At 69.2% G+C, this 56,101-nt stretch carries 51 protein-coding genes (1 of these 51 only partly in view); 25 read left to right on the forward strand and 26 right to left on the reverse strand.

All coding sequences use genetic code 11. The features are described 5' to 3' along the window. A partial coding sequence (locus tag AC07OY_RS16335) for a carbohydrate-binding domain-containing protein (RefSeq protein ID WP_495043663.1) occupies positions 1 to 954 on the reverse strand: 954 nt, incomplete at its 3' end. A 493-nt stretch (positions 955 to 1,447) separates the two neighbouring features. On the opposite strand from AC07OY_RS16335, the gene AC07OY_RS16340 reads away from it, so the two are divergent. Further along, complete coding sequence (locus AC07OY_RS16340; RefSeq protein WP_495043664.1) at positions 1,448 to 2,455, forward strand: NAD-dependent epimerase; 1,008 nt, start codon at positions 1,448 to 1,450, stop codon at positions 2,453 to 2,455. Positions 2,456 to 2,605: 150 nt separating this feature from the next. Continuing rightward, complete coding sequence (locus AC07OY_RS16345) at positions 2,606 to 3,931, forward strand: UDP-glucose dehydrogenase family protein (protein WP_495043665.1); 1,326 nt, start codon at positions 2,606 to 2,608, stop codon at positions 3,929 to 3,931. Positions 3,932 to 3,998: 67 nt separating this feature from the next. Here the strand turns inward: AC07OY_RS16345 and rfbC are convergent, their stop codons facing one another. From rfbC to AC07OY_RS16385, 8 genes are all read right to left on the reverse strand, one after another. Next, positions 3,999 to 4,550 carry a dTDP-4-dehydrorhamnose 3,5-epimerase gene (gene rfbC / locus AC07OY_RS16350; protein ID WP_495043666.1) on the reverse strand — a complete coding sequence of 184 codons (552 nt, stop codon included), beginning with the start codon at positions 4,548 to 4,550 and terminating at the stop codon, positions 3,999 to 4,001. A 4-nt stretch (positions 4,551 to 4,554) separates the two neighbouring features. Then, positions 4,555 to 5,439, reverse strand: coding sequence for a glucose-1-phosphate thymidylyltransferase RfbA (gene rfbA, locus AC07OY_RS16355; protein WP_495043667.1), 885 nt, complete (start codon positions 5,437 to 5,439; stop codon positions 4,555 to 4,557). Positions 5,440 to 5,461: 22 nt separating this feature from the next. Next, positions 5,462 to 6,343, reverse strand: coding sequence for a dTDP-4-dehydrorhamnose reductase (gene rfbD, locus AC07OY_RS16360; protein WP_495043668.1), 882 nt, complete (start codon positions 6,341 to 6,343; stop codon positions 5,462 to 5,464). After that, positions 6,340 to 7,398, reverse strand: coding sequence for a dTDP-glucose 4,6-dehydratase (gene rfbB / locus AC07OY_RS16365; RefSeq protein ID WP_495043669.1), 1,059 nt, complete (start codon positions 7,396 to 7,398; stop codon positions 6,340 to 6,342). The genes rfbD and rfbB overlap by 4 nt, the downstream gene beginning before the upstream one ends. A 151-nt stretch (positions 7,399 to 7,549) precedes the next feature. After that, positions 7,550 to 8,983: a mannose-1-phosphate guanylyltransferase/mannose-6-phosphate isomerase gene (locus AC07OY_RS16370; protein WP_495043670.1), complete on the reverse strand. Its 1,434-nt coding sequence runs from the start codon at positions 8,981 to 8,983 to the stop codon at positions 7,550 to 7,552. A gap of 18 nt (positions 8,984 to 9,001) precedes the next feature. Then, positions 9,002 to 10,054, reverse strand: coding sequence for a UDP-glucose 4-epimerase GalE (gene galE, locus AC07OY_RS16375; protein ID WP_495044066.1), 1,053 nt, complete (start codon positions 10,052 to 10,054; stop codon positions 9,002 to 9,004). Then, positions 10,051 to 11,298 carry a hypothetical protein gene (locus AC07OY_RS16380; RefSeq protein ID WP_495043671.1) on the reverse strand — a complete coding sequence of 416 codons (1,248 nt, stop codon included), beginning with the start codon at positions 11,296 to 11,298 and terminating at the stop codon, positions 10,051 to 10,053. Before AC07OY_RS16380 ends, galE begins: the two co-directional genes overlap by 4 nt. Further along, positions 11,288 to 12,676: an undecaprenyl-phosphate glucose phosphotransferase gene (locus AC07OY_RS16385; RefSeq protein ID WP_495043672.1), complete on the reverse strand. Its 1,389-nt coding sequence runs from the start codon at positions 12,674 to 12,676 to the stop codon at positions 11,288 to 11,290. Before AC07OY_RS16385 ends, AC07OY_RS16380 begins: the two co-directional genes overlap by 11 nt. Positions 12,677 to 12,809: 133 nt before the next feature. Between AC07OY_RS16385 and AC07OY_RS16390 the strand changes: the two genes are divergently transcribed. The 6 genes from AC07OY_RS16390 to aspS all read left to right on the forward strand — a co-directional run bounded on the left by AC07OY_RS16390 (position 12,810) and on the right by aspS (position 19,372). After that, entirely contained in the window at positions 12,810 to 13,346 is a 537-nt protein-coding gene (locus AC07OY_RS16390; protein WP_495043673.1) for a hypothetical protein, read from the forward strand. Then, on the forward strand, positions 13,343 to 14,905 hold the full coding sequence (gene ubiB / locus AC07OY_RS16395) for a ubiquinone biosynthesis regulatory protein kinase UbiB (protein ID WP_495043674.1): 1,563 nt from the start codon (positions 13,343 to 13,345) through the stop codon (positions 14,903 to 14,905). The genes AC07OY_RS16390 and ubiB overlap by 4 nt, the downstream gene beginning before the upstream one ends. A 74-nt stretch (positions 14,906 to 14,979) precedes the next feature. Next, positions 14,980 to 16,443, forward strand: coding sequence for a high affinity choline transporter 1 (locus tag AC07OY_RS16400; protein ID WP_495043675.1), 1,464 nt, complete (start codon positions 14,980 to 14,982; stop codon positions 16,441 to 16,443). Between the two features lie 52 nt (positions 16,444 to 16,495). After that, entirely contained in the window at positions 16,496 to 16,798 is a 303-nt protein-coding gene (locus tag AC07OY_RS16405; protein WP_495043676.1) for an FmdB family zinc ribbon protein, read from the forward strand. A gap of 10 nt (positions 16,799 to 16,808) precedes the next feature. After that, the gene (locus AC07OY_RS16410; RefSeq protein WP_495043677.1) at positions 16,809 to 17,489 is read left to right on the forward strand and encodes a DUF502 domain-containing protein; all 681 of its coding nucleotides are present in this window, start codon (positions 16,809 to 16,811) and stop codon (positions 17,487 to 17,489) included. Positions 17,490 to 17,578: 89 nt separating this feature from the next. Then, positions 17,579 to 19,372, forward strand: a complete 1,794-nt coding sequence (aspS, locus tag AC07OY_RS16415) for an aspartate--tRNA ligase (protein WP_495043678.1) — start codon at positions 17,579 to 17,581, stop codon at positions 19,370 to 19,372. A gap of 3 nt (positions 19,373 to 19,375) precedes the next feature. Here the strand turns inward: aspS and AC07OY_RS16420 are convergent, their stop codons facing one another. Then, complete coding sequence (locus tag AC07OY_RS16420) at positions 19,376 to 21,256, reverse strand: sensor histidine kinase (protein WP_495043679.1); 1,881 nt, start codon at positions 21,254 to 21,256, stop codon at positions 19,376 to 19,378. 129 nt (positions 21,257 to 21,385) lie between these two features. Here AC07OY_RS16420 and AC07OY_RS16425 point away from each other — a divergent pair, with 129 nt between their 5' ends. From AC07OY_RS16425 to clsB, 5 genes are all read left to right on the forward strand, one after another. Further along, entirely contained in the window at positions 21,386 to 22,054 is a 669-nt protein-coding gene (locus AC07OY_RS16425) for a response regulator (RefSeq protein ID WP_495043680.1), read from the forward strand. Between the two features lie 132 nt (positions 22,055 to 22,186). Further along, positions 22,187 to 22,987: a curli production assembly/transport component CsgG gene (locus AC07OY_RS16430; RefSeq protein WP_495043681.1), complete on the forward strand. Its 801-nt coding sequence runs from the start codon at positions 22,187 to 22,189 to the stop codon at positions 22,985 to 22,987. Positions 22,988 to 23,158: 171 nt separating this feature from the next. Then, positions 23,159 to 23,629: a dihydroneopterin triphosphate diphosphatase gene (gene nudB, locus AC07OY_RS16435; RefSeq protein WP_495043682.1), complete on the forward strand. Its 471-nt coding sequence runs from the start codon at positions 23,159 to 23,161 to the stop codon at positions 23,627 to 23,629. 77 nt (positions 23,630 to 23,706) lie between these two features. Beyond that, positions 23,707 to 24,495, forward strand: coding sequence for an endonuclease/exonuclease/phosphatase family protein (locus AC07OY_RS16440; protein WP_495043683.1), 789 nt, complete (start codon positions 23,707 to 23,709; stop codon positions 24,493 to 24,495). Between the two features lie 70 nt (positions 24,496 to 24,565). Further along, entirely contained in the window at positions 24,566 to 25,828 is a 1,263-nt protein-coding gene (gene clsB / locus AC07OY_RS16445) for a cardiolipin synthase ClsB (protein ID WP_495043684.1), read from the forward strand. Here clsB and AC07OY_RS16450 read toward each other — a convergent pair. The 3 genes from AC07OY_RS16450 to hutU are packed head-to-tail and all read right to left on the reverse strand — an operon-like array spanning position 25,822 to position 29,769. After that, positions 25,822 to 26,541, reverse strand: a complete 720-nt coding sequence (locus AC07OY_RS16450; protein ID WP_495043685.1) for a hypothetical protein — start codon at positions 26,539 to 26,541, stop codon at positions 25,822 to 25,824. The genes clsB and AC07OY_RS16450 overlap by 7 nt on opposite strands. 37 nt (positions 26,542 to 26,578) lie before the next feature. Beyond that, positions 26,579 to 28,084: a histidine ammonia-lyase gene (gene hutH, locus AC07OY_RS16455; protein WP_495043686.1), complete on the reverse strand. Its 1,506-nt coding sequence runs from the start codon at positions 28,082 to 28,084 to the stop codon at positions 26,579 to 26,581. Between the two features lie 8 nt (positions 28,085 to 28,092). Beyond that, a complete protein-coding gene (hutU, locus tag AC07OY_RS16460) occupies positions 28,093 to 29,769 on the reverse strand; it encodes a urocanate hydratase (RefSeq protein ID WP_495043687.1) in 1,677 nt (558 codons plus the stop codon). Positions 29,770 to 29,835: 66 nt separating this feature from the next. Between hutU and hutC the strand changes: the two genes are divergently transcribed. The 7 genes from hutC (at position 29,836) to AC07OY_RS16495 (ending at position 36,573) form a co-directional block, all read left to right on the forward strand. Then, entirely contained in the window at positions 29,836 to 30,555 is a 720-nt protein-coding gene (hutC, locus tag AC07OY_RS16465) for a histidine utilization transcriptional repressor HutC (protein WP_495043688.1), read from the forward strand. Between the two features lie 58 nt (positions 30,556 to 30,613). Next, a complete protein-coding gene (locus AC07OY_RS16470) occupies positions 30,614 to 31,150 on the forward strand; it encodes a HutD/Ves family protein (RefSeq protein ID WP_495043689.1) in 537 nt (178 codons plus the stop codon). Beyond that, a complete protein-coding gene (hutI, locus tag AC07OY_RS16475) occupies positions 31,147 to 32,343 on the forward strand; it encodes an imidazolonepropionase (RefSeq protein ID WP_495043690.1) in 1,197 nt (398 codons plus the stop codon). The genes AC07OY_RS16470 and hutI overlap by 4 nt, the downstream gene beginning before the upstream one ends. Continuing rightward, positions 32,340 to 33,140 carry an N-formylglutamate deformylase gene (hutG, locus tag AC07OY_RS16480; RefSeq protein ID WP_495043691.1) on the forward strand — a complete coding sequence of 267 codons (801 nt, stop codon included), beginning with the start codon at positions 32,340 to 32,342 and terminating at the stop codon, positions 33,138 to 33,140. The genes hutI and hutG overlap by 4 nt, the downstream gene beginning before the upstream one ends. Beyond that, positions 33,128 to 34,498 (forward strand): formimidoylglutamate deiminase, encoded by a 1,371-nt coding sequence (gene hutF / locus AC07OY_RS16485; protein WP_495043692.1) that lies wholly within the window; start codon positions 33,128 to 33,130, stop codon positions 34,496 to 34,498. Before hutG ends, hutF begins: the two co-directional genes overlap by 13 nt. Positions 34,499 to 34,567: 69 nt before the next feature. Then, positions 34,568 to 36,115 (forward strand): methyl-accepting chemotaxis protein, encoded by a 1,548-nt coding sequence (locus tag AC07OY_RS16490; RefSeq protein ID WP_495043693.1) that lies wholly within the window; start codon positions 34,568 to 34,570, stop codon positions 36,113 to 36,115. A gap of 65 nt (positions 36,116 to 36,180) precedes the next feature. Next, positions 36,181 to 36,573, forward strand: coding sequence for a cupin domain-containing protein (locus AC07OY_RS16495; RefSeq protein WP_495043694.1), 393 nt, complete (start codon positions 36,181 to 36,183; stop codon positions 36,571 to 36,573). Between the two features lie 2 nt (positions 36,574 to 36,575). Here the strand turns inward: AC07OY_RS16495 and AC07OY_RS16500 are convergent, their stop codons facing one another. From AC07OY_RS16500 to AC07OY_RS16515, 4 genes are read right to left on the reverse strand one after another with little or no spacing between them, the layout of a single operon-like run. Beyond that, a complete protein-coding gene (locus tag AC07OY_RS16500) occupies positions 36,576 to 39,665 on the reverse strand; it encodes an efflux RND transporter permease subunit (RefSeq protein WP_495043695.1) in 3,090 nt (1,029 codons plus the stop codon). Between the two features lie 12 nt (positions 39,666 to 39,677). Continuing rightward, positions 39,678 to 40,799 (reverse strand): efflux RND transporter periplasmic adaptor subunit, encoded by a 1,122-nt coding sequence (locus AC07OY_RS16505; protein WP_495043696.1) that lies wholly within the window; start codon positions 40,797 to 40,799, stop codon positions 39,678 to 39,680. A gap of 5 nt (positions 40,800 to 40,804) precedes the next feature. Next, on the reverse strand, positions 40,805 to 42,253 hold the full coding sequence (locus AC07OY_RS16510; protein WP_495043697.1) for an efflux transporter outer membrane subunit: 1,449 nt from the start codon (positions 42,251 to 42,253) through the stop codon (positions 40,805 to 40,807). Beyond that, positions 42,250 to 42,894 (reverse strand): TetR/AcrR family transcriptional regulator, encoded by a 645-nt coding sequence (locus AC07OY_RS16515; protein WP_495043698.1) that lies wholly within the window; start codon positions 42,892 to 42,894, stop codon positions 42,250 to 42,252. The genes AC07OY_RS16510 and AC07OY_RS16515 overlap by 4 nt, the downstream gene beginning before the upstream one ends. A gap of 228 nt (positions 42,895 to 43,122) precedes the next feature. On the opposite strand from AC07OY_RS16515, the gene AC07OY_RS16520 reads away from it, so the two are divergent. Then, positions 43,123 to 43,614: a hypothetical protein gene (locus tag AC07OY_RS16520; RefSeq protein ID WP_495043699.1), complete on the forward strand. Its 492-nt coding sequence runs from the start codon at positions 43,123 to 43,125 to the stop codon at positions 43,612 to 43,614. 13 nt (positions 43,615 to 43,627) lie between these two features. On the opposite strand, the gene AC07OY_RS16525 is transcribed toward AC07OY_RS16520, so the two are convergent. Together AC07OY_RS16525 and AC07OY_RS16530 are read right to left on the reverse strand one after the other, a co-directional pair. Next, entirely contained in the window at positions 43,628 to 44,665 is a 1,038-nt protein-coding gene (locus AC07OY_RS16525; RefSeq protein WP_495043700.1) for an asparaginase, read from the reverse strand. Between the two features lie 179 nt (positions 44,666 to 44,844). Continuing rightward, complete coding sequence (locus AC07OY_RS16530) at positions 44,845 to 45,507, reverse strand: NAD(P)-dependent oxidoreductase (RefSeq protein ID WP_495043701.1); 663 nt, start codon at positions 45,505 to 45,507, stop codon at positions 44,845 to 44,847. A gap of 100 nt (positions 45,508 to 45,607) precedes the next feature. Here AC07OY_RS16530 and AC07OY_RS16535 point away from each other — a divergent pair, with 100 nt between their 5' ends. Next, complete coding sequence (locus AC07OY_RS16535; protein WP_495043702.1) at positions 45,608 to 46,531, forward strand: LysR family transcriptional regulator; 924 nt, start codon at positions 45,608 to 45,610, stop codon at positions 46,529 to 46,531. Here the strand turns inward: AC07OY_RS16535 and AC07OY_RS16540 are convergent. After that, positions 46,528 to 48,234, reverse strand: a complete 1,707-nt coding sequence (locus tag AC07OY_RS16540; RefSeq protein ID WP_495043703.1) for a GGDEF domain-containing protein — start codon at positions 48,232 to 48,234, stop codon at positions 46,528 to 46,530. The genes AC07OY_RS16535 and AC07OY_RS16540 overlap by 4 nt on opposite strands. 38 nt (positions 48,235 to 48,272) lie before the next feature. On the opposite strand from AC07OY_RS16540, the gene AC07OY_RS16545 reads away from it, so the two are divergent. Then, the gene (locus AC07OY_RS16545; protein ID WP_495043704.1) at positions 48,273 to 49,085 is read left to right on the forward strand and encodes a DUF429 domain-containing protein; all 813 of its coding nucleotides are present in this window, start codon (positions 48,273 to 48,275) and stop codon (positions 49,083 to 49,085) included. 72 nt (positions 49,086 to 49,157) lie between these two features. Here the strand turns inward: AC07OY_RS16545 and AC07OY_RS16550 are convergent, their stop codons facing one another. Further along, the gene (locus AC07OY_RS16550) at positions 49,158 to 49,775 is read right to left on the reverse strand and encodes a PEP-CTERM sorting domain-containing protein (protein ID WP_495043705.1); all 618 of its coding nucleotides are present in this window, start codon (positions 49,773 to 49,775) and stop codon (positions 49,158 to 49,160) included. A gap of 297 nt (positions 49,776 to 50,072) precedes the next feature. Between AC07OY_RS16550 and AC07OY_RS16555 the strand changes: the two genes are divergently transcribed. After that, positions 50,073 to 50,522, forward strand: a complete 450-nt coding sequence (locus tag AC07OY_RS16555; RefSeq protein ID WP_495043706.1) for a methyltransferase family protein — start codon at positions 50,073 to 50,075, stop codon at positions 50,520 to 50,522. A gap of 6 nt (positions 50,523 to 50,528) precedes the next feature. Here the strand turns inward: AC07OY_RS16555 and AC07OY_RS16560 are convergent, their stop codons facing one another. The 5 genes from AC07OY_RS16560 to AC07OY_RS16580 all read right to left on the reverse strand — a co-directional run bounded on the left by AC07OY_RS16560 (position 50,529) and on the right by AC07OY_RS16580 (position 55,429). Continuing rightward, entirely contained in the window at positions 50,529 to 51,941 is a 1,413-nt protein-coding gene (locus tag AC07OY_RS16560; RefSeq protein ID WP_495043707.1) for an amidohydrolase family protein, read from the reverse strand. Positions 51,942 to 51,969: 28 nt separating this feature from the next. Next, the gene (locus AC07OY_RS16565; RefSeq protein WP_495043708.1) at positions 51,970 to 52,803 is read right to left on the reverse strand and encodes a metallophosphoesterase; all 834 of its coding nucleotides are present in this window, start codon (positions 52,801 to 52,803) and stop codon (positions 51,970 to 51,972) included. A 10-nt stretch (positions 52,804 to 52,813) separates the two neighbouring features. Continuing rightward, complete coding sequence (rocF, locus tag AC07OY_RS16570; RefSeq protein WP_495043709.1) at positions 52,814 to 53,734, reverse strand: arginase; 921 nt, start codon at positions 53,732 to 53,734, stop codon at positions 52,814 to 52,816. Then, positions 53,731 to 54,615 carry an LOG family protein gene (locus AC07OY_RS16575; protein WP_495043710.1) on the reverse strand — a complete coding sequence of 295 codons (885 nt, stop codon included), beginning with the start codon at positions 54,613 to 54,615 and terminating at the stop codon, positions 53,731 to 53,733. The genes rocF and AC07OY_RS16575 overlap by 4 nt, the downstream gene beginning before the upstream one ends. A gap of 67 nt (positions 54,616 to 54,682) precedes the next feature. Beyond that, the gene (locus AC07OY_RS16580; RefSeq protein ID WP_495043711.1) at positions 54,683 to 55,429 is read right to left on the reverse strand and encodes a HesA/MoeB/ThiF family protein; all 747 of its coding nucleotides are present in this window, start codon (positions 55,427 to 55,429) and stop codon (positions 54,683 to 54,685) included. An 80-nt stretch (positions 55,430 to 55,509) separates the two neighbouring features. On the opposite strand from AC07OY_RS16580, the gene AC07OY_RS16585 reads away from it, so the two are divergent. Next, positions 55,510 to 56,101, forward strand: the 5' portion of a protein-coding gene (locus tag AC07OY_RS16585; protein WP_495043712.1) for an MFS transporter. Its footprint extends 575 nt past the window's final position; the window shows 592 of its 1,167 coding nt (coding positions 1–592); the start codon lies at positions 55,510 to 55,512; its stop codon lies off the right edge, out of view.

Consider the following 56,101-nt stretch of genomic DNA (forward strand, 5'->3'; position numbering starts at 1 on the left):
GGGCAGGGTGATGTCGGCCGGGGTGGTGGAGCGGATCTCCACGGTACCGATGACGACGCCGTCCACCAGCACGCGCGCGATGGGGCCGACATTGGCGGCCAGGCGGGCGCTGGCGCGCAGCGTCAGCGAGTCGGTCATGTTGGCGGCCGGCCAGCGGCCGCGCAGCGCGCCGTTGGCGGTGAGCAGGCTCTGGGAGGTGGCCTGGAAGTTGACGCCGTCGTAGGCGGCCAGCGCATTGCCGGCGTCGAAGAACATGGCGCCGGCGCTGGGCTGCAGCACGGTGGTGCCGGACATCAGGTAGTGCACGCGCAGGCTGCGGGTCTCGCCGTTGACGGTGCCGGCGTTGGCAAAGGCCACGTCCACGCGGCTGTCCACGGCCAGGGGCGGCGTGGCGAAGACGTGGTCGGTGGGCTCGGTGGCGGTGACCGCGGTGGAGGCGACGACGACGCCGTCCACGCGCACGATCATCTGCGGGGCGGTGCCGCCGGCGCTGGTGGCGCTGGCGCGCACGGTGAGGCGGCCGCTGAGGTTGGGGGCGGGCCAGGTGAGGCGCAGGGCGCCGCCGTTGTACAGGCCGGTGAGGCCGGCGATGACGTTCTGGCCATCCAGGGCGGCGCTGCCGTTGCCGACGTCGAAGGTGACGATGGAGGCGGTGGGCAGCACGGCGGTGTCGGCGGTGCTGATCTGCTGCACGAAGAGGTTGCGGTCCACGCCGTTGACGACGGCGTCGTTGGTGTAGACCAGATCCACCTGGCTGCCGGGCTTGATCCCAGGGGCGGCCAGGCTGTAGTCGGTGGGCTCGGTGGCGCGCACCTCCACGCTGTCGGTGACCACGCCGTCCACCCGCAGCGACACCATCGCACCCACGCCGCCAGCCAGGGCGGCATGGGCGCGCATGGTCAGCGTGTTCGGGGCGGCGACTGCCTCGCCGGCGCCGGCGACGGACAGGATCATTCGGCGCGCCGGTTCCTCGACGGCAGGCGTGGCGACGGGCTCCGCGCCCTGCGTGAGATGACTCGCGGCGACACCTGCTTCACGGTTTCCATTGCCGCCGCCGCATGCCGTCAGGGAGCCGGCGATCAGCAAGAGCGCAAATGCCGAGGAGAACGGGCGCGAAACGTGGGACAGGAGTTGCATGACGGTTGCGGCCAAAGGGGTGGACAGCCACGCCTGGCCGACCTGCCAGCGTGTGCCTCGAATTGTCTCGAACCTACCCCCTCAATTGCGGGGTTGTTCCCTGAAAGCAAAAGTAGCAAGCGTGATGCGAACCACGCGACGCCTGCATTAGGGATCCAAGGCGGTCGGATTGCACAACAAGGCCGCGCCGGCGTCCGTCCCCGATCCAGGTTTCGTCGGTACGCGCAGATGCGGTCTTTCGAGCGTCATGGCGGCTGTTGGACAATGCTTGGCTTGCAAGAAATCCACCCACTCTGCTGAGGAATCGATCGTGAAGGTATTAGTGACCGGTGCAGCCGGCTTTATCGGCATGCATGTCAGCCAGATCCTGCTGGCGCGCGGTGATCAGGTCGTGGGCCTGGACAACCTGAACGACTACTACAGCCCTCAGCTCAAGCACGACCGGCTGGCGCGCCTGCAGGGCAAGCCCGGGTTCAGCTTCGTCAAGATGGACGTGGCGGATCGCGAGGGCATGGCCAAGCTGTTCGCCGAAGAGCGCTTCGACCGCGTGGTGCACCTGGCGGCCCAGGCCGGCGTGCGCTATTCCATCGAGAACCCGCACGCCTACATCGACAGCAACATCGTCGGTTTCACCAACATCCTGGAGGGGTGCCGCCACAACGGCGTGCAGCATCTGGCCTACGCGTCCAGTTCCAGCGTCTATGGCGGCAATACGCTGATGCCCTTCTCGGAGCATCACAGCGTCGACCATCCCATCAGCCTCTACGCCGCGACGAAGAAGGCCAACGAGCTGATGGCGCACACCTATTCGCACCTTTTTGGGTTGCCGACGACGGGCCTGCGCTTCTTCACGGTCTACGGGCCCTGGGGCCGCCCCGACATGGCGCTGTTCCTGTTCACCAAGGCCATCATCGAAGGGCGGCCCATCAACGTGTTCAACCACGGCAAGATGATCCGCGACTTCACCTATGTCGACGACATCGCCGAAGGCGTGGTGCGGGTGCTGGACCGCACGGCGACGGGCGATCCGGCCTACGACCCGGTCAAGGCCGACCCGGCGCGCTCCAGTGCGCCCTACCGCGTCTTCAACATCGGCAACCATGCCCCCATTCAGCTGATGAGCTTCGTCGAGGCCATCGAGCAGGCGGTGGGCCGCGAGGCGGTGAAGAATTTCATGCCGTTGCAGGACGGCGACGTGCCGGCCACGCATGCCGATGTCGAGGAACTGGCGGCATGGACCGACTTCCGTCCGGCCATGCCGGTGCCCGAGGGCATCCAGCGCTTCGTGGCCTGGTATCGGGACTATTTCAAGGTCTGACCGGTCCCGACCGCGCTCCAAGCCGCCGCAAGGCGGCTTTTTCATGTCCGTTTTTTGAAGGAGGCGCAGTCAGCGTCCGCATCCCCGACTTCAACAAGCCTGTCACGTTCGGTCATTAAAAAGCCGTTACCGCACTGAACGAGACACGGCATGAAAGTCACCGCCATCGGCACCGGATACGTCGGCCTGGTCACGGGCGCCTGCCTGGCCGAGATGGGCAACCATGTGCTCTGCCTGGACGTGGACCCGGAGAAGATCCGCGTCCTCAACGGTGGCGAGATCCCGATCCACGAGCCAGGGCTGCTGGAGGTGGTGCGGCGCAACGTCGCCGCTGGCCGTCTGCAGTTCACGACCGACGTGGACCATGCCGTGCACCACGGCACCCTGCTGTTCGTCGGCGTCGGCACGCCGCCCGACGAGGACGGTTCGGCCGACCTTCAGTACGTCGTCGCCGCCGCCCGCTCGATCGGCCAGCGCATGACGGACTACAAGGTCATCGTCGACAAGAGCACGGTGCCGGTCGGCACCGCCGACAAGGTGCGCGCCGCGATCCAGGAAGAGCTGGAGAAGCGCGGGCGCGGCGACATGGCCTATGCCGTCGTCTCCAACCCCGAGTTCCTGAAGGAGGGCGCTGCGGTCGAGGACTTCATGAAGCCCGATCGCATCATCGTGGGCTCGGACGACGAGCAGGCCACGCTGCTGATGCGCGCCATCTATTCGCCCTTCAACCGCACGCAGGATCGCATGCTGATCATGGATGTGCGCAGCGCCGAGTTCACCAAGTACGCCGCCAACGCGATGCTGGCCACTCGCATCAGCTTCATGAACGAGCTGGCCCTGCTGGCCGAGAAAGTGGGCGCCGATATCGAGCTGGTGCGCCGCGGCATCGGCTCCGACCCGCGCATCGGCTACCAGTTCCTCTACGCAGGCGCGGGCTATGGCGGCTCCTGTTTCCCCAAGGACGTCAAGGCGCTGGTGAAGACGGCGGCCGACCTGGGGCTCCCGCTGAAGGTGCTGACCGCCGTCGAAGATGCCAACGAACGCCAGAAACGCGTGCTGGCGGACAAGGTGATCGAGCGTTTCGGCGAGGACCTGCGGGGACACCGCTTCGCCGTCTGGGGGCTGGCTTTCAAGCCGGACACCGATGACATGCGGCAGGCTCCCTCGCTTGTCGTTCTCGACGAGTTGACCCGGCGCGGCGCGATCGTGCAGGCCTACGACCCGGTGGCCATGCCCGAGGCCGCTCGCGTGCTCGGGCCGCGCGACGATGTGAGGCTGGTCAAGCGCGCCGCGGATGCGCTGCTCGACGCCGACGCGCTGCTGATCGTGACCGAGTGGAAGGAGTTCCGCACGCCGGACTTCGACGCCATCAAGACCGTGCTCAAGCAACCGGTGGTCTTCGACGGCCGCAACCTCTACGACCCCAAGCTGATGAAGACGCTGGGCATCGACTATCGCGGCATCGGCCGCGGCTGAAGTCGACGCGCGGAAACAGGAACGCCCTCCGACGAAGGGCGTTTTTCATGCCGCTGAGGGCGGCGTGTCAGTCGAAGGCCCGGGCCTCGGCCAGCAGCGGCGCGTTGACATCCTTGGCCGACAGCTGGGGCGTGATGCCGGCCAGCGGCCATTCGATGGCGATGGTCGGGTCGTCCCAGCGCACGGCGCCTTCGAACTCCGGCGCGTAGCGGCCGCTGGTCTTGTAGAGGAAGTCGGCGGTTTCGCTGACGACGACGAAGCCATGGGCGAAGCCGGGCGGGATCCAGATCTGGCGCTGGTTCTCGGCGGACAGCTCATAGCCGACCCAGCGGCCGAAATTGGGGCTGGAGCGCCGCATGTCGACGGCCACGTCGAACACCGCGCCGGACACGCAGCGCACCAGCTTGCCCTGGGCATGCGGGTTCAGCTGGTAGTGCAGGCCGCGCAGCACCCCGCGCGAGGAGCGCGAATGGTTGTCCTGCACGAAGTGGACCTCATGGCCCAGCGCCTGGTTGAAGCGCTCCTCGTTCCAGCTCTCCATGAAGAAGCCGCGGGCGTCGCCGAAGACCTTGGGCTCGATGAGCAGGACCTCGGGCAGGGCGGTGGGCGTGGCTTGCATGGTTTCAGAAGGCCTTGTCGGTCAGCAGCTTGAGGAGGTACTGGCCGTAGCCGTTCTTGGCCAGCGGCCTGGCCAGAGCCTCGACCTGGGCCGCGTCGATCCAGCCGGCGCGGAAGGCGATCTCCTCGGGGCAGGCGACCTTGAGCCCTTGGCGCTTCTCCAGCGTGGCGATGAACTGGCCGGCTTCCAGCAGGCTGTCGTGGGTGCCCGTGTCCAGCCAGGCATAGCCGCGGCCCATGATCTCGACGTTGAGCTGGCCCTGGCGCAGGTACTGCGCGTTGACGTCGGTGATCTCGAGTTCGCCGCGGGCGCTGGGCTTGATGGCCGCCGCGATGTCGCAGACCTGCTCGTCGTAGAAGTACAGGCCCGTGACGGCGTAGTTGCTCTTGGGGGCCTTGGGCTTCTCTTCGATGGAGAGGGCGCGCTGGCTGGCATCGAAATCGACGACGCCATAGCGCTCGGGGTCGGTCACGTGGTACGCGAAGACGCTGGCGCCGGTGTCACGGCCCGTGGCGCTGCTGAGCAGGCCGGCGAAGTCATGGCCGTAGAAGATGTTGTCGCCCAGCACGAGGGCGCTGGGGTTGTTGCCGACGAAGTCGCGGCCGAGGATGAAGGCCTGGGCCAGGCCATCCGGGCTGGGCTGCACGCAGTAGCTGATGTTCAGCCCCCAGCGCGAACCGTCGCCGAGCAGGGCCTCGAAGCGGGGCGTGTCCTGGGGCGTGCTGATCAGCAGGATGTCGCGGATGCCCGCCAGCATCAAGGTGCTCAGCGGGTAATAGACCATGGGCTTGTCGTAGACCGGCAGCAGCTGCTTGCTCATGGCCAGCGTGGCCGGATGCAGGCGCGTGCCGGAGCCGCCGGCGAGGATGATGCCCTTGCGGTTTTTCATCGGAGACCTCAGAAGGATTTGCTCAAAGAATTTCGTTCAGCATGCGCTCGACGCCCTGCTGCCAGTGCGGCAGGCGCAGGCCGAAACGCTGCTGCAGCTTGGCCGTGGACAGGCGCGAGTTCAGCGGGCGCGTCGCCGGCGTCGGATAGTCGCTGGTCGGGATCGGCAGGATCTGTTCCGGCGCGACCTTGACGAGGCTACCCCGCGCGCGTGCGAATTCGATGACGAAGCGCGCGTAGTCATGCCAGCTCGTCTCGCCACCGGCGACCGCGTGGTAGGTGCCGGTCAATGCCGGGTTCGCGCGGGCGGCGCGCAGCATGTGCACGGTCAGGTCGGCCAGCAGGTCGGCCCCGGTGGGAGCGCCGATCTGGTCGGCGATGACCTTGAGCTGTTCGCGCTCCGCCGCCAGGCGCAGCATGGTCTTGGCGAAGTTGCCGCCGCGGGCCGCATACACCCAGCTGGTGCGCAGGATGAGGTGCTGGCAGCCGCTGCTGCGGATGGCGTCCTCGGCCTCGGCCTTGGTGCTGCCGTAGACGCTCAGGGGGCCGATGGCGGCTTCCTCGTCGCGGGCATGGCTGCCGCTGCCGTCGAAGACATAGTCGGTCGAGTAGTGCACCAGCAGTGCATTCGTCCGCTTGGCCTCGATGGCCAGCAGCGCGGGCGTCGTCGCGTTGATCTGGCGTGCCAGCTCGGGTTCGCTCTCGGCCTTGTCGACGGCCGTGTGGGCGGCCGAGTTGACGATGACCTGGGGAGCGATGTCGCGCACCCGGGCCAGCAGGGCCTCGGGCTGCGTGAAGTCGGCACCGTCGTCATGGTCCATGGCCACGACTTCGCCGGCCACGGCCAGCGAGCGCTGCAGTTCCCAGCCGACCTGGCCGTTCTTGCCCAACAGCAGAATCTTCATGGCGTGTACTGCTTCGCGACCCAGTCCTTGTAGGCGCCGCTCTGCACGCGCGCCACCCATTCCGGATGATCCAGATACCACTGCACCGTCTTGCGGATGCCGGTCTCGAAGGTTTCGGCCGGGCGCCAGCCGAGGTCGCGTTCGATCTTGCGCGCGTCGATGGCATAGCGGCGGTCGTGGCCGGGGCGGTCCTTCACGTAGGTGATGAGGCGCTCGTAAGGGCCTTCGGCCGAGGGCTTGAGCTCGTCGAGCAGGGCGCACACCGTCTTGACGATGTCGATGTTGGCCTTCTCGTTCCAGCCGCCGATGTTGTAGGTCTCGCCGAGCTTGCCGCCGGCCAGCACGGCGCGGATGCCGCTGCAGTGGTCGGTCACGTAGAGCCAGTCACGGATCTGCTGGCCGTCGCCGTAGACGGGCAGGGGCTTGCCCGCGAGGGCGTTGACGATCATCAGCGGGATCAGCTTCTCGGGGAAGTGATAGGGCCCGTAGTTGTTGGAGCAGTTGGTCGTGACGACCGGCAGGCCATAGGTGTGGTGCCAGGCGCGCACGAGGTGGTCGCTGGCGGCCTTGCTGGCCGAGTAGGGGCTGTTGGGCTCGTAGGGATGGTCTTCCGCGAACGGCGGATCGCTGGGCTTGAGCGAGCCATAGACCTCGTCGGTCGACACATGGTGGAAGCGGAAGGCCGCCTTGGCCTCGCCTTCCAGGCCGCCCCAGTAGGCGCGCGCCGCTTCCAGCAGCGTGAAGGTGCCGTCGACATTCGTCTTCATGAAGGCGCCGGGGCCGTGGATGGAGCGGTCAACATGGCTCTCGGCCGCAAAATGGACGATAGCGCGCGGACGGTGCGTGGCCAGCAGCTGGTCGATCAGCGCGCGGTCGCAGATGTCGCCCTTGACGAAGACATGGCGGGCATCGCCATCCAGCGAGGCCAGGTTCTCGAGGTTGCCGGCGTAGGTCAACACGTCGAGGTTGACGACGGTCTCGTCGGACTGGCGCAGCCAGTCGAGCACGAAGTTGCTGCCGATGAAGCCGGCGCCGCCGGTGACGAGAATGGTCATATCAGATCCATGAGGAATGCTTGCAATTTGCGGGCCGAGCGCCGGGCCGCTCCCTAGCCGGCCCGCCTGGGGCGATGTGCTTGCGGTTCAATGCCGCAAGCATCGCCGTCCCCTCGGGGGACCGGCCAAGGTATTCATTGGACGAGGGGCTTCATGTCCTGCCATAGGTGTCTTCGAAGCGGACGATGTCGTCTTCGCCCAAATAGGAGCCGGACTGCACCTCGATGATCTCCAGCGGCACCTTGCCCGGGTTGGCCAGGCGGTGGGTCTGGCCCAGCGGGATGTAGGTGGACTGGTTCTCGGTCAGCAGGATGGTCTTGTCGCCGTTGACGATCTCGGCCGTGCCGCTGACGACGATCCAGTGCTCCGCGCGGTGGTGGTGCATCTGCAGGCTCAAGGATGCACCCGGCTTGACCATGATGCGCTTGACCTGGAAGCGCTCGCCCGAGTCGATGCTGTCGTACCAGCCCCAGGGGCGGTGCACCTTGCGGTGCAGGGCATGCTCGCCACGCTGCTCCTTGCCCAGGCGGTTGACGATCTGCTTGACCTCCTGGCTGCGCGAGCGGTCGCTCACCAGCACGGCATCGGCCGTCTCGACGACGACGATGTCGGTCAGGCCGACGACGCCGACGAGGCGGCTGGTGGCGTGCACCAGGGTGTTCTTGCTGTCGGCGATCAACGCGTCGCCGACGTAGGCATTGCCGTCGGCGTCCTTCTCGGCCACCTGCCAGACCGCCTCCCAGGCACCGAGGTCGTTCCAGCCGGCGTCCAGGGCGACCATGCGCAGCGGGATGTCGGTGCCGGGGCAGCGCTCCATGACGGCATAGTCGACGGATTCACTGGGCACGGCAGCGAACTCGGCCTTGCCCGGGCGGACGAACTTGGCGTCGGCCTTGCGCGCGCCCCAGGCGGCCTGGGTGGCGGTGGCGATGTCGGGGCGGAAGCGCTGCAGGGCCTTCATCCAGACGCTGGCGCGCAGCACGAACATGCCGCTGTTCCAGTAGTAGCCGCCCTCGGCCAGATAGCGCTGGGCGGTCTCGAGATCGGGTTTCTCGACGAACTGCGCGACTGCCAGGCCGGCGGCGTCGCCCGCCGTGCGGACGTAGCCATAGCCCGTCTCGGGGCGGTCCGGCGTGATGCCGAGGATGGCGATGGCGCCCTCAGAGGCAATGCGGATGGCGTCTTGCAACGCGGCCGTGAAGGCGGCGGCGTCGGTGACGGTCTGGTCGGCTGGCGTGACGACCAGGACGGGGTCGCCGCCGCCTTCGAGGGCGGCCAGGGCCGCCAGCGTCAGCGCGGGAGCGGTGTTGCGGCCGAGGGGCTCGAGCAGCACGCTGCTGGGTTCCAGGCGGGTTTCGCGCAGCTGGTCCAGCACCAGGAAGCGATGCTCTTCGTTGCCGACGATGCAGGGTTCGGCCAGTTCGAACTCGGGCGAGGCCAGGGCGGCCAGGCGGCGGGCGGCGAGCTGGAACAGGCTCTCGTTGCCGGACAGCACGAGGAACTGCTTGGGATAGCCGGCGCGCGACAGCGGCCAGAGGCGGGTGCCGGAGCCGCCGGCCATGATGACGGGTTGGACCTGGATCATTGTGGGGCGATGCCTGTATCAGGCTGCTTTGAATCCGTGCGGATTGTTGTGTTGCCAGCGCCAGCTGTCCTCGCACATGCGGGCCAGATCGAGTTGGGCCTCCCAGCCAAGCAACTCGCGCGCCAGCGCGGGGTCGGCCCAGCAGGCGGCCACATCGCCGGGACGGCGGGCGACGATTTCATAGGGCACGTTGCGGCCGCTGGCGGCCTCGTAGGCGCGCACCAGGTCGAGCACGCTGTAGCCCTGGCCGGTGCCCAGGTTGACGGTCAGGGAGCCGCTGTTGGCCAGCAGCCAGCGCAGCGCGGCCACATGGCCCTCGGCGAGGTCGCTGACGTGGATGTAGTCGCGCACGCCCGTGCCGTCCGGCGTCGGGTAGTCGCTGCCGAAGACGGACAGCTTGGCGCGCCGGCCCACCGCCACCTGGGCGACATAGGGCATCAGGTTGTTGGGCGTGCCGCGCGGGTCTTCGCCGATGCGGCCGCTTGCATGGGCGCCGACGGGGTTGAAGTAGCGCAGGCAGGCGGTCTGCCACGCGGGGCCAGAGGCGCCGCCTTTGGCAGCGATGGCGTCGGCCACGCCCAGGTCGTGCAGGATCTGCTCGCCCATCAGCTTGGTGGCACCGTAGGGGTTGGTCGACGACGTGGGCGCGTCTTCGCGCAGCGGCAGCTTCTCGGGGGCGCCGTAGACGGTGGCGCTGGAGCTGAAGACGATGCGCGAGCAGCCGTGGCGCTTCATGACCTCGCAGGTGTTGACTAGGCCGCCGAGGTTGTTGCGGTAGTAGGCCAGCGGCTGGCTGACCGACTCGCCGACGGCCTTGTAGGCCGCGAAATGCACGACGGCGGCCGGCCGGCTGCTGCTGAAGATCTCATCCATGGCCGCCGCATCGCAGACGTCGGCGCGTTCGAACTCTATGGGCGCCGCGGCCAGCTCGGCCAGGCGCTCCAGCACCACGGGCGAGCTGTTGGAGAAGTTGTCCACGCCGACCACGCGGTAGCCGGCCTGCTGCAGGGCGAGCCAGGTGTGCGACGCGATGTAGCCGGTCGCTCCGGTGAGCAGGACGGTGGTCATCAGTAGAAGAGGGCTTGCGTCGTGCAGCCATAGCTGCTCGCGCTGTAGGCATACAGCGCCACGCTGCTGTCGCGCGTGGCGTGGTCGTATTGGCAGCTCAGGCTGATGCCGCGGGTGAAGGCCCAGCGCAGGCCCAGGTTGTAGCTCTTGAAGTCGTCCAGGGCGTCGGGCACCGTCGCGCCCGTCGTGCTCGCCCGCGTGGCCCGGTTGCGGTTGGCCTTGGCGCTCAGGCTGATCTTGCTGGTCAGCGCATAGCCGCCGCCGAGCTGCCAGGTGGTGTAGACCCGGTTCAGGTCGGTGGCGCTGACCACGCTCTCCTGGCCCGTGTCGCGGGCGTACTGCAGATTGAACTGCAGCTTGGCCGTGGGCTGCCAGTTCCAGCCGATGGAGCCGGTGGTGCCGCTGAAGTCGCGCAGCCGGGTGTTCAGGCTGTTGTTCGACTTGCTGCGGCTGAGGCGCGTGTTCAGCGTGCTGTGGCCGCCGGTGTTCCACCTGGTCGTGAAGTCGAAATCGTCGCGCGTGTAGTCGTTGGGCGCGGAAACGACCACGAACTGCGCCGTCTGGGGATCGAAGGCCAGCCCGACGGGATATTGAGGGTTCTTGCCCTTGGTGCGCCGCGCGGCCAGCCCCAGCCTGACGTTGCCGGCCGGCGTGGCATAGAAGCCGAGGGAGCCCGTGTTCTGCCGGAAGTCGAAGCGGTCGTACTCCGAGGCGGTGAAGTCGCGGCGGCGGTGCGACCAGCCGCCTTCCAGCGAATAGCGCGTGGCCACGCCCAGGCGCACCAGGGCCTGGTATTCGTCCTCGCGCTCGATGTTCTTCTTGAGGATGGGGTCGACGCCGTTGCCGATGTTGAAGTCGGCCAGGGAACGCTCCGACTTGGCGCTCAGCACGCCCGACAGATTGCCCGCCGTCTCCCAGTTCAGCGCGCCGCGCAGCGTGTGGGAGCGGTTGTTCAGGTCACTGTTCGTGGAATAGCGGTTGTTCTGCAGCGAGGCATCCAGCGTCAGGTGCTGGCGGCCCAGCTTCTGGTCGATGCCGGCCAGCAGGCCAGCGCTGACGACGGTGTCGTCGTTGGTGGCGCTGGACTGGCGGTAGACGTTGGACACCCGTGAGGCGCCAAGCGACCCGCCGACGTAGAAAGGCGTCGTGTCGTCCGTCTGCGCCTGCGCGGCCGGGGCCGACAACAGGGCGGCCACCAGGGGCGCGAGCGGCGCCCAGCGGCGATGGCGAGAAGGATTAATAGGCATGGCGATCGAACACCACCAGCCGCACGGTGCGCAGAATGATCTGCAGATCGAGGGCCAGCGACCAGTTGCGCAGATATTCCAAATCGTATTCGACGCGTGCCACCATCTTGTCGATGGTGTCGGTTTCGCCACGCAGGCCATTGACCTGGGCCCAGCCGGTGATGCCGGGCTTGACCTTGTGGCGAACCATGTAGGCCTTGATGAGCTTGCGGTATTCCTCGTTGTGGGCGACCGCATGGGGGCGGGGGCCGACGATGCTCATGCGGCCCTGCAGCACGTTGACGAACTGCGGCAGTTCGTCCAGCGAGGTGCGGCGGATGAAGGCGCCGAAGCGCGTGATGCGCGGGTCGCCCTTGGTGGCCTGCTTGACGACGTTGCCGTTGTCCAGGGCGCGCATGGAGCGGAACTTGTAGACGACGATCTCCTCGCCATCCAGGCCGTTGCGCTTTTGCCTGAAGATGACCGGCCCGGGCGAGCTGAGCTTCACGCCGATGGCCAGCAGCAGCAGGATGGGCGAGATCAGGATCAGGATCAGCGTCGCCAGCACGATGTCGCTGACCCGCTTGATCAGCTGGTTGGTGCCGGTGAAGGGCGTCTCGCAGATGCCCACGACGGGCACGCCGGAGATGTCCTGCAGCCGGCCCTGGATGATGCTGATGCCGAACACGTCGGGCACGAAGAACAGCGAGGCGGTGGTGCCCTGCACCTGCTCGAGCAGCTCGACGATGCGCGGCTGGGAGCCCAGCGGCAGCGTGATGTAGACCTCGCGCACGCCCTTGTCGCGCACGAATTCGCTGAGTTGGGGCAGGGTGCCCAGCAGCGAGGCGCCGGCTTCCGGGTGCAGGCGCTCAGGGCTGCGGTCGTCGAAATAACCCAGGCAGATGACGCCCTGGGAGTCGCGCAGGGCGCGCGCCACCTTGTGGCCGAGCGGCCCCGCGCCGACGACGACGGCGGTGCGCCGGGCGCTGGGGTCGCGCGCCCGCCATTGCTGGATGCGCCGGCCCGCCTCGATGGCGCCGATCTGCACGACGGGCGTGATGCCGGCCCACCACAGCAGCACCTCGTTCTCGAAGTAATGCAGGCTGTTGGTGGCATAGCCGCACAGCAGCAGGATGCCCAGCAGCACCAGCCAGGACGACAGCACGTCGACGATGGCGCTGGCCGGGTGGTCGCTGAAGCGGTTGCGCCCCGGGAAGGTCAGGGCGAAGACCAGCAGGCACAGCGTCAGGGTCGGGCGCAGCACCGGCTCGTCGAAATGGCCGTTCACGACAAGGAAGGTCAGAACGATGATGCCGGGCTCGAGAAAGGCGGCAATCAGCGATTCGACCGACTGGGGTGCGCTGTAGAACGTCCTTTTGTAGCTGCGGTCCTCAAACATCGTGGCGGGTACTGTGATCCTCGGGAGCGGGTTTGCCCGGGGCTGGAAAACGATCAGGGATTCTCTATCAACAAATTTGACAGCCGGACCGTCCACGTCCCTTGTTCATGGTCCGCTGCCTACAATCTTGTGTATGTCTGCGTCCTGGCCCCTGCCTCCCTTGCCCTCGATCACGCCGCTGCTGATGCCGGCCCTGCAGGACCGCCTGGTTTTGCTGATCAACCATGTGCTGTCGCGGGAGCCTATCGCCGCGCAACGCCTGCGGCCCCTGGCCGGGCGGAGCCTGGTCGTTCACCTGGCGGGCTGGCCCAGCCTGTTGCCGGCGGCGCCTGATCTGATACTCGGTGTCACACCGGCGGGTCTTTTCGAACGGCTGGATGCGGCGCCGCCGGGCGCCGGCGGCCTGCGCATCGAGATCGACGCCTCCAACCCCGCCAAGCTCGCCTTGGGAGCGCTCACCGGCGAGCAGCCCAGCGTCAGCGTGCAGGGCGATGCCGCCTTTGCCGGCGAGATGCACTGGCTGATGGACAACCTGCGCTGGGACATCGAGGATGACCTGGCCGGCATCGTCGGGCCGCTACCCGCCCGCCAGCTCGCCCAGTTCGGCCGCACGCTGCGGCGGACCTTGTCGGGCGTGGCCGCGCGCATGGCTCCCGCGGGCGGCGCATGAGGTTTGTCTCCCGGCTGCTGGTCATCCTGTGGACGGTCTGGCGCTTCGGTCTCGATGACCTGGCCCTGTCGGGCCTGCGCCGCCGGCGTTTCCAGGTCCTGAGGCGGGCCACCCGGCTGGGTCGGCGCTGGCAGCAGCCGCGCGGCGTGCGTCTGCGGCTGGCCCTGGAGCATCTGGGGCCCATCTTCGTCAAGCTGGGCCAGGTGCTGTCGACGCGGCGCGACCTGTTGCCCGAGGACGTCGCGCTGGAGCTGGCCAAGCTGCAGGACCGTGTGCCGCCCTTCCCGGCGTCGCTGTCTCGCGAGATGGTGGAGCGCGCCTTCGGCCGGCCGTTGGAGGAACTGTTTGCCAGCTTCGACGCCGAGCCGGTCGCCAGTGCCAGCATCGCGCAAGTCCATTTCGCGACGCTGAAGGACGGCCGCGAGGTCGCCGTCAAGGTGCTGCGCCCCGGCATGCTGGACATCATCGACGACGACCTGTCGCTGATGCGCCAGCTGGCCGCGTGGATCGAGCGTGTCTCCGCCGACGGCCGGCGCCTGAAGCCGCGCGAGGTGGTCGCCGAGTTCGACACCTATCTGCACGATGAGCTCGACCTGGTGCGCGAGGCCGCCAATGCCGCGCAGCTGCGCCGCAACATGGAGGGGCTCGATCTGATCCTGGTGCCCGAGATGCACTGGGACCTGTGCAGCCCCGAAGTCATCGTCATGGAGCGCATGAAGGGGGTGCCGATCTCGCACCGCCCGGCGCTCGAGGCCGCCGGCATCGACATCCCCAAGCTGGCCCGCGACGGCGTGACCATCTTCTTCACCCAGGTGTTCCGCGACGGCTTCTTCCACGCCGACATGCACCCGGGCAACATCCAGGTGAGCCTCGCGCCCGAGACCTTCGGCCGCTACGTGGCCCTGGACTTCGGCATCATGGGCACGCTGACCGAGGTGGACAAGGACTACCTGGCGCAGAACTTCATCGCCTTCTTCCAGCGCGACTACAAGCGCGTGGCCGAGCTGCACATCGCCTCCGGCTGGGTGCCGCCCGAAACCCGCGTCGATGCGCTCGAGAGCGCGGTCCGGGCGGTTTGCGAGCCCCATTTCGACCGGCCGTTGAAGGACATCTCCCTGGGCCAGGTGCTGCTGCGCCTGTTCCAGACCTCGCGCCGCTTCAACGTCGAGATCCAGCCCCAGCTGGTGCTGCTGCAGAAGACGCTGCTGAATGTGGAAGGCCTGGGCCGCCAGCTCGACCCCGAGCTCGACCTCTGGGCCACGGCCAAGCCCTTCCTGGAGCGCTGGATGAACGAGCAGGTCGGCTGGCCGGCCCTGGCCAAGCAGCTGCAGAAGGAAGCGCCGCGCTTCGCCCAGCTGATCCCCGAGCTGCCGCGCCTGCTGCACGACGCACTGAAGAACCAGGCCCGCCCCGGCGGCGACGCCGACATGAGCGCGCTGGTGCGCGAGCTGCACCGCACCAACCGGCTGCTGTCCGGCCTGCTCTGGGGCGCGGCGGGCTTCGCCATCGGCGTGGCGGTGGCCTGGCTGACGGCGCGCTTCCTGGGCCTGGCCGTCTAAGTTCCTCTCCCTAGGGCGGCCGGATGGCGCCGCCTTCATAATCCGCGCGAAATTTTTCGGCCCCACCTCCGCTCATGAACACCACGCTCATCGTCTTCGTCGTGCTCTATCTGCTCGGCACGCTGGGCATCGGCGTCTGGGCCGGCACCCGGGTCAAGAACACGGCGGACTTCGCCGTCGCCGGCCGCAGCCTGCCCCTGGCCATGGTCATCACGACGACCTTCGCGACCTGGTTCGGCGCCGAGACCGTCATGGGCATTCCCGCCAAGTTCGTGCAGGGCGGCCTGGGTGCCGTCGTCGAGGACCCCTTCGGCGCCGGCCTGTGCCTGGTGCTGGTGGGTGCCTTCTTCGCCGCCAAGCTCTACCGCAAGAACCTGCTGACCATCGGCGACTTCTACCGCCAGCGCTATGGCAAGGGCGTCGAGGTGTTCTGCTCGCTGGCCATCATCCTGAGCTATCTGGGCTGGGTGGCCGCCCAGGTCACGGCCCTGGGCCTGGTCTTCAACATCCTGACCGACGGCGCCATGAGCCCGGCCATGGGCATGACCGTCGGCCTGCTCGCCGTGCTGGTCTATGTCGTCATCGGCGGCTTCCTGGCCGTGGCCTGGACGGACTTCATCCAGATGATCGTCCTCGTCATCGGCCTGTCCGTCATCGCCTTCTTCTCGGCCGACCTGGCCGGTGGCGCGGGCAAGGTGCTGGACCTGGCTTCGCAGAAGGAACTGGGCAAATTCTTCCCGGCGCCGACCTTCACCGACATCGCCATGTTCATCGGCGCTGCCCTGACCATGATGCTGGGCTCCATCCCCCAGCAGGACGTGTTCCAGCGCGTCATGTCCGCCAAGGACGCCAAGACCGCCCAGCGCGGCGCCATGATCGGCGGCTTCAGCTACATCGCCTTCGCCTTCGTGCCGATGTTCATCGTGCTGGCGGCGGTCGTCGTCATGGGCGACAAGGCGCTGGAGCTGGCCCAGAACGACTACCAGCGCGTGCTGCCCAGCTTCATCATGGGCCATATGCCGCTGCTGATGCAGATCCTGTTCTTCGGCGCGCTGCTGTCGGCCATCAAGAGCACGTCCTCGGCGACGCTGCTGGCGCCGACGACCAGCTTCGTCGAGAACATCCTCAAGCAGATCCGCCCCGGCATGAGCGACAAGCAGTCCCTCGTGGCCATGCGCGTCACCCTGGTCATCTTCGCCTTCGCCGTGCTGGCCTATGCCATCGCGCTGCAGGGCACCTCCATCTACGAGCTGGTCAGCGCCGCCTACCAGGTCACGCTGGTGGCCGCCTTCGTGCCCCTGGTCTTCGGCCTGTATTGGAGCCGCGCGACCACCCAGGGCGCCGTGTTCTCCATCTTTGCCGGCATCGCCGTGTGGGTGGCCTTCTTCCCTCAGGTCTCGACCTGGGGCGAGTTCTTCCCGGGCCAATTGGCCGGCCTGCTGGCCGCCTTGGCCGGCATGGTGATCGGCTCGCTGGCGCCCCAGGTGCTGACGAATCGGCAGGAACATGTGAGCCACCATCTGCCGCCCCACGGCTGATCCCGGTCTCTCCGTTAAAATCGCGGGCTTTGCGCCTTTTCAGAGCCCGACCATGCCGATCTACGCCTACCGCTGCAGCGCCTGTGGCCACGCCAAGGACGTGCTGCAAAAGCTGTCCGACGCGCCGCTGACCACCTGCCCGGCCTGCTCGGCAGAGAGCTTTTCCAAGCAAGTCACTGCCGCCGGCTTCCAGCTGAAGGGCTCGGGCTGGTACGCCACCGACTTCAAGGGCGGCGCCACGGCCGCTGCGGCTGGCGCAGCGGCGGCTCCGGCTGCGGCCGAAGCTCCCAAGACCGAGGCGTCCAGCGCCTCCTCGTCCTCCACCCCCTGCGGCGGCTCCTGCGCCTGCCACTGAACGGGACATCGTGGGCGCCTCACTTCGCAAATACCTGGTTGCCGGCCTGCTGGTCTGGCTGCCGCTGGCCATCACCATCTGGGTGCTGGCCCAGGTGCTGGATGTCGTCAACGGCGTCTTCGGCTCCATGCTGGCCGCCATCGCCCTGGTCATGCCCAGCGCGTGGAGCGACAACATCTTGGGCCTGCGCAATGTGCCGGGCCTGGGCCTCGTCATCCTGGCGGGCGGCCTGCTGGCCACCGGCGTCTTCGTCGCCAACATCTTCGGCCAGTGGCTGCTGACGCAGTGGGACCGGGCGATGTCCCACATCCCCATCGTCAAGAGCATCTACAGCTCGGTGAAGCAGGTGTCGGACACGCTGTTCTCCAGCAGCGGCAACGCCTTCCGCGAAGCGGTGCTGGTGCAGTACCCGCGCGCCGGCAGCTGGACCATCGCCTTCGTCACCGGCACGCCCAGCGGCGAGGTGGCCTGCCATCTGGAGGACGAACACGTCAGCCTCTATGTGCCGACGACGCCCAACCCGACCTCGGGCTTCTTCCTCATCATGCCGCGGGCCGACATCAAGCCCCTGCACATGACGGTGGACGAGGCGCTGAAATACATCATCTCCATGGGCACGGTGGCACCTTTGCCCCACCCCGTGAATCTCGATGCGGTGGCCGCCGAGGCCGCCCGAAATCTGCAGGGTTGAACGCCCCGGCCGGCGTTCAATCCTGAGAGCCGAGCGAGCTCATCAGCGCCTCCTCAAGAACACCCCAGACAAGAATTCGGAGTAAATCCATGCGTACCTGCTATGCCGGCCAAGTCAGCGAGAAGCTGCTCGACCAGACCGTGACCCTGATGGGCTGGGCCCATCGCCGCCGTGACCACGGCGGTGTCATCTTCATCGACCTGCGTGACCGTGAAGGCCTCGTGCAGATCGTCTGCGACCCCGACCGCGCCGACAGCTTCAAGATCGCCGAAGACGTCCGCAGCGAGTTCTGCCTCAAGATCGTCGGCAAGGTGCGCGCGCGCCCGGCCGGCACCGAGAACGCCAACCTCGTCAGCGGCAAGATCGAAGTGCTTTGCCACGAGATCGAGGTGCTGAACCCGTCGGTGCCCATCCCCTTCCAGATCGATGAGGAAAACCTCAGCGAGACGACCCGCCTCACGCACCGCGTGCTGGACCTGCGCCGCCCCTACATGCAGAACAACCTGATGCTGCGCTACCGCGTCGCGATGGAAGTCCGCAAGTTCCTGGACGAGCACGGCTTCGTCGACATCGAGACGCCGATGCTTACCAAGAGCACGCCCGAAGGCGCGCGCGACTACCTCGTGCCCAGCCGCGTGCATGATGGCCACTTCTTCGCGCTGCCGCAGTCGCCCCAGCTGTTCAAGCAGCTGCTGATGGTGTCGGGCTTCGACCGCTACTACCAGATCACCAAGTGCTTCCGTGACGAAGACCTGCGCGCCGACCGCCAGCCCGAGTTCACGCAGATCGATATCGAGACCTCGTTCCTGACCGAGGAAGAAATCCGCTCGATGTTCGAGGGCATGATCCGCCACGTCTTCCGCAAGGCGCTGAACGTCGAGCTGGGCGACTACCCGGTCATGAAGTATGCGGATGCCATGCACCGCTTCGGCTCCGACAAGCCCGACCTGCGCGTCAAGCTCGAGTTCACCGAGCTGACCGATGCGATGACGACGGTGGACTTCAAGGTCTTCTCCGGCCCCGCCACCACGCCGGGCGGCCGCGTCGTCGCGCTGCGCGTGCCGGGCGGCGCGGCCATGAGCCGTGGCGAGATCGACGCCTACACCGAGTTCGTCAAGATCTACGGCGCCAAGGGCCTGGCCTGGATCAAGGTCAACGAAGTGGCCAAGGGCCGCGAAGGCCTGCAGTCGCCCATCGTCAAGAACCTGCACGACGAAGCCGTCGCCGAGGTCCTCAAGCGCACCGGCGCCCAGGACGGCGACCTGATCTTCTTCGGCGCGGACAAGGCCAAGGTCGTCAACGACGCCATCGGCGCGCTGCGCCTGAAGGTCGGCCACAGCGAGTTCGGCAAGGCCAACGGCCTGTTCAACGACGTCTGGGCGCCGCTGTGGGTGGTCGACTTCCCGATGTTCGAGCACGACGAGGAGAACAACCGCTGGGCGGCTGTTCACCACCCCTTCACGGCGCCCAAGGACGGCCATGAGGACCTGATGACGTCGGACCCGGGCAAGTGCATTGCCAAGGCCTACGACATGGTGCTCAACGGCTGGGAACTGGGCGGCGGCTCGGTGCGTATCCACCGCGCTGAAGTGCAGGCCAAGGTCTTTGCTGCGCTGAACATCAGCGAGGAAGACCAGCGCATCAAGTTCGGCTTCCTGCTGGATGCGTTGCAGTACGGCGCGCCCCCGCACGGTGGCCTGGCCTTCGGCCTGGACCGCATCGTCACGATGATGACCAAGGCCGAGTCCATCCGCGACGTGATCGCCTTCCCCAAGACCCAGCGCGCCCAGTGCCTGCTGACCGGTGCCCCGTCGCTGGTCGACGAGAAGCAGCTGCGCGAACTGCACATCCGCCTGCGCAACGCGGGTGCCGCGGCCGCCTGAGCTTCACTGCTCGACTGAAGAGGGCGCCCCTGTGGCGCCCTTTTTTTGTTCCGCGCTGGGCGCCACACGCAGCACATAGCAGCTGCCCTGCGCCTGCCCGGCGATGAACCCGCCGCGTGCGCCCATGTCGGCCGCCCGGCGGGCGAGGGAGCGCATGCCGCTGCCGAAGCTTGCGGTGCCGGGATCGAAGCCTATGCCGTCATCGCAAAAGCTCAGCACCCAGGCAGCCGCGTCTTGCGCATCCGGCTCGATGCTGACGGAGAGCGTCCTGGCCTGGGCATGGCGCACGACATTGGTCGTCAGCTCGAAGATCAGGCGCTGCAGCGCGATGCAGCCGGCACCCTCCAGCGCATAGCGGTCCGGCGCCAGCGTGCAATGCCATTGGGTGCGCACACCGCTGTGCCTGAGCCGCCTCTCCACCTGATGGCGGATCTGGCCGAGCAGCATCAGCAGGTCGCCGTCGAACTGCTCGGCGTTGCTGACCAGCATGCGCATCTGCTCGATGGCGGTGCGCACCTCGTGAACGAGGTCGTCGCGCTGCAGCTCACCCGACTCCACCTGGGCGAGCAGGCTCTGCAGCTGAAGCCCCATGCCATCGTGGATATCGCCAAGGATCCGTTCGCGCTCCTGGCGCTGCAGCTTGCGATGGGCCTGGGCCTGCTGCTCGTCGAAATGCTGCTCCAGGCGGGCCTGGTGCCCGGCCAGTTCGGCCAGCATGCTTTCCCTTGAGCGCTGCGCGGCGGCTTCCTGCCGGCGCTGGCGTTCCAGCACCAGCCAGCCCATCGCCACGAGGAAGACCATCTGCGAGTAGCGCGAGATGGTCAGGGATGAAAAGCCGTCGCTGCTGTAGAAGACCAGCAGGTGGTCGTAGATGCCCATGGACACGGCCGCGGCGCCGGCGATGGCCAGGATGGCCGAATCGCGGTTGCGCATCCGCCACCACTGCCAGATCACCATCAGGCACAGGATGACCGAGAAGGCCAGCACGACCGTCAGCCAGACCTGGTGCACCCCGGCGTTGCGCCAGAGGCTGTACCAGGGAATGCACACCAGCGACGCCCCGGTCAGCGTGGCCATCATGGCCCGCACCATGAGCCCGCGCAGGGCCACGGTCTCGGCGCAGAAGGCCGCCAGGCTCAGCAGATAGCAGATATAGGTGGCATCGGTGAGCAGCCCCCACCAGTCATGCGGCAAGGGAGGCCGCACGACCAGCCTGAAAGCGACGCACAGCGCGCCGAAGAGGCAGGCGGCGCAGAAGAGCAGCATGGCCCGGTCCCGCGAGCGCCACGCCAGCGGCAGGGCGGCGATGGCGAACAGCAGCGACGCCGAGATGTCCGCGTAGGAGCTCTTGTTCTGCAGCAGGTCGCGCCACTCATAGCGGGCGCGGACCTCGTCCGGCGGGCCGGCCGTGAGCCTGGAAACCCCGGCGAAGGCGGCCAGCTCCCCGGCCACTTCCAGCACGAGCTCGTTGCTGCCCGCGCGCAGCGTGTCGGGCGCCATGTAGACGAAATGCGGCTCCATGCCGTGATCGACATCCACGGCATTCAGGTCGCCGAAGCGCGCCACCACCTGGCCGTTGACCCTCACATGGAAGCGGTTGCCCACCCGCGGCAGGTACAGCCCCCAGCCGCTCACCAGGGCCTCGGGCGTGACGTTGAAGGCCATGCGGTAGCGGTATTGCCCGGCCATGCCGGCGGGGTTCCAGACGTGGGGCAAGGCCACTTTCCGGCTGGCGCCCGTGTCAGTGCCCGTGCCGGGCATGGCTTCCAGCTGGGCTTCGGTCAGTTCCTGCAGCGGCCCCTGGGACCGGCCGCAGGCCGCAAGCAGCGCCAGCAGGACCGCGAGCAGCAGCCACCTGGCGACGCGATGGGCAGAAATGACCATGGCGCACGGTAAGGGCGAAATTCGATTTGTCGATGCGGAACTCACCTAGCGGCGCCCTGGGACCGAGGGGCTGGCCTCAGCAGTTTTCGGTAGTGCGCCTGCCCGACCCCGCGCCTAGGATGCGGCCGCATGAGCCCACCACTGCGCATCGCCATCGTCGAGGACGAGCCCGCGACCCGGCGGCGTCTCGTCGAGGCCGTGTCCAAGGACCCCTCGCTGCTGCTGGTCGCCGAATTCGACGAAGGCCGGGCGGCGCTGAAGTGGCTGGAGCACGAGGCGCCTGATGTGCTGCTGTGCGATCTGGGCCTGCCCGATCTGCCGGGCCTGGCGATCATCACCTACTGCGTGCACCGCCACCCGCGCTGCCAGGTGATGGTGATCACGATGTATGAGGACGAGTCCCACGTGCTGCGCAGCCTGAAGGCCGGGGCCAAGGGCTATCTGCTCAAGGACAGCGTCGGTGCCGAGGTGGCGGAGCACATCCATGAGCTGGCCCGCGGCGGGTCGCCGATCACGCCGGTGGTGGCAAGGCTCGTGCTCGGCACCCTGCATGCCCCGGCTCCGGCGAGCGAGGCCGCCGCGGACCCGCAGGCAGTGCATCTGTCGGCGAAGGAGCTGACAGTGCTGACCCGCATTGCCCAGGGTTTCAGCTATCTGGAGATCGCCAACCTGGAAGGCATCTCGCGCAACACGGTGGCGACGCACATCCGCAATGTCTACAGCAAGCTGGAGGTGCATTCCAAGAATGAAGCGGTGTATGAAGCCAGCCGCCTGGGCCTGATCGACACCCGTTTGTGAGGGCTCGGCCCCTGCTGCACGGCCTGCCGGGCTTTTTCACGCCCCTGCTCAGGGGGAATGTCCCCCGTCCGTGGGGCATGGCGGCGCGAAGGCGGGGGCAGACTCTCGCGTCTATCCCTTGAGGTGACCCGCATGAACCCCGCCCGCTCCCTTCTGGCCATCGCCACCGTCCTGCTGATCGCAGGCTGCGGCAAGTCGTCCACGTCGCTGGGGGAGGGCGGTTCCGTCATCAGCGGCTCGGCCGGCCCGGCCGGCGCCCACAAGGCCAGCCGCGAGCTCGTCAAATGCGATGCGCCGGTCGCGACGCTGGCCCTGGTCGAGAACCCCAATGGCTACGCCTATTCCGGCCACCAGCTGCCGTCCAGCCCCGTGCCCCTGGTGCGCCTGCTGGCCCAGCAGAGCGGCTGCTTCCGTGTCGTCGACCGCGCCGCCGGCCTGAAGGCCACGGTGCGCGAGCAGGAGCTCAAGGAAGCCGGCATCCTGCGCCAGCAGGGCAACACGGTCAGCAAGGGCAAGGGGTTTGAAGCCCAGTACAGCCTGACGCCCAGCCTGACCTTCAGCGAGCAGGACGCCGGCCGCCAGATCGGCGGCATCCTGCAGGCCATTCCCTACCTGAACAAGCTCGTCGGCGCGGCCGAGCAGGTCAAGCTCAAGCAGGCCCAGGCGGCCCTGCTGCTGACCGACAACGAGACCACCGAGCAGGTCGCCGCGTCTACCGGCTCCGTCGAGGTCGCCGACCTGGGCGTCGGCGGTGCCATGGTGGGCAAGCTGGGCGGCGCGGCCGGCGCCGGCTGGAGCAACTCCAACGAAGGCAAGGTCATCGCCGCCGCCTTCCTGGACGCCCACAACCAGCTCGTCGCCCAGGTGCGCGAGCTGCAGGCCAAGGAGCTGCCGCCCGAGGTGGCCACCAAGCGCAAGGCGCAGGGCGGCTGATGTAAGCCCCTCGTCCGGTCTCGCATCGCTGGACGCGAGCGAGCCCGGCCGGTCCCCCGAGGGGACGGCGATGCATGCGGCATCGAGCCGCAAGCACATCGCCAGTTGGGCCGGCTTGGGGCGGCCCGGCGCTCGGCCCAACAGCCCCCGGCGCGCCGCTATGCTGCACGAATGACCGTTGCCAAGCCCTACAAGATTCCCGAATCGGTCCTCGTCGTCATCCACACGCCCGACCTGCAGGTGCTGCTGATCGAGCGAGCCGACCACCCGGGCTACTGGCAAAGCGTCACCGGCTCCAAGGACACGCCCGACGAGGCGCCGGCCGAGACCGCGCGCCGCGAGGTGCTGGAGGAGACGGGCTTCGACATCGCGGCCCTCGGCGCTGAGCTGCGCGACTGGCATCTCGCCAATGTTTACGAGATTTACCCGCATTGGCGGCACCGCTATGCGCCGGGTGTCACGCGCAATACGGAACACGTCTTTGGCCTACAACTGCCGTCGGCATTGACGCCGACGCTGGCGCCGCGCGAGCATCTATCTTGGGTCTGGTTGCCCTGGCATGAGGCCGCGGACCGCTGCTTTTCGCCGTCCAACGCCGAAGCCGTGCTGCAACTGCCCCGCTTCAGCACCGTCACGACATGAAAGCCCCCACGCCCACTTCGTTTGCTGCCCCCGAGGGGGGCGTTCAGCGTCTTCGGGCGGCCGGGCGCCGCTGAGCCATGAGCCCCGTCCGCCCCACTCCCCATTCCCCCGGCGCCATATTGCGGGTGGCCACCTACAACATCCACAAGGGTGTGCGGGGCCTGGGGCCGGCCAAGCGCCTGGAGATCCACAACCTGCAGATGGGCGTGGAGGCCATGGACGCCGACCTTGTCTGCCTGCAGGAGGTGCGCCTCTTCCACCACCGCGAGGCGGCGTATTTCGACCGCACCTGGTTCGGCTGGCCGGAGAAGGGCCAGGCCGAGTTCCTGGCGCCCGACGGCTATGAGGTGGCCTACCGCACCAATGCGACGACCAAGTTCGGCGAGCATGGCAATGCCCTGCTGTCGCGCTGGCCTCTGGGAGACATCGGCCACCACGACGTGTCCGACCACTCCTTCGAGCAGCGCGGCCTGCTGCATGTGCCGGTGCATTGGCAGGGCACCGTCGTCCACGTCGTCGTCGCGCATTTCGGGCTGATCCATTCCAGCCGCGTCCGTCAGGTCGAACGCCTGGCGACCTTCGTGCGCGACCATGTGCCGGCAGGCGCTCCGGTCCTTGTCGCTGGCGACTACAACGACTGGGGCGAGCGCCTGGACCCGCTGATGCGCACCCATGGCCTGCATCGCGCCACACCGCCGCACGGCCGGGCACGGGCGCCGACCTTTCCGTCGCGGCTGCCGGTGTTCGCGCTGGACCGCGTCTACATGCGCGGGCTGCGCTGCACGGGCGTGCAGGTGCCGCGCGGCCCCAGCTGGGCGCGCATGTCCGACCACCTGCCCTTGCTGGTGGAGCTGGCGCTCGAATGAGCCCCGCACGGCCGCCCGAAGGGGCTCGCGCCCCGCTTGGCGGGGCCGCGCGCAGCGCGTGGGGTGCCAGGTGAGGCGGCTCGGGTCGCGGCGGCGCCGGCGCCACCAGGCCACCGATCCCGGCTTCGTCGGTGGCAACGAGATTGAACTGCTGCGCGGTGGCGACCAGCTCTTCCCGCGCATGCAGGCCGCCATCCGCCAGGCCAGCCGGGAGATCTGGCTGGCGACCTATATCTTTCACCACGACGAGACCTCGCTGGCCCTGATCGATGCGCTGAAGGCGGCCGATCGGCGCGGCGTGCGCGTGCGCGTGGTCATCGACGGCTTTGGCAGCAATGCCAGCGTGAGGACGCTGCGCGAGCGCCTGGCCGGCAGCGGCGTGGCCCTGGCCGTGTTCCGCCCGATGGACCGCTGGTGGCACTGGTTCCAGCCCGGCCAGCTGCGCCGCCTGCACCAGAAGCTCTGCGTCGTCGATGGCGACACCGCCTTTGTCGGCGGCATCAATGTGATCGACGACCGTTACGACCTCCACCACGGCGTGACGGAGCTGCCGAGGCTGGACTTCGCGGTGCAGGTGAGTGGCGGCCTCGTCGACCTGGTCGCGCAGAGCGTGCGCTCGATCTGGTCGCGCGCCTGGCTGGGGCGGGACTTCGACGACGCGCTGATCGACTATGTGCCGCTGCGCCGCCGCATGGGCCTGTGGCTGACCCAGCTCTGGCGCGGCCCGCAGCGCCTGGCCGAACCGGCCTCGCGCCTGCAGCCGGTCAGCGCCGCCTTCGTGCTGCGCGACAACCTGCGCCGCCGCCGCACCATCGAGCATGCCTACGCCGACGCCATCCGCGAGGCGCGTGGCCGCGTCGACATCATCTGCCCCTATTTCTATCCCGGCCAGCGCATCCGCCAGGCCCTGCGCCAGGCCGCCGACCGCGGCGTGCGCGTGCGCCTGCTGCTGCAGGGCAAGCTGGACTACCGCATTGCCGGCTGGGCGGCCGAGGCCCTCTATGCCGACCTGCTCAAGCACGGCATCGAGATCTACGAGTACACGCCGGCCTTCCTGCATGCCAAGGTGGCCGTCGTCGACGGCCAGTGGGCGACGGTGGGCAGCTCCAACATCGATCCGCTGTCCCTGCTGGTCAACCTGGAGGCCAATGTCGTCGTGCAGGACGCGGGTTTCGCCGCGCGCCTGGCTGCCGAGATCGAGTCGGCCATCGCCGTCTCGCAGCGCGTCGGGGAGCGCGCCGGCACCGGCCTGCGCGCGCTGATGCACCGCGCCGTCGTGGTCTGGTTCGCCTACGTCTTCCTGCGCGTGGCGGGGGCGGCGGGGCGCTACTGAGCCGGCGAGCGGCGCGCCGCGGCGTCGAACCGCGCCAGCCATTCGGCCGGCACGCGCAGGCTGCAGGCCAGATGGCGGGTGGGCGGTGCCGGCATGCCCGGCAGGTTGAGCACCTCGACCGCGCCGGCATCCGGGCCGGCCGCTGCCCGCAGCTGCTCCCATTCGGAGGGCACCGAGACGGTGAAGTCGGCCCGGCCGCGTGACAGCATGGGCAGCACCTGGGCTGCGCCAGAGTCCACCCACAGCGGCTTGCGGCGCCGTTCGGCCATCCAGCGGTCCAGCGCCGCGCCATAGGCCACGCCGCCAAAAGCCAGCAGCTCGAAGCGCGAATCCAGCAGGGCGCTGCGCACATCGGGCAGGGTGCGCATCTGGGGCGCAACGCGGCTGGCGACCAGCAGGATCTGGGGTTCGCCCCGGGCCAGGGCCGTCGACAGCCGCGCATGGCGGCGCCGCTCCGGCACGTCGAAGACACCCAGCAGGCAGAAGGCCTCGCGGTTGCGGCGCAGCTCCTCGAGGCTGCGCTTGAAGGGCACGGCCTCCCAGCGCAGCGTCAGCCCGGCCTGCGCTGCCCAATTGGCGGTGCGCTCGCCCATCGCGAGATCGGGCACGCCGGCCGCCGTCAGCGGGGCCTGGGGGATGTGATGCACCACCAGGGTCTGGGCGCCGCTGCTGGCGCAGGCGAACAGGAAGGCGGCGGCGGTGGCGAGGCGCATGGTGCGACCGATTCTGCGCCTCGCCGGCGGCCGTGGGTCAGGCGTCGAAGCGCGGTGCGTGCGGAGCCACCAGCACGCCGGCCTGCACGAGAGCGGCGGCGCGCTCGATGTCCGGCGCCAGGTAGTGGTCGGCGGGCATGCTGGCGCAGTCGGCGCGCAGGCGCAGGTGCAGGGCCTCGACCGGCGCCGAGCTTTGCAGCGGACGCAGGAAGTCGATGCCTTGCGCAGCGGCCAGCAGTTCGATGGCGACGATGTGCGAGGTGTTGTCGATCATGGCGTGCAGTCGGCGCGCGGCAAAGGTGGCCATGGAGACATGGTCCTCCTGGTTGGCGCTGGTCGGCAGGCTGTCGACGCTGGCCGGATGGGCCAGGCTCTTGTTCTCGCTCGCCAGTGCGGCTGCGGTCACGTGGGCGATCATGAAGCCGCTGTGCAGGCCGGCGTCGGCCGTCAGGAAGGGCGGCAGGCGCGAGATGCCCGGGTCGATCAGCATGGCGATGCGGCGCTCGGCGATGGCGCCCACCTCGGCGATGGCCAGGGCCAGGTTGTCGGCGGCGAAGGCCACCGGCTCGGCGTGGAAGTTGCCGCCCGACACCATCACGTCCTCAAACACCAGCGGGTTGTCGGTGACGGCATTGGCCTCGCGCACCAGCACGGCGGCCGTGTGGCGGGCCTGGTCCAGGCAGGCGCCCATGACCTGGGGCTGGCAGCGCAGGCAGTAGGGATCCTGCACGCGCTCGTCGCCCTCGCGGTGCGACTGGCGGATGGCGCTGCCGGCGAGCAGCTCGCGGTAGACGCCGGCCACCTCGATCTGGCCGGGCTGGCCGCGCACCTCGTGGATGCGGGCGTCGAAGGGGCCGTCGGAGCCTCTGGCTGCATCCAGCGTCATCGCACCAGAAGCCAGGGCCGTGGCGAACAGGCCCTCGAAGCGCAGCAGGGCATGCAGGGCCAGGGCCGTGCTGGCCTGGGTGCCGTTGATCAGGGCCAGGCCTTCCTTGGCGGCCAGCGTCAGCGGCTTCAGCTCCAGGCGGGCGAGTTCGTCGCGGGCTGACACGCGCTGGCCGGCCACCAGGGCTTCGCCTTCGCCCATCAGGGCCAGCGTCATGTGGGCCAGCGGGGCCAGGTCACCGCTGGCGCCGACCGAGCCCTGGCAGGGCACATAGGGAATGAAGCCGGCGTTGAAGGCGTCCAGCAGGCTCTGCACGACCTCGCGGCGCACGCCCGAGAAGCCGCGCGCCAGGCTGCCGGCCTTGGTGGCCAGCATCAGGCGCATGACCTCGGGCGACATCGGCGCGCCGACGCCCACCGCGTGGCTGCGGATCAGGTTGAGCTGCAGCTGGGCGAGCTGGTCCTTGGCGATGCGCGTGCTGGCCAGCTTGCCGAAGCCGGTGTTGACGCCATAGACGGGCGCGTCGCCCGCGGCAGCGGCGGCCACCAGGGCGGCGCTCTTGTCGACGGCGCTCCAGTCGGCCAGCTCCAGCGCGGCGCGGCCGGCGGCGATGTCGGCGAGTTGCTCGAGCGTCAGTTGTCCGGGGATGAGTTTCATGGCGGGCTTCACAGGGAAGGCAGGTTCAGTTCGTTCTTCTTGGCGCATGCGACGGCGGTGTCGTAGCCCGCGTCGGCATGGCGCATGACGCCGGTGCCGGGGTCGTTCCACAGCACGCGCTCGACGCGCTTGGCGGCGGCATCGGTGCCATCGCAGACGATGACGACGCCCGAGTGCTGGGAGTAGCCCATGCCCACGCCGCCGCCGTGGTGCAGCGACACCCAGGTGGCGCCGCCGGCCGTGTTCAGCAGCGCGTTCAGCAGCGGCCAGTCGGAGACGGCGTCAGAGCCGTCCTTCATGCCTTCGGTCTCGCGGTTGGGGCTGGCGACGGAGCCGCTGTCCAGGTGGTCGCGGCCGATGACGATGGGCGCCTTCAGCTCGCCGTTCCTGACCATCTCGTTGAACGCCAGGCCGGCGATGTGGCGCTCGCCCAGGCCCAGCCAGCAGATGCGTGCCGGCAGGCCCTGGAAGGCGATGCGCTCGGCGGCCATATCCAGCCAGCGGTGCAGGGCGGCATGCTGGGGGAACAGCTCCTTGAGCTTGGCGTCGGTCTTGCGGATGTCCTCGGGGTCGCCCGACAGGGCCACCCAGCGGAAGGGGCCCTTGCCCTCGCAGAACAGCGGCCGCACATAGGCGGGCACGAAGCCGGGAAAGTCGAAGGCGTTCTTGACGCCCTCGTCCTTGGCGACCTGGCGGATGTTGTTGCCGTAGTCGACGGTGGGAATGCCCATCTGCTGGAAGGCCAGCATGCCCTTCACGTGGTCGGCGCAGCTCTTGGCGGCGGCGGCCTTCAGTTCAGCATGCTGGGCCGGATCGGCGCCGGCGGCCTTCCACTGCTCCACGCTCCAGCCGGCCGGCAGATAGCCGTGGATGAGGTCGTGGGCCGAGGTCTGGTCGGTGACCAGGTCGGGCTTGATGGCCGTGCCCAGCTTGCAGCGCTCGGCCAGGGCCGGGATCAGGCGGGCGGCATTGCCCAGCAGGGCGATGGACTTGGCCTCGCCGGCCGCCGTGTACTTGGCGATGCGGTCCAGCGCGTCGTCCAGATCGAACGCCTGCTCGTCCACATAGCGGGTCTTGAGGCGGAAGTCGATGCGCGACTGCTGGCACTCGATGTTCAGCGAGCAGAAGCCCGCGAAGGTGGCGGCCAGCGGCTGGGCGCCGCCCATGCCGCCCAGGCCGGCGGTCAACACCCAGCGGCCCTTGGCCACGCCGCCGTAATGCTGGCGCGCGGCTTCGGCAAAGGTCTCGTAGGTGCCCTGCACGATGCCCTGGCTGCCGATGTAGATCCAGCTGCCCGCCGTCATCTGGCCATACATCATCAGACCCTTGCGGTCCAGCTCGTGGAAGTGCTCCCAATTGGCCCACGCCGGCACCAGGTTGGAATTCGCCAACAGAACTCTGGGCGCATCCGGGTGGGTGCGGAACACGCCGACAGGCTTGCCCGACTGGATCAGCAGCGTCTCGTCGTCGTTCAGCTCGCGCAGCGATTTGCAGATGGCGTCGAACGCGTCCCAGTTGCGCGCCGCCTTGCCGATGCCGCCATAGACGACCAGGGCGTCGGGGTTCTCGGCCACGGCGGGGTCCAGGTTGTTCTGGAGCATGCGGTAGGCGGCCTCGGTCAGCCAGCTCTTGCAGTGCAGCTGGGTGCCGGTGGGGGCCTTGACGGGACGGGGCAGGGCGGTCATCGGGTACTCCTCAAAGTGCCGCGAACTCTAGTTGTCTATACAAGTCAAGTCAACTAGGATGGCGCCATGCCAAGAAGCCCGGCCAGTCCAGAACCCCAATACCTCAAGGTCAAGAACCATCTGCGCGAAGGCATCGCCAGCAGCCACTGGGTGGCCGGCGACCTGCTGCCCAGCGAAGGCGCCCTGGTCACGCAGTTCGAGGTCAGCCGCATGACGGTGAACCGGGCCCTGCGCGAGCTGGTGCAGGAGGGGCTGATCGAGCGCGTGCAGGGCGTGGGCAGCTTCGTGGCCCAGCTGCACCGCATCTCGTCGACGCTGAATGTGCGCGACGTGCACGAGGAAATCCATGAGCGCGGCGGCACGCACGAGGCGCGGGTGCATGCCCTGACCCGCGGCAAGGCCACGCCCCAGCAGGCGGCCGAGCTCGGCCTCAAGCGCGGCGCACCGGTCTTCCTCAGCCTCATCGTTCATCTCGAGAACGGTGTCGCCATCCAGTGCGAGGAGAGGGCCGTCAACCCGGCCTGCGCGCCCGACTACCTGGCCCAGGATTTCACGCGCATCACGCCGACGCATTACCTGCTCGACGTGGCGCCGCTGTCGGAGGCACGCTACATGATCGAGGCGGCCCTGACCGGCGAGGTCGAAGCCAAGCTGCTCGGCATCAACCGGCGCGATCCCTGCCTGGTCGTCAAGCGCATCACCTACAGCCGCGGTGTGGCCGTAACCAGCGTGAAACTGACCCACCCCGGCGCACGTTACCAATTGCAAGGGAGCTTCGCGGCATGAGTTTTGCCGTTCAGCGCTGCGGAAAATACGCGGTTGCTTCTGGAGCTAGGACAAGAACATGAGTTGGAGCAAGGTCAGCGCGGCCGACTTGGAGCCGCAGGCCTGGAAGAACAAGGGCGGCACGACGCGCGAGCTGCTCGCCTGGCCGCATGCCCATGACTGGGCCCTGCGCATCAGCGTCGCGCGCATCGAGCGCGACGGGCCGTTCTCGGCATTCCCCGGCGTGCACCGCTGGCTGGCCGTCATCCGCGGCTCGGGCCTGCGCCTGTTCGACTGGCCGCAGAGCGTGGGCGACGAGCCGCTGCGCTTCGACGGCGGCCTTGCCCCCGAGGCGTCGCTCATCAAGGGCGAGACCGAGGTCTTCAATGTGATGGAGCGGCGCGGCAACCTGGAGGTCGAATCGGCCCACCATGTGCTGCTGCCCAAGACGCCCTGGGTCGGCCTGTTCACCGTCAACGGTGGCCTGCTGGAGCATGGCCACCGCGCCATGCCGATGGCGCCGCTGACGCTGGCCTGGTGCGAGGACCCGGTGGGCCAGAGCTGCCTGTTCACGGGGGAAGGCAATGCCTGGTGGCTGACCTGGAGCGGCGAGTGAGCGGCTCGCGGCTCTGGCGCGGCGGGGTCCTGGCGACCCTGGCCGGCGACAGCGGCTGGGGCCTCATCGAGGACGGCGCCCTGCTCGTCGAGGACGGGCTGCTGCGCTGGGTCGGGCCGAGCGCCGAGGCGCCGGCGGCCGACGAGATCGTCGAGCTGCAGGGCGCCCTCGTCACGCCGGGACTGGTCGACTGCCACACCCACCTCGTCTACGGCGGCAGCCGGGCCCACGAGTTCGAGCAGCGCCTGCATGGCGCCAGCTATGCCGACATCGCCAAGGCCGGTGGCGGTATCAAGTCGACCGTCGCCGCCACGCGCGCGGCCAGCGAGGCCGAGCTGCTCGCGCTGGCGAGCAGGCGTGCCCAGGCCCTGATCGCGGAGGGCGTGACCACGCTGGAGGTCAAGTCCGGTTACGGCCTGGACGCGGCCACCGAGGCCCGCATGCTGCGCGTCGCGCGCCAGCTCGGCCGCTTGGGCGTGGACGTGCGCACGACCTACCTTGCCGCCCATGCCCTGCCGCCCGAGTTCGCCGATGCCGACGACTACATCGCCGCCGCCTGCCTTTGGCTGCCCGAGCTGCATGAGGCCGGCCTCGTCGACGCGGTCGATGCCTTCTGCGAGAACATCGCCTTCAGCCCGGCCCAGGTGGCGCGCGTCTTCGATGCGGCCAAGCGCCTGAACCTGCCCGTCAAGCTGCATGCCGAGCAATTGAGCGACCAGGGCGGCACCCAGCTTGCGGCCAGCTACCGCGCACTGAGCTGCGACCATCTCGAATACCTCAGCCCGGCCGGCATCCAGGCCATGAAGGCCGCGGGCACCATCGCGGTGCTGCTGCCGGGCGCCTATTACGCGCTGCGCGAGACTCAGCTGCCGCCGATTGCCGCGCTGCGCGAGGCCGGCGTGCCCATCGCCATCGCCACCGACCACAACCCGGGCAGCTCGCCGACGCTGTCGCCGCTGCTGATGCTGAACATGGCCTGCGTGCTGTTCCGCCTGACGCCGGAGGAGGCCCTGCGCGGCCTGACCGTCAACGGCGCGCGCGCCCTGGGCCTGCAGGACCGCGGCCAGCTGGTGCCGGGTCAGCGCGCCGATTTCTGCGTCTGGGATAGCGCGCATCCGCGCGAACTGGCAGCATGCTTTGGACATAACCCGCTGAAAGAACGGGTCCGCCAAGGAATACAGGGAGAAGCATGAGCGTCTATCGCCTGCAGCAGGGCCAGGTGCCGCTGCTGATCAGCCTGCCGCATGCAGGCACCGAAATACCGCCGGAGCTGCACGACCGCTATGTGCCGCGCGCGCTGGCCAGCGAGGACACCGACTGGCACCTCGAGCGCTTCTACCGGCCCCTGGCCGAGAAGCTCGGCGCCAGCCTCATCGTGCCGCGCTACAGCCGCTACGTCATCGACCTGAACCGGCCCTCCGATGACGCGCCCCTCTACCCCGGCGCCGCGGGCGGCACCGGCCTGGTGCCGACGCGCTTCTTCACCAGCGAGGCCCTCTACCGCGAGGGCGGCGACCCGGGCGCGGCGGATGTCGAGGCCCGCGTCGAGGCCTATTGGCGGCCCTATCACGAGGCCCTGGCCGCCGAGCTGGCCCGGCTGCGCGCCGCGCATGGCCGCGCCCTGCTGTTCGAGGGCCACAGCATCCGCTCGGTGCTGCCCTGGCTGTTCGAGGGCGAGCTGCCGGCGCTGAACCTCGGCACGGCCGATGGCGCCTCCTGCGATCCCGCCATCACAGCCCGGCTGGGTGCGCTGCTGGCCGGCCAGCAGCAGTTCAGCCAGGTCGTCAACGGCCGCTTCAAGGGCGGCTACATCACCCGCCACTACGGCCGCCCGGCCGAGGGCTGGCATGCCGTGCAGCTGGAGATGTGCCAGCGCTGCTATATGGACGAAGCCGCCGACCCGCGCCTGGCCTACGACGAAGCGCGCGCCGCCCAGGTGGCGCCGCTGATCGAGAAGATGCTGCAGGAGTTGCTCGCATGCCCAGTTTGAAGCAACTCCATGCACCGCTGGCCTGGGTGGATGGCCGTTGGCAGCGCGACGTGCTGCTGACCGTCGATGCCAACGGCCACTGGTCCGAGATCAGCATCGGCGTGCCGGCGCCCGAGGGGGCCGAGGTGCTGGCCGGTCCGCTGATCCCCAGCCTCGTCAACGCCCACAGCCACGCCTTCCAGCGCGCCTTCGTCGGCCTGGCCGAGCGCCGCGAGGCCGGCCAGGACGACTTCTGGAGCTGGCGCGACCGCATGTATGCCCTGGCCCTGCGCATCTCGCCCCAGCAGCTGCGTGCGGTCGCGAGCCAGCTCTATGCCGAGCTGCTGCGCGGTGGTTACACCCAGGTCTGCGAGTTCCACTATCTACACCATCCGGCCGAGGGTCAGGCCTTCGACGACGAGCTGGATATGGCCTGGGCCCTGGCCGAGGCGGCCCAGGAGGTCGGTATCGGCCTGACCCTGCTGCCCGTCGTCTATGCGCGCAGCGGCTTCGGTGCCGACGGCCTGCGGCCCGACCAGCATCGCTTCAAGGCCGATGCCGACTGGGCCTGGCGGGCCAGCCAGCGTGTCATGGCCGCCGGCCTGCCGCGCGTGAATGCCGGCGTGGCCCTGCATTCCCTGCGGGGTGCCTCTCCGGGCGACATCGCCCGCCTGCGCGACCTCGTCGGCGCGGCCGACCTGCCCATCCACATCCATGTGGCCGAGCAGACGGCCGAGGTGGCCGACTGCCTGAAGGCGACGGGCAAGCGCCCCATCCAGTGGCTGGCTGACGAGGGTCATCTGGACCCGCGCTGGCAGCTGGTGCATGCCACCCATGCTGAAGGCGCCGAGATCGAGGCCGTGGCCCGCAGCGGCGCCGGCATCGTCATCTGCCCCGGCACCGAGGCCAATCTGGGCGACGGCCTGGCCGATCTGCCGCGCTGGCTGGCCGGCGGCGTGCCGCTGACCGTCGGTTCGGACAGCCAGGTCACGCGCGGCTGGGTGGAAGAGCTGCGCTGGCTGGAATACGGCCAGCGCCTGGCCCTGCGCCAGCGCAATGTCGCCTCGGCGCCGGGCAGCCAGCCGTCCAGCGCGGCCCGCCTCTTCGACGCCGCCGTCCATGGCGGTGCCCGCGCGGCCGGTTTCACGGCCTGGGGCCTGACACCCGGCGCCCGCGCCGACGCGCTGGTGCTGAACCGCGAGGCCGACGCCCTGCGCGGCCTGCCCGACGAAGCCTTGCTGGATGCTGTCGTCTTCGGCAGCAACGGCTCGCCCTGGCAGTCGGTCTGGGTGGCTGGCCGGGCCCGGCCCTGGCGTGCGCCCACCCGGGTGGGGGATGCCTTCGAGGCCGCCATGCGTGAGCTTTGGGCCACTAAATAGCCCAAATCGATCAGAAATGGCTACTCTTCCTCCATCCCAACGGAGGGGTGAGGAGTGGCCATGATCGACATGAACCAATTCCCGATCCGGGCAAGGCTGGCCGCCGTGGGCGTGCTGGCCGGCCTGGGCATGCTGCTGATCGGCGGTTCCGGGCTGATGGCCCAGTCCGACGCCAGCGCCCAGCTCAAACGCTTCGTCGACAACGACGTCGAAGCCCAGGGGCAGTTGTCCAACGCGCGGGCGGCGGTGGGCAACCTCAGGCGCTACGAGAAGGACATGCTGATCAACATTGCCGACAGCAATGCCGTCGGCAAATACCGCAAGGACTGGGACGAGGCCGAGGCCAAGGCCCGCGGCGCCCTGGAAAAGGTGGCCGGGCTGCAGCTCAACAAGGACATCCTGGCCACGGTCACGGAATCGCAGCGCGCGCTGACGGCCTACCGCGACGGCTTCCGGCCCTTTGCCGAGCGTGTCTCCAAGGGCGAGTTCCCGGACACCGCCGAGGCCAACAAGGGCCTGGAGCCGGTCAAGGGGCCGGTGCGGACCCTGGACAAGGAACTGGCCGCGCTGACCAAGCTCATCGATGAAAACTCCGAACGGCAGATCACGCAGATCGATGCCCGCTTCGCGTCGTCTCGCACCGGCCTGATCGTGCTGCTGGTCGTCGCCATCGCCGTGCTGGCCTTGCTGCTGCACGCCAATTCCAAGTCCATCCTGAGCTCGCTGCAGCGCGCGGTCGCGGCGGCCGAGCGCATCTCGCGCCAGGACCTCACCGGCGAGGTGCAGGCCCGGGGCCGCGACGAGACGGCCAAGCTGATGCAGGGCCTGGCCACGATGCAGGACTCCCTCGTGACCGTCGTACGCCAGGTGCGCGGCGCCACCGACAGCATCGCCACGGCCTCGCGCGAGGTGGCCGTCGGCAGCCATGACCTCAGCTCGCGCACCGAGCAGGCGGCCTCCAATCTGCAGGAGACGGCCTCGGCCATGGAAGAGCTGACCGCCAGCGTCACGCACAACGCCGAGTCGGCCCGCCAGGCAGACAAGCTGGCCGGCGATGCCGCCGAGGTGGCGCGCCGCGGCGGCGCCGTCGTCAGCGAGGTCGTCGAGACCATGGGCCGCATCAGCAGCTCGTCCCACAAGATCAGCGACATCATCGGCACCATCGACGGCATCGCCTTCCAGACCAATATCCTGGCGCTGAATGCGGCGGTGGAAGCCGCGCGTGCCGGCGAGCAGGGCCGCGGCTTCGCCGTCGTCGCCGCCGAGGTGCGCACGCTGGCCCAGCGTTCGGCCGAGGCGGCCAAGGAGATCAAGGCCCTGATCACGCGCAGCACCGAGAACGTCGACAGCGGCTCGGCCCTGGTCACCCAGGCCGGCGAGACGATGAAGGAAATCAACGCCTCCATCGCCCGCGTCTCCGACATCGTGGCCGAGATCAGCCATGCCACCGGCGAGCAGAGCACCGGCATCGGCCAGATCAGCCAGGCCATCGCCAACCTCGACCAGATGACGCAGCAGAACGCCGCGCTGGTGGAGGAGTCGGCCGCCGCGGCGTCCAGCCTGCAGCAGCAGGCCGATGAGTTGTCTCAATCGGTCGCGGTGTTCAGACTGAGCTGAGGCGGGCCTGCGTTATGGTGCGCGCCCGGCTGCCGCCGGGCCGCCATCCATTCGCAGCCAGCCTCATGATCGTCCGCAAAGCCGCCGTCCCCGTCGCCACCAGCTCGAAACCCGGTTGGGGGCGGGTCGACACGGCCCGCCTGGGTGACGCCGGCGGCATCACGCAGTTCGGCGTGTCCCTGCAGGTGCTGCAGCCCGGCGCCAAGGCGTCGATCCGGCACTGGCACCACCATGTCGACGAATATCTCTTCGTCGTCAGCGGCGAGGTCACGGTGACCGAAGACGATGGCGCCCACACGCTGCAGGCGGGCGACTCGGCCTGCTGGCCCGCTGGCGTGCCCAATGGCCACACGGTGGCCAACCGCTCGGCACAACCGTGCTCCTACCTCGTCGTAGGCACGCGCGGCGATGAGTCGGGCGAGTATGTCGAGGACCTCGACATCCCGCCCGACGCCTGAACTCAGGCCGTCGCCACGTCTTCTGCCGGCTTTGCGCCGCGCTTCTTCGCGAAGCGCTGGATGAAGTCATCGACGATCTCGTAGAGCACCGGGATCACCAGCAGGCTCAGGAAGGTGCTGGTGATCAGCCCGCCGATGACGACAATGGCCATCGGGGCGCGGAAGCTTGGGTCGGTGCCGAAGCCCAGGGCGATGGGCAGCATGCCCGCGCCCATGGCCAGCGTCGTCATGACGATGGGCCGCGCGCGTTTGTGGCAGGCGTCCAGCAGCGCTTCCAGCCGCGTCAGCCCCTGCTCGCGCTGGGCGACGATGGCGTACTCCACCAGCAGGATGGAGTTCTTGGTCGCGATGCCCATCAGCATGATCATGCCGATCATGGCCGGCATGCTGAGGTCGGTCTGCGTGACGAACAGCGCCAGGATGGCACCCGGGATGGACAGGATCAGCGCACCCAGGATGGTCACCGGCTGCACCCAGGCGTGGAAGAGCAGCACCAGCACGATGTAGATGCAGGCGACACCCGTGCCCATGGCCAGCGCGAAGCCCTGGCCCAGCTCGGCGAAGGCCTCGGCGTCGCCGATCTCGGCGGTGGTCACGCCTGGCGGCAGGTTGGCGATGCTGGGCACCTTGGACGCGGCGGCCTGCACCTCGGACAGCGGCATGCCGTTCAGCTCGATCTCGAAGGTGACGTTGCGCAGCCGGTCGTAGCGATCGATCTGCGCCGGGCCGCTGGTCATGGTCAGCTCGGCCACCTGGCGCACCGGCACCGGGCCGCGCGCGCCGGGCACGGTCAGCTCGCCGAGCAGGGCCAGGTCGGCGCGGGCCGCGTCGGGCAGGCGCACGACGATGGGGATCTGGCGCTGGGCGAGGTTGAGCTTGGGCAGGAACTGGTCGTAGTCGCCGGCCGTCGCGATGCGCAGCGTGTCGGCGATGGCCGCGGTGGAGACGCCGAGGTCGGCGGCACGCGCCGCATCGGGCTTCACGATGAGCTCGGGGCGTTGCAGGCTGGAGCTGCTCGTCACCTGGCCGATGCCGGGCAGGGCGCGCAATTCCTTCTCGACCTTGGCGGCATGGCTGGCCAGCAGCTCGCCGTCCTCGCCGGCCAGCACGAGCTGGTACTTCTCGTTCGAGCCGCCGAAGGTGACCTTGATGCGTGCACCGGCGATGTTCTCCAGCTTCTCGCGCAGCTCGCGCTCGATCTGCTGCTTGCTGGTGCCGCGGCGCTCGTTGCGCGGCGTCAGGTTCAGCGTCAGCGTCGCCTTGCGGGACTCGGCCGCGCCGCTCATCGCGAAGGGGTCGCCACCGGCATTGCCGCCGCCGACGGCCGTGTAGATCAGCTTCACATGCTTGTGGGCTGCGGCTGTCGCGCGGGCCTGTTCGGCGATGGCGCGCGTTTCCTCGTAGGTGCTGCCGGGCGGCAGCTCGATGCTGATCTGGGTCTGGCTGAGGTCGTCGGGCGGCAGGAAGGCGCCGGGAATCGCACCCATGAACAGCGGCGTGCAGGCGGCCACGCCGAAGACCGCCGTCAGGGCCATGGTCTTGCCCTTGTGCGTGAAGGCCCAGCGTGCGGCCTTCAGGTAGCGCGCCATCCAGAAAGGCTCCTTGTGCTCGCGCTTGGGCCGCTTGAGGATGTAGGCCGCCATCATGGGCGTCAGCATCCGCGCCACCACCAGCGAGAAGAACACGGCGATGGAGGCCGTCCAGCCGAACTGCACGAAGAACTTGCCGACCACGCCGCTCATGAAGGCGGTGGGCAGGAAGACGGCGATCAGCGTGAAGGTCGTCGCAATCACCGCCAGGCCGATCTCGTCCGCCGCCTCGCGCGCCGCCTCCAGGGGCGTCTTGCCCATGGTCAGGTGGCGCATGATGTTCTCGATCTCGACGATGGCATCGTCCACCAGCACGCCGATGACGAGGGACAGGGACAGCAGCGTCACGACGTTGAGCGTGAAGCCCATCCAATACATGACGAGGAAGGTCGGGATGGCCGACAGCGGCAGGGCCACGGCGCTGACGAAGGTGGCACGCCAGTCGCGCAGGAACAGGAAGACCACCAGCACGGCCAGGGCCGCGCCCTCGAGCAGCAGCTTCATGCTGCCGTCGTAGTTCTCGATGACGGGGTCGACGAAGTTGAAGGCCTCGGTGACGGTGATGTCGGGATGGGCGGCCTTGAGCTCTTCCAGCGCGGCGCGGATGCGCTCGGCCACGTCGACCTCGCCGGCACCCTTGGCGCGCACGATCTCGAAGCCGACGACGGACTTGCCGTTCAGGAAGGCGCCGGCGCGGCGTTCGGCCAGGGTGTCGCTGACGCTGGCGACCTGGTCCAGGCGCACGCGGCGGCCGTCGTTCAGCGGGATGTCCATGGCCGCGAGCTCGCTGGCGCTCTGCACGGTGGCGATGGTGCGCAGCGACTGCTCGGCACCGCCCAGCTGGGCGCGGCCGCCGGGGGCTTCCTGCTGCACCTGCTTCAGTTGGCGCGACACCTCGGCCGCCGTGACGCCCAGGGCCAGCATGCGCGACGGGTCCAGCTCCACGCGCAGTTCGCGGCTGACGCCGCCGACGCGCGAGACCGAGCCGACGCCGCGCACCGACAGCAGGCGCTTGGCGACCTGGTTGTCGACGAACCAGGACATGGCCTCGTCGTCCATGCTGCTGCTCGAGACCGTGTAGGTCAGGATGGGCATGCCCGACAGGTTCATCTTGGTGACGACCGGATCGCGCAGGTCGGCCGGCAGGTCGGCGCGGATGCGGCTGACCGCGTCGCGCGTGTCGTCCAGGGCCTCCTGCAGCGACTTCTCCAGCCGGTACTCGGCCGTGATGGTGGCGACGCCGTCCTGCACCTTGGTGTAGAGGTGCTTGAGGCCTTGGGCCGAGGCCAGCGAGTTCTCGATCTTGCGGGCCACCTCGGTCTCCATCTGCGCCGGCGCGGCGCCGGGCAGGGAGGCGGTGACGACGATGGTGGGCAGCTCGATGTCGGGGAACTGCTGGATCTTCATCTGCTTGAAGCCGTAGATCCCGGCCGCCGTCAGCATGATGAAGAGCATGATGGCCGGCACCGGGTTGGCGATGGACCAGCGGGAGACGTTGAACATCGTCGTGTCTCCTTACTTGGCCGCGGGGACGGTGTCGCCCCCACCGTTCGCCACGCGAACGGTGTCCCCATCCGCCAGGAAGCCCACGCCGGACTCCACGACTGCGGCCCCGGCGGTCAGGCCCGAGCGCACCTCGATGCGGTCCGCCTCGCGGCGGCCGATCTGCACCTTGGTCTGGCGCACCTTGGCGCCGTCGATGCGGAAGACATAGCTGAAGCCGTCGCGCAGCAGCACGGCGCTCTGCGGCAGCGACAAGGCCTGGCTCTCGCCGAGCAGGAAGTCGCCGCGCGCGAACAGGCCGGCACGCAAGGCCTCGCCGGCCTTCAGGTCGACATAGACCAGGCCGTTGCGCGTCTGCGCGTCCACTTGCGGTGCGACGCGGCGGATGCGGCCTTCGACGGCCGGTGCGCCGCTGGGCTGCACGCGCACCGCCTGGCCCGCCTTCAGCTGGGCCAGTTCGGCGCCCGGCACTTCGGCCCGCCATTCCAGGCGGCCCTGGCGCTGCAGGCGGAACAGTTCCTGGCCCGGCTGCACCAGGGCGCCCGGCACGGCGATGCGAGCGGTGATGACGCCGTCGTCCGGCGACGTGATCTGCGTGTAAGACAGGCGCAGCGAATCGGCCTGCACGCGCGCCTTGGCGGCGGCCACGCGGGCCTGGGCCCCGGCATCCGCGGCCAGGGCCTGGTCGATGGCCTGGGGCGACAGGGCTTCGCTGCCCTGCAGGGTCTTGACGCGCTCGGCCGTCAGGTGGGCGTCGCGGGCCGAGGCCTCGGCCTCCAGCAGCGCCGCCTTGCTGGCGGCCAGCTCGGCCTCCAGCGTGCCGGGGCTGAGCTTGGCGAGCACCTGGCCCTTCTTGACGCGGTCGCCCACGTCGACCATCAGCGTGAGCAGGCGCTGGCCGCCGATCTCGGCGCCGATGATGACTTCCTGCCAGGCGGCGATGGAGCCGGTGCCGGACAGGGTCTGGTGCCAGTTGCCGGCCTGCACGACGACGCGCTTGACGGTCAGGGCCGGCTTGGGGGCGGCGCTGGCGGCCGGGTCGGCGGCGAAGGCGGGGCTGGAGACGGCCGCGACAAAGGCGGCGGCCAGTGCAGCGGTCAGGACGACGGTGACAAAGGGGATGCGGATCTTCATGGCGTTCAGCGCGCGGCGGCGGTATTCGTGTTCGTTGTGGAGGCGTCAGCGGTCCAGCCGCCACCCAGGCTGCGATAGAGGCGGACCCAGGCCAGCGCATGCTCGGCGCGCACGCTGAGCACGGCGTCGTAGGCGGCCAGGGCATTGCGGAAGGTGGTGTTGCGCTGGACGCCGCTCTGCAGGCCGGCCTGGGCCTGGCTAAAGGAGCGCCGCGCGATGCCTTCCCATTCGCGCTTGACGGCGTCGACCTCGCGTTCGCGCTCGGCGCCGGCGGCCACGCGTTGCAGGGCCTCCTCCACCTCGGCGACGGCCGTCTGCCATTGCGCCTGCAGGGCGGCGGCGGCCTCGTCGGCGGCGGCCTGGGCGCCTTCGGCACGGGCCTTGCGCTGGCCGCCATCGAAGATCGGCAGGCTCAGGGACGGGCCGACGGCCCACATCGACGTGCTGTTGCTGCTGCCGCCGACGCGCAATTGCGACTCGCCGGCCAGGGCGCCCAGGCTCAGCTGCGGATAGCGCTGGGCCTCGACGCTGCGGTGCTGTTGGAGGGCGGCCAGCCAGCGCTGATGGGCGGCGGCCAGGTCGGGGCGCTGGGCCAGCAGCTGGGCGGGCAGGGCGCTGACGTCGAAGCCCGGCACCTTGGGCTGGCTGCGGCGCAGCTCGAAGCCTTCACCCGCGACGGCCGGCGGCGCCAGCTCCTTGGCCAGCGCCTGGGCCGGTTCGCCGCACAGCAGGGCCAGGGTCTGCAGCGTGATCTGGGCCTCGGCCCGCCACTGGCTGCGGCTGGCCGCGGCGGCGGCGCGTTCCGTGTTCAACAGGGCGGCGTCGCTGACGCTCATCAGGCCGGCCTTCTGCTGCTCGCGCGCCCAGCCGGCGATCTGCTCGGCGAAGCGCAGGTCCAGCTCGGCCGACTCCTCGCGGGCCTGGGCCAGGCGCAGCTGCACATAGGCCTGGGCGACGTCGGCGGCCAGGCTGACGCGGGCGGCATGCCAGTCGGAGCCGGCGGCCTGGGCCTGCAGGTTCTCGGCCGCCGCGGCGGCGCGCTGGCCGCCGAAGAGGTCGATCTCCCAGCTCGCATTGAACTGGGCATTGCCTTGGGTGCTGATGCCGGGCACGGCATTCAGGTTGCGGCCGCGCTGGACCTGGGCACTCGCGCTGAGCTGAGGCAGCAGGGCGCCGCGGGCCTGCGTGGCATTGGCCTCGGCCTGGCGGCGGCGGGCGGCGGCCTGGGCCAGCGTCGGGCTGCCTGCCTCCGCACGCGCGACAAGGCGGGCCAGCAGCGGATCGTCAAAGCCCTTCCACCAGTCGTTCAGCGCCGCCGTGCTGCCGCCGTGGGGCAGGGGCGAGCGCCAGGCGGTGGGGATGGCCGTGGTCGCCGGCGGTGCAGCGGGAGGCACGGCCGCGCAGGCGCAAAGCAGCGCCAACACGGGAGCGGCAAGGAGGAGGCGTCGATTCATGAAGACTTCTTGGCGTGTTGAGCCCGCTCGTACTCGACCAGGGCGCAGCCCCAGTCGGCGAGGCGGTGGCAGGTCTGCTCGAGCAGGGGGTCGTCGGCCAGCAGTTCGGGGTGGAAGGCGTCCAGCATGGGCCGGGTCATGGAGTAGTCGTGGGCCATGGCCTGCAGGCCCATGGCGAGCTGGTGGATGGCCGCCGTCGGCTCGCTCAGGCCGGCATGGCGGGCCAGCAGCTGGGCGAAGCGGTCGAAGATCGGCCCGACTTCCTGGGCCACCGTCTCCATGAAGATGGGGCTGGGCGCCTGCATCTCGCGGAAGAACATCTGGGCGCTGCAGGCGCCGTCGTCGAACAGGAAGGGCTGCAGGAAGCGGCGGATGGACTCGTGCAGGCTCAGCCCGGGATCGTCGAAGCCGGCCAGTTGCTGCTGCAGGTCGACGACGGGCAGGCGCAGCACCTCGCGGTAGAGGCCGTCCTTGTCGGTGAAGTGGTAGTGGATGGCGCCCGGGTTGACGCCGGCGGCGGCGCAGATCTCGCGCGTCGAGACGGCGTCGAAACCGCGTTCGCCGAACAGGCGCATGGCCTCCTGCAGCAGGCGCTCGCGCGGCGGCAGGGGGGCGGTGGAGGAGGGCTTTTCAGCACGCATGGGGCCGTAATGTAAAGCCAACCAAGCGCTTGCTTGGTCGCTTTTTGTATCGTTTTTTATCGGCTGGCGACTGACGCGGCCGCTCGCAAGGCATCAGATGGCGCTGCCGGCAGGGGGTGCTTCCGGCACGGGAACGGCCTTTGCCCACCTGGCCGGGCGGCGTCGGCCGCAGCTGCGCTGCCAGGAGATGGCAGCGTGAACCGCTTCATCAACCCTGGAGAGTTCATCATGAGCAGGAAATTCAACCCCTTGTCGACGACCGTTGCGCTGGCAACTGCCAGCCTCTTGATCGGCATCGCCGGCTGCGCATCCAACCGTTCCGCGGACGAGACCGCCGGCCTGTCACGCGATGCGGACACCCAGCCCACACTGGCCCAGGCCACGCCGACCAATCCTCTGGACACGACCAGCCAGCCCAATTCGCCGGACGCCCTGGCGACACCGATGCCGGCCGAGACGCCGACCGCGCCCATCGCGCCGGTCGCGATCAGCGACACCCAGCCGGCCCCGACGGCCCCTGTGCAGACGGACATGACCACGACGACGGCCGCCACCAGCACCACGACCGAGACGCAGCCGCCTGCAGCGCCCGTCTACCAAAGCAGCCCTGAGATCCCGGCCAGCACGGCGTCGACGACCACGACCACGGCGACCGATACGTCGAGCAGCAACAACTACAACAGCGAGCAGGCTTTGCCGCCGCGCCGCGATCGCCACTGAGACGGCTGCAGCTTCAGGGCCGGGCCGCGAGCGCCTGCATGAGCGCTTGCGCCGGTCGCAGCGAGCCGACGTCGATGCCGCGCCAGTTGCGCAATTGCAAGTGGCTGTAGCCGCGTAACAGCTCGTCCTCGGTCTTCAACAGGCCTTGGACAACCTGGGCAAAAGCGGCTTCGGCCGCGCGCACGGCGCCGTCATCGATCTTCAGCGCGATGCCCAGCCCGAGTTCGGGCAGGGCCGCGCAATACACGCCCTCAGCGCCGATCTTGCAGAAGACGCGCTCGCCCCAGGCCTGCATGACCCGCGTGTCGAAGCGGTCCGTGCCGCCGACCATGAAGGGCGCGGCAGCCGCGGCCTGGCGCAGGCGGCGCGCGGCCCGGGCGTGCCCGTCCGACAGGCCTTGGCCCGTGCCGCAGCGCGCGAAGGCGAGTGCCAGTGATCGCAGCGGCAGCGCGAAGGTCGGGATGGAGCAGCCATCGGTACCACGCGGTGCTTTTTCGACATCGATGCCCGTTGTTGCCGACAAGGCTGCCGACACCTCGCGCATGACCGGGTGCTCGGCTGCGACATAGCCGCGCGCGAACGCGGCCGGATTGGCACCGGCGTTGCGCGCCATCAGGCAAGCGACGCAGACAAAGCCGCTGTGCTTGCCCGAGCAGTTGTTGTGCAGCGGCGTGGCCAGTTCTCCGCGCGCCACCATGCCGCGCAGCACCGGATCGCGGCTGGGCCATTGCGTGCCGCATTCCAGCGCGTCGGCGCTCAACCCCAGCTTGGCCAGCACGCCGGCGGCGGTGGCCACATGCTCGGGCTCGCCGCTGTGCGAGGCACAGGCCAGGGCCAGCTCCGCGTCGGTCAGCGCAAACGTGTCGGCAGCACCGCTGGCGACCAGTGGCAAGGCCTGCAGTAGCTTCACCGCCGAGCGCGGGAAGATGGGCCTGTCGATATCGCCCAGGGCCGTGTGCACGGCGCCCTCGGCATCGATGATGGCCAGCGCGCCGGCATGGCGGGATTCGACGGCGCTGCCGCGCAGGACTTCGATGAGGACGGGGTTCATGCCGCCATCATCCGCCGAAACAGAGAAAGGGCCCGATGCACTCAGCAGCGGGCCCCGGTGTCGGTCAGCGCCTGTAGAGCAACTCTTCAGCTGCAACTCCGGCTCGCGACAACTCCAATCTAGTCGAGCTGCAGCGTGGGCACAGGTGAACGATGCCGCTTGCGCTCGTCAGCCTGGCCCTACGCGGCCAGGGCCGCCACCGTGAAGCGGGCGCGAGCATGGCGCGGCTGCTCGATCTCGTCGGCGATGGCGACGGCCAGGTCGGCCACGGAGATGCCGGCAGGCGCCGGGCCGGCCATCAGCAGCTCCTCGCCGCCGCTGCGGTAGTGGCCGCTGCGCTCGCCCGGGGCCAGCAGGGCCGGCGGGCTCAGGAAGGTCCAGTCCAGGGCGGTGTTGGCGCGCAGGGCGGTCAGGTGGTCGCGGGCCGCGCGGGCGCCGGGCACGATATTGGGCGGCACATGCTTGGGAAAGTCCTCGGTGTCGACCAGCTGCACGCCGGGGGCGACGAACAGGCTGCCGGCGCCGCCGACGACCAGCAGACGCTTGACGCCGCTGCCCTCGACGCCCTGCACGATGGCCGTGGCGCCGCGCAGGAACTTGTCGTAGAGCTCGGTCTCGTTCCAGCCCGGGTTGAAGGCCGACACGACGGCGTCGTGGCCGTGCACGGCGGTGGCCACGGCATTGGCGTCATAGGCGTCGGCGGCGACGACAGCCAGCCCCGGACGTGTTTCCAGCTTGGCGGGATTGCGGGCCAGGGCCGTGACCTGGTGGCCGCGTTGCAGCAGTTCGGCGAGGACGGCGCTGCCGACAAAGCCGGTGGCACCGATGAGGGCGATCTTCATGAGGTTCTCCAAAGCGATTGAGCGATGAAGAACGATATGGGCTTCACGATCTGCTGATAAGACGGCCAAAATCGCCATCACTTTGAAGTGATGCTTACAGATGGACGAATTGAAGCCCTATGCGGTGTTCGCCGAAACGGTGGCTGCCGGCTCCATGAGCGCGGCCGGGCGGCGGTTGGGCATGAGCGCCTCGGCCGTCAGCCAGACCCTGCGCGCGCTGGAGCGCCAGATGGGTGTGACGCTGCTGCACCGCTCGACGCGCAAGCTCACGCTGACCGAGGCCGGCGAGCGCTGCTATCCGCATTGCCTGCGCCTGGTGGAGGCGGCCCGTGCGGCAGCCGATTCGCTGGTGCATGCGCGCGATGCACCCAGTGGCGAGCTGCGCGTGGCGGCACCGGTGGGCTTTGCTTCGCATATCGCCCAGGCGCTGGCACCCGTGCTGGCCCAGGCGCCGGACCTGAGGCTGCGCCTGCTGGTGGACGACGCCATGATCGACCTCATCGACGAGCGCATCGACATCGCCGTGCGCGTCGGCCAGCTTGCCGATTCCAGCTGGGTGGCGCGGCCCTTGTGTGAGATCGAGATGATCTTGTGTGCCGCGCCGGCCTATGTCGAACGCCACGGCCTGCCGGCCATGCCGGCGGACTTGGCCGGCTTCGACTGGATTGCCTGGGCGCGCGAGACGCAGGACGGCGGCGAGGCGGTGCCCACCATTGCGCTGCTGCTGCATGGCGCAGGTGGCGAAAGCCAGCGCGTGCAGGTGCCGGTGCGCATTGCCAGCAACAACCACATGGCCCTGCAGCAGATGTGCGAGCAGGGGCTGGGCATCGCTCGCCTGGGCTATGCCGATGTGCTGGCGCAGCTGTCGCGCGGCACTTTGGTACGGCTGCTGCCGCAATGGCGCTTCACGCCGATGCCGGTCGTCGCCGTCACCCAGCGGCGCGAGGGCGAGCCGGCCAAGGTGAGGGTGGCGGTGGAGGCGCTGAAGCGGTATTTCGCGACCTTGCCAGGGGTGGCCGGCTAGTCGACATGCACCCGGTTACGCCCACCCCGCTTGGCCGCATACAGCGCCTGGTCGGCACGGTTGAGCAGGCTGTCGCCCTGGTGCTGCTGCGGCGCGCCGCCGGAGATGCCGACGCTGATGCGCACCAGCAGGCCCGGCGTGATGGCCGCCCAGTCGTGCTCGACGACGGCCAGGCGCAGGCGTTCGCAGATCTCGGCGGCCTGCTGGGGCGCGATGCCGACCAGCACGGCCAGAAATTCCTCGCCGCCGATGCGGGCCATCAGGTCGGCGCTGCGCAGCCGGTGGCGCAGCAGCTGGGCGAGCTGCTGCAGCACGGCGTCGCCCACCGCATGGCCGTGGGTGTCGTTGATCTTCTTGAAGTGGTCGACGTCCAGGGCCGCGACGCTGATGACCTGGTTGGCCATGCGAGCACCCTCCACCAGCAGGGGCAGGGCGAACTCGGCGTGGCGGCGGTTGTGCAGGCCGGTCAGCACGTCTTCATGCGCGGCACGGTCCAGGGCCATGGCGTGCTCGCGCAGCCGCGCCTGCTCGGTCTCGAGATGGACGGCACGGGCACGCTCGCGGCGGGCGTCGGCGGTGGCGCTGTCGGCGCGGGCCTGGGCCTGCTCGACCTGGTCGCGGATCAGGATGACTTCGGTCTGCAGCACCAGGTTGTCGCGCGTGATCTGGCGGTCCAGGCCGACGAGTTCCTCCAGCCAGCCCAGGGCCTCGCGGTACTGGCCGCAGGCCTTGTGGGTCTCGTACAGCGAGCGGATCAGCAGGCGGCGCAGCTTGGGCGGCGGCTCGGTGGCGGCATGCAGCAGGGCCTCCAGGATGCGCGCGGCCTGCAGGGGCTCGCCCTTCAGGCGCAGGAAGACGGCGCGCTGGGCGTCGGCCTCGATGGCCAGCGTGCGGTAGCCGTGGTCATGGGCCAGGTGGCCGAATTCGTTCAGCAGCGGCAGGGCCTCGTCCAGCAGGCCGCCTGCCAGCAGCGCATTGACGCGGTTGGACACGGCCACGGCGACCTGGAAGGGGCTGCCCGACTGGCGCGCCAGCACGGTGGCCTGCTCGGCCGTGCGCAGGGCGCTGGCGACGGCATCGGCCAGGGCGGCGGCGTCGCCCAGGGTCTGGGCCTCCTCGACACGGCGCAGCCAGAAATAGGCGAGGTTGTTGTGGCAGGAGAACAGCACCTCGGCGCAGTCGCTGCGGGCGGCGATCTCCAGGGCCTGGCCGGCCGAGGCGCAGGCCTGGACCGGGTTCTCCAGGCTGGAGTAGGCGATGCCGACGCGGTTCAGCGCCCAGGCCTCGCGCACGGGGTCGGCGGCGCGGCGCGCGGCGGCCAGCGCCCTCATGCCCGATTCCAGCGCCTCGCGGCCCATCAGCAACTGGCCGTAGACATAGCACTGGCTGGTCAGCGCATCGGCCAGCAGGCCGTCGTCGCGCAGGCGCTCGGCCAGGGCCAGGGCCTCGGTCGCGCAGCGCGCGCTGGCCGTCAGCTTGCCCAGGCGCGGGTACTGGTGGGCCAGCAGGGCGAGCGTCTCGGCGCGCCGGCGCAACTCGGCCGGCGGGCAGCCCAGCAGCAGTTGCTCCAGCACTTCGCTGGATGCCTGATAGGCCCCCGCCGCCGCGCGCACGCGGGCGGCGGCAAAGGCGGCGTCGAAGGCGGCGGTGTCGAAACCGGGGCTTTCGGCGGCTGGGGCGGGCAGGTCGAGCACGTCTGACATGGAATCCGTCGATTCTGCCTAGGCCCAGAATGCCGGCCATGACGGACATCGCTGTTTTCGGGGTCGACTTCACGAGTGCGCCCCGGCGCGCCAAGCCCATTTGCATCGCAGCCGGCCAGCGCCACGGTGCCGTGGTGCGCCTCAACCGACTGGTAGCGCTACACAGCCTGGAGGAGTTTTCCGAGTGGCTGACCCAACCGGGGCCCTGGGTGGCCGGATTCGACCTGCCCTTCGGCCTGCCGCGCGAACTGGTCGAGCACCTCGGCTGGCCGACGGACTATGCGGCCTTGATGGCGCACTATGCCGGCCTGGAGCGCGCGGCGATCCGGGAGCGCTTCGCCGCCTTCTGCGATGCCCGGCCCGTCGGTGCCAAGTTCGCCCATCGCGCCTGCGACGGGCCGGCCGGCGCCAGCCCGAGCATGAAATGGGTCAACCCACCGGTGGCCTGGATGCTGCATGCCGGTGTCCCCCGCCTGATCGAGGCGGGCGTGCATCTGCCCGGCCATCTCGACGGCGATGCCGGTCGCGTCGCGCTGGAGGCCTATCCCGGCCTGCTGGCGCGCGAGCTGATCGCACGGCGTTCCTACAAGAGCGACAGCAAGGCGGCGCAGACGCCGGAGCGGTTGATCGCGCGCAAGGACATTGTCGACGCGCTGGAACAGGGCCGCATGCGGTTGGGTCTGCGGCTCAAGCTGAGCCACGCGCAGCGCGACGAGCTGGTGGCGGACGCCAGCGGCGACAGCCTGGACGCGGTACTGGCCATGCTGCAGGCGGCCTGGGCCGCCACGCAGCCGCGCTACGGCTGGCCCGAGGGCGTGGACCCGCTGGAAGGCTGGATCGTCAGCGCCTGACCAGGCGCCGTCGAGGCGCCCCGCAGCGCAGCGCGGGCATCGCCCGCCCGCTGCGCCTGGGGACTTCGGCCGTCAGGCCTTCTTGCGACGCAGGCGCAGTGCCGCGCCAATGGCCGTGGCGGCCAGCAGCAGGCTGCCGGGTTCCGGAACCGTGTTGACGTTCGCGCCGTTGCCGAAGGTGAAGTTGTCGAGCGCGAAGGTGAAGGTGCTGTTCGCGCGGCTGCCGATGACGGCCGACGTGATCTTGGCGCCGCTGTCGGTGGTGAAGCCGAAGAACTCCATCTGCTGGGCCACGTCGTGGAAGAACAGCGAGGTGTTGTCGTCGAAGAAGATGGTCAGGTCGACATTGGGCGCCAGCGAGTTGGTGTCGAAACCGAAGCCGGAAACCGCGTTGTTGAAGGTGACCGTCAGCAGGTGGAAGCCGGTGACCGTGTCGAGGAAGCCGCCGTCGAAACCGCCGCCTGCGTCGATGTTGAAGAAGTTGCCGCTGCCGAGGGTCGTCGAGTAGGTGACGCCGGCCTTGATGTCGCCGGGAGCGATGCCGGCTTCATTGGTGCTGCTGTTGAGCACGCCGCTGCTGATCGGGAAGTGGGCGCTGGCGGTGAAGTCTTCGACCGTGAAGCCGTTGACGAGGCCGGCTTGGAAGGCCGCGCGGTTCTGGGTCACGACGACGCCAGCAGAAGCGCTCACGGCACAGGCGGCAAGGGTGGCCGCGGCAAGGATTTTTCGCATGTTCGACTTTGGTTGAGTTGTTGGATCCGGGCTCACTGCCCCCCGCGGCTGATTGGAAGAGCCGACGCCTGATGCCGCCACCCCGTGGTCGCGGGATTCGGGCCTTGGGAGGCCCTCGGGCGTGGTCTGGGGGCGTCGAACGAAGGCCTGCTGTCAGCTTGAAGAAGGCTGTGGCCTCTGCCGCCCCAGGTTCGGCAGACCTGACCCTTCCGGGCGATATGGATCGCCAGGACCCGAGCCGGCATCATCCGGCCCATGTTCTGGCGTGCCTTGCTGGCCTTCCTGGCGCTGCCCGGCGTCGTCGCCTTCGCCGTCCCGGCGGGCTGGCTGATGGCGAGCGGGCACACGCAACTGCTGCAGCCGTCGGGCCTGCTGCCCGGACTGGTCGGCGTCGCGGGCCTGCTCTGGTGCGTGCGCGACTTCTACGTCGCCGGCCGCGGCACGCTGGCGCCCTGGGCACCGCCCGAGCGGCTCGTCGTTGTCGGCCTGTACCGCTACTCGCGCAACCCGATGTATGTGGCGGTGCTGCTCATCCTCGCGGGCTGGGCCTGGAGCTTTGGCTCGGCGGGGCTGGGCGTGTATGCGGCGTTCGTGGTGGTGGCCTTCCAGACGCGTGTGGTGCTGGGCGAGGAGCCGTGGCTGGCGAAGACGCATGGCCAAGCGTGGCTGGACTATGTGCGGCGCGTGCCGCGCTGGCTGTTCTGACGTGCGTCAGCGCAGCCCCACCTGCCCCTTCCACGCATTGAGGATCTTGGCCCGGTCCCAGGCCCGCCCCGCCTTCATCGTCCAGGCCACTTCCGGCAGGGTCGGCTTGGTCGCGTCCAGCGGCGCGGCGAAGGCGATCAGGTCCGCGCGCAGGCCTGGGGCGATGCGGCCGACGTCGGCCGTGCGGCCCAGATAGGTCGCGCCATTGGCCGTCATGACCTTGACTGTGGTTGCCGCGTCGAAGCCGGCCTCGCGCAGCAGCTCGAACTGGCGCAGCGACGAGTAGCCCGGGATGACGCCGCCATAGCCCGTTGGATCCGTACCGGCGACGAGCAGGCCGCCGGCGTCGTGGAAGCGCTTCTCCCAGACCATGTTCTTCGGAAAGATGCGGCCATGCGGATTGGGGCCGCCGCGCTGGATGGCGGTGTAGCGGGCCACGTATTGCTCGCGCATCTGCGGGATCAGCAGATCCAGGGCCGCGGCGGGCGCCATCGGGCGGCCGTAGGAGAAGGTCTCGAAGATGGTCAGCGTCGACGTCAGGGCCACCTTCTTGTCGATCATCTGGCGCTGCAGGGCCGCCATGCGCGGGTCGTCGACGGCCAGCGCATCGAGGGACTTGGGCGCGGCGTCGCCGGCCGGGCAGGTGTCCGCCTGCTTGCCTTCGACAAAGTCCGTGGACGCGAAGAAGCCATGCTCCAGGTTGTCTATGCCCATGGCCGCGGCCTCGGCATAGGTCACCGCGCAGAGATGGGCCGTGACCTTGGCCTTGCGCTCGTGGGCGGCCTTCACGATGGCGTCCAGCTGCTCGCGCGTCAGGTGCATATAGCCCTTGTACGAGGTGGCGCCGACGTCGGCCCAGTAGCCCACCTGGCGCACGGCGTCCGCGGCATCGACGAGGCGCGGCACCTGGGCGACAAAGGCCTGGATGCCATTCAGGAAGGGCGCCGTGACGTCCAGGTCCGGCCCCGGGGCCTTGCCGTCGCGGATGTCCTTCCAGGTGTTGAGATCGGCGTAGGGGCTCATGCTGCCGGCCGTGCGCATCGTCGTCACGCCGCCGGCCAGATAGAGCAGCGGAAAGCTCTGGAAGAAGGCACCGTAGCTGCCACGCTCGGTCGGGTAGAAGAGGTGCTCGTGCATCAGCACGAAGCCTGGCATCAGCGCGCCGCCGGCCAGGTCCTTCACGAGCGCGCCGGCCGGGGCCTTGAGCTCGGCATCGGGCTTCACTTCCGCGATGCGGCCATCGCGGATCAGTACGCTCATGCGCTCGCGCGGCGCGGCGCCGCTGCCGTCGTAGAGCTGGGCATTGCGCAGCAGCGTGATGGGGGCGGTGAAGAGTGTGTAGCGCTCGGTGTCGTTGGGCTGCTGCGCGAAGGCTTGGGCAGCGAGGGCAAGGGCGAGGAGTGCGAGCGGCTTCTTCATGCGCCGAATCCTCCCACGTTGCGTCACGCTAGTTGCCTGGGATCAACTCGGGCGTTCCGGCGTGAGCGAGATGGCTGACGAGCGGCAGGCCCGGCCCCCAGGCATGGATGAGCCAGCCGGCCGGTTCCAGCGCGATGGACAGCGGCGCATCGGTCCCCAGGTTCAGCTCGACCTGGTGGGCCGTGGAGGGTGCGCTGAGGGCAGGGGCGTGCGCCACGCGGCCCAGCGTCATGCGGTGCAGATGGCCGCAGACGACACGCTCCACCTGCGGGTGGGCGGCGATCAGCGCCTCGAAGCCGGCGAGGCCCTGCTGCAGCGACATTGTGTCCATGACGACCAGGCCGGTCGCGTGCGGCGGATGGTGCAGGGCGACGAGGGTGGGGACGGCCGGCCGCTCGGCCAGCAGTGTCCGGGCCTGGGCCAACCGCGCGTCATCGAAGCCGCCTTCGGGGCGGCCCGGCATCAGGCTGTCCAGCACCACCAGGCGCAGCGGACCGGGCAGGTCCAGGGCGTACTGGATGCTGGCCGCACCGCTCTGCCCGCAGTGCACGCCGTTGAGGCCCGCAAAGGCCTCCTGCAGCGGCCCACGGGCATCGTGGTTGCCGGGCAGCAGAGCCAGCGGGATGCCGGCGTCGATCAGGGGCTGCAGCAGTTCGCGCAGTTGCGCGTACTCGGCCGGATGGCCCGCGTCGACGAGGTCGCCGCTGATCAGCACGGCGACGGGTTTCGGCCGGACCTGCAGCACGCGCTCGACGGCGTGGCGCAGCGCCGCGGCCGTATCGACGCGGCCGCAGATCAGCTGGCCCGGATGCGTGATGTGCGGGTCGCTGAGCTGGACGAGCAGATAGGGTGTCGCGTCCATGCCGGCGGCCTTACTTGCGCATCAGCGTGCTCTTGCCGAACAAGGATTCGATCAGGTCGACCGCCACCAGCGCGGTGCGGTTCTTCTCGTCCAGCGCCGGGTTCAGCTCCATCAGGTCCATGGACGCCATGCGGCCGGTGTCGGCAATCATCTCCATGCAGAGGTGCGCCTCGCGGTAGGTCGGGCCGCCACCGACCGTCGTGCCGACGCCTGGCGCCATGACGGGGTCGAGGAAGTCGACGTCGAAGCTGACGTGCAGATGGGTGTTGTCGTCCAGCGTGGCCAGGGCCAGCTCCATGGTGTGGCGCATGCCCATCTCGTCGATGAAGCGCATGTCGAACACTTCCAGGTCGTGCTCGTGCACGAAGGCGCGCTCGCCCTCGTCGACGCTGCGGATGCCGATCTGGCGGATCCACTTCGGCGAGATGGCCGGCACATGGCCGCCGATCTCGATGAGCTCCTTGGGGCCGAAGCCGCACAGGCAGGCGACCGGCATGCCATGGATGTTGCCGCTGGGGGTCAGCTCGCTGGTGTTGAAGTCGGCATGGGCGTCCAGCCACAGCACGCGCAGCTTCTTGCCGGCGTCGCGGCAGTGGCGGGCCACGGCGCTGATGGAGCCCAGGCCCAGGCAGTGGTCGCCGCCCAGCAGGATGGGCATGCGGCCGGTCTTGAGCTCGTTGTAGACGGCGTCATGCACGGTCTGGTTCCAGGCCACCACTTCCTGCAGATGGCGGTAGCCGGCGGTTGGCGGCAGCCAGGGGTTGGACGGGCCGCTGAGGTTGCCGCGGTCGACGACGTCGACACCGCGGGCGCGCAGGGCCTCGGCCAGGCCGGCCACGCGCATGGCCTCGGGGCCCATGCTGGCACCGCGGGCACCGGCGCCGATGTCGGTGGGGGCGCCGATCAGGGAGACATTGCGGAGTTTGGTCATGGTTTGGCGGCGCTCGCGGGCGCGGCGAGTTCGGGTTGGGATTCGAGCAGGCCCCAAGCTTCCTCGGCGGTCTCGACGTAGTGGAAGAGCTGCTGGTCTTCCGGCTTGATCATGCCGGTCTCGATCAGCCACTCGATGTTGAGCAGCTTGGTCCAGAACTCGCGGCCGAACAGCAGGATGGGGCGGGGGCGGCTCTTCTTGGTCTGGATCAGCGTCAGCGTCTCGAAGAGTTCATCCAGCGTGCCGAAGCCGCCCGGGAAGCAGACCAGGGCGACGGCGCGCATCAGGAAATGCATCTTGCGCAGGCCGAAGTAGTGAAAGCGGAAGCACAGCTCGGGCGTGATGTAGGGATTGGGGTACTGCTCGTGGGGCAGCACGATGTTCAGGCCCACGCTCTTGCCGCCCATCTCGTAGGCGCCGCGGTTGCCGGCTTCCATGATGCCGGGGCCGCCGCCGGTGGCGATGACGACATGGTTGCCGCGCTCGGTGCAGGCGGCCGTCGCGATCTGGGCGAAGCGGCGCGCTTCCTCGTAGTAGCGGCTCATGGCCAGGTGGCGGCGGGCGCGCAGGGCGCCTTCCTCATCGCCGCGGTCCTCGGCCACGGTCAGCAGGGCCTGGGCGGCTTCTTCGGACAGGATGCGGGCGCTGCCGAAGATGACGATGGTGGATTTGACGCCCTGCTCGTTCTGCAGCAGCTCGGGCTTCATCAGCTCCAGCTGCATGCGCACGGCGCGCATGTCCTGGCGCAGCAGGAAGTGCTCGTCCTTGAAAGCCAGGTTGTAGGCGGCGCCCGGGCCGTCGTAGTCGGGATGCGGGGGCAGGTCGCGGCACTCTTCCTTGGCAGTGGGGAAGTTGCGCGTCGGGACGTCGGTGGGCTTCATGGGGCGGCGGGATTTTGTGATCTTTGGAACTGGATTTTGTGCCTCATTGCAAGGCACCCACCGGATTTCATCCAGCGCAGACGGAACACTCCGGGTCCCGCTGCATGGTGATCTCGCTCCACTGCATGCGCCGGCCGTCCAGCATCAGCAGGCGCCCGGCCAGCGGCTCGCCGACACCGGCCAGCAGCTTCAGCGCCTCGGCGGCCTGCAGGCTGCCGACGATGCCCACAAGCGGCGCGAACACGCCCATGGTCGAGCAGGCGACGTCCTCGAAGCCGGACTCCGGCGGGAACAGGCAGGCATAGCAGGGCTGCTCGCCCGAGCGGCTGTCATAGACGCTGATCTGGCCGTCGAAGCCAATGGCGGCGCCCGACACCAAGGGCTTGCGGTGGCGCACGCAGGCGGCGTTGACGAGGTGGCGGGTGGCGAAGTTGTCGGTGCAGTCGATGACGACATCCACGCACGGCACTTCCGCGTCGAGCAGGGCGGCATCGGCCTTCTGTGCCAACGCCCGCACCTGCACGCCGGGGTTGAGCCCCGCCATGCGTGCCGCGGCGGACTCGACCTTGAGCTTGTCCAGGCTGCTCATGTCATGCGCGATCTGGCGCTGCAGATTGGTCAGCGACACCTTGTCATGGTCGACCAGGGTGATGCGGCCGACGCCGGCCGACGCGAGGTAGAGGGCCACCGGCGAGCCCAGGCCGCCGGCCCCGATGACGAGGGCGCGGGCGTCGAGCAGGCGCTGCTGGCCCTCGATGCCGATCTCGTCCAGCAGCAGATGGCGGGAATAGCGCAGCAGGTCGTCGTCGTTCATGGCAGGCAGGATAGCGCCGCCACCCGGGCGCCTAAGCCCTGGTCCGGCAAGGTTTGCAAGCGCTCGCGACACTGGCGGCGATGAAGTCCCTGCCCGCCGTCACGCCGCTCAGCCCCGCGCTGACCCTGCTGCTTGCCACCGCCACCGGCCTGGCGGTGGCGTCCATCTATTACATCCAGCCCCTGCTCGGCCTGCTGGCCGACCAGTTCGGCGTCGGTGGCGCAGCCATCGGCCTGCTGCCCACGCTGACCCAGCTCGGCTATGCGGCGGCCATCCTGCTGCTGTCGCCGCTGGGCGACCGTTTCGACCGGCGCCGCATCATCGCGGTCAAGGCCTTGGCCCTGGTCGTCGCGCTGGGGCTGGCCGCCGCGGCGCCGGGGTTTGTGGCCCTTTGCGTGGCCAGCGTGGCCATCGGCCTGACCGCCACCCTGGCCCAGGACATCGTGCCGGCCGTGGCGACGCTGGCGCCCGAGGCCGAGCGCGGCAAGCGTGTCGGCCAGGTCATGACTGGGTTGCTGCTGGGCATCCTGCTGTCGCGCGTGGCCAGCGGCTCGCTGGCGGCGGTGGCCGGCTGGCGCGCGGTCTATGCCGTGGCGGCCCTGGCCGTGGCGCTGCTGATCCCGCTGCTGTGGCGCGGCCTGCCGCGTTTCGTGCCGGCGACGTCGGCGGGCT

It is taken from the genome of Roseateles sp. GW821-FHT09H10, assembly GCF_059415865.1.

Coding starts and splice junctions, on each gene's coding strand:
- AC07OY_RS16405 (WP_495043676.1), top strand. CDS start 16,496: ATGCCGATCTACGCCTACCGCTGCAGCGCCTGTGGCCACGCCAAGGAC.
- AC07OY_RS16390 (WP_495043673.1), top strand. CDS start 12,810: ATGTCTGCGTCCTGGCCCCTGCCTCCCTTGCCCTCGATCACGCCGCTG.
- rfbB (WP_495043669.1), bottom strand. CDS start 7,398: ATGACCATTCTCGTCACCGGCGGCGCCGGCTTCATCGGCAGCAACTTC.
- AC07OY_RS16495 (WP_495043694.1), top strand. CDS start 36,181: ATGATCGTCCGCAAAGCCGCCGTCCCCGTCGCCACCAGCTCGAAACCC.
- hutG (WP_495043691.1), top strand. CDS start 32,340: ATGAGCGTCTATCGCCTGCAGCAGGGCCAGGTGCCGCTGCTGATCAGC.
- rocF (WP_495043709.1), bottom strand. CDS start 53,734: ATGACCAAACTCCGCAATGTCTCCCTGATCGGCGCCCCCACCGACATC.
- AC07OY_RS16520 (WP_495043699.1), top strand. CDS start 43,123: ATGAGCAGGAAATTCAACCCCTTGTCGACGACCGTTGCGCTGGCAACT.
- AC07OY_RS16380 (WP_495043671.1), bottom strand. CDS start 11,298: ATGCCTATTAATCCTTCTCGCCATCGCCGCTGGGCGCCGCTCGCGCCC.
- hutH (WP_495043686.1), bottom strand. CDS start 28,084: ATGAAACTCATCCCCGGACAACTGACGCTCGAGCAACTCGCCGACATC.
- hutC (WP_495043688.1), top strand. CDS start 29,836: ATGCCAAGAAGCCCGGCCAGTCCAGAACCCCAATACCTCAAGGTCAAG.
- ubiB (WP_495043674.1), top strand. CDS start 13,343: ATGAGGTTTGTCTCCCGGCTGCTGGTCATCCTGTGGACGGTCTGGCGC.
- AC07OY_RS16515 (WP_495043698.1), bottom strand. CDS start 42,894: ATGCGTGCTGAAAAGCCCTCCTCCACCGCCCCCCTGCCGCCGCGCGAG.
- AC07OY_RS16430 (WP_495043681.1), top strand. CDS start 22,187: ATGAACCCCGCCCGCTCCCTTCTGGCCATCGCCACCGTCCTGCTGATC.
- AC07OY_RS16510 (WP_495043697.1), bottom strand. CDS start 42,253: ATGAATCGACGCCTCCTCCTTGCCGCTCCCGTGTTGGCGCTGCTTTGC.
- AC07OY_RS16470 (WP_495043689.1), top strand. CDS start 30,614: ATGAGTTGGAGCAAGGTCAGCGCGGCCGACTTGGAGCCGCAGGCCTGG.
- aspS (WP_495043678.1), top strand. CDS start 17,579: ATGCGTACCTGCTATGCCGGCCAAGTCAGCGAGAAGCTGCTCGACCAG.
- AC07OY_RS16490 (WP_495043693.1), top strand. CDS start 34,568: ATGAACCAATTCCCGATCCGGGCAAGGCTGGCCGCCGTGGGCGTGCTG.
- AC07OY_RS16530 (WP_495043701.1), bottom strand. CDS start 45,507: ATGAAGATCGCCCTCATCGGTGCCACCGGCTTTGTCGGCAGCGCCGTC.
- AC07OY_RS16505 (WP_495043696.1), bottom strand. CDS start 40,799: ATGAAGATCCGCATCCCCTTTGTCACCGTCGTCCTGACCGCTGCACTG.
- AC07OY_RS16440 (WP_495043683.1), top strand. CDS start 23,707: ATGAGCCCCGTCCGCCCCACTCCCCATTCCCCCGGCGCCATATTGCGG.
- AC07OY_RS16545 (WP_495043704.1), top strand. CDS start 48,273: ATGACGGACATCGCTGTTTTCGGGGTCGACTTCACGAGTGCGCCCCGG.
- rfbA (WP_495043667.1), bottom strand. CDS start 5,439: ATGAAAAACCGCAAGGGCATCATCCTCGCCGGCGGCTCCGGCACGCGC.
- AC07OY_RS16420 (WP_495043679.1), bottom strand. CDS start 21,256: ATGGTCATTTCTGCCCATCGCGTCGCCAGGTGGCTGCTGCTCGCGGTC.
- AC07OY_RS16345 (WP_495043665.1), top strand. CDS start 2,606: ATGAAAGTCACCGCCATCGGCACCGGATACGTCGGCCTGGTCACGGGC.
- AC07OY_RS16425 (WP_495043680.1), top strand. CDS start 21,386: ATGAGCCCACCACTGCGCATCGCCATCGTCGAGGACGAGCCCGCGACC.
- AC07OY_RS16400 (WP_495043675.1), top strand. CDS start 14,980: ATGAACACCACGCTCATCGTCTTCGTCGTGCTCTATCTGCTCGGCACG.
- hutF (WP_495043692.1), top strand. CDS start 33,128: ATGCCCAGTTTGAAGCAACTCCATGCACCGCTGGCCTGGGTGGATGGC.
- rfbC (WP_495043666.1), bottom strand. CDS start 4,550: ATGCAAGCCACGCCCACCGCCCTGCCCGAGGTCCTGCTCATCGAGCCC.
- AC07OY_RS16580 (WP_495043711.1), bottom strand. CDS start 55,429: ATGAACGACGACGACCTGCTGCGCTATTCCCGCCATCTGCTGCTGGAC.
- AC07OY_RS16540 (WP_495043703.1), bottom strand. CDS start 48,234: ATGTCAGACGTGCTCGACCTGCCCGCCCCAGCCGCCGAAAGCCCCGGT.
- nudB (WP_495043682.1), top strand. CDS start 23,159: ATGACCGTTGCCAAGCCCTACAAGATTCCCGAATCGGTCCTCGTCGTC.
- AC07OY_RS16525 (WP_495043700.1), bottom strand. CDS start 44,665: ATGAACCCCGTCCTCATCGAAGTCCTGCGCGGCAGCGCCGTCGAATCC.
- AC07OY_RS16500 (WP_495043695.1), bottom strand. CDS start 39,665: ATGTTCAACGTCTCCCGCTGGTCCATCGCCAACCCGGTGCCGGCCATC.
- hutU (WP_495043687.1), bottom strand. CDS start 29,769: ATGACCGCCCTGCCCCGTCCCGTCAAGGCCCCCACCGGCACCCAGCTG.
- AC07OY_RS16450 (WP_495043685.1), bottom strand. CDS start 26,541: ATGCGCCTCGCCACCGCCGCCGCCTTCCTGTTCGCCTGCGCCAGCAGC.
- AC07OY_RS16385 (WP_495043672.1), bottom strand. CDS start 12,676: ATGTTTGAGGACCGCAGCTACAAAAGGACGTTCTACAGCGCACCCCAG.
- AC07OY_RS16560 (WP_495043707.1), bottom strand. CDS start 51,941: ATGAAGAAGCCGCTCGCACTCCTCGCCCTTGCCCTCGCTGCCCAAGCC.
- AC07OY_RS16555 (WP_495043706.1), top strand. CDS start 50,073: ATGTTCTGGCGTGCCTTGCTGGCCTTCCTGGCGCTGCCCGGCGTCGTC.
- AC07OY_RS16565 (WP_495043708.1), bottom strand. CDS start 52,803: ATGGACGCGACACCCTATCTGCTCGTCCAGCTCAGCGACCCGCACATC.
- AC07OY_RS16535 (WP_495043702.1), top strand. CDS start 45,608: ATGGACGAATTGAAGCCCTATGCGGTGTTCGCCGAAACGGTGGCTGCC.
- rfbD (WP_495043668.1), bottom strand. CDS start 6,343: ATGAAGATTCTGCTGTTGGGCAAGAACGGCCAGGTCGGCTGGGAACTG.
- AC07OY_RS16575 (WP_495043710.1), bottom strand. CDS start 54,615: ATGAAGCCCACCGACGTCCCGACGCGCAACTTCCCCACTGCCAAGGAA.
- AC07OY_RS16370 (WP_495043670.1), bottom strand. CDS start 8,983: ATGATCCAGGTCCAACCCGTCATCATGGCCGGCGGCTCCGGCACCCGC.